This window comes from Streptomyces thermocarboxydus, from assembly GCF_024760485.1.
In the GTDB taxonomy this organism is placed as follows: domain Bacteria; phylum Actinomycetota; class Actinomycetes; order Streptomycetales; family Streptomycetaceae; genus Streptomyces; species Streptomyces cellulosae.
On the sequence record NZ_CP058273.1, the window covers coordinates 508,690 to 564,698 of the forward strand.

A 56,009-nucleotide genomic window follows, 5' to 3' on the forward strand; every position below is an offset into this window, starting at 1 on the left:
GCGAGTCTTAAGGCATGCATGCCAAGGACATCCTCATCGACGGCTACGGCCGTATCCGGGAAGAGGTCCACGCCGCCGTCGGGGGTCTCGGACCCGACGAGCTCGCCGCCCGGCCCACGCCCGAGGCCAACAGCATCGCGTGGCTGGTGTGGCACCTCACCCGGATCCAGGACGACCACGTCGCGGACGCCTTCGGCCTGGAGCAGGTGTGGCTGGCCGACGGCTGGGAGAAGCGGTTCGGTCTCGGGCTGCCGCGCGGCGCGACCGGGTTCGGACACACCCCTGCGCAGGTCGCCAAGGTGCGCGTCGACTCCCCCGACCTGCTGACCGGCTACCACGACGCCGTCCACGCGCAGACCCTCGGCGTCCTGCGGACGCTCACCGCGGAGGACCTGGAACGCGTCGTCGACGAGAACTGGGACCCGCCGGTCACCCTGGGCGTACGGCTGGTCAGCGTCCTGTCCGACGACCTCCAGCACGTCGGACAGGCCGCCTACGCCCGCGGGCTGCTTCCAAGCGCGGCGTCGTGACCTGACAGCACGGCGTCGTAACCCGGCAGGACGACGTCCTCGATCAGCGCGACGCGCTCCTCGTACGGCAGGAACGCGCTCTTCACCGCGTTCAGGGTGACCGTGCGCAGGTCCTCCGCCGTCCAGCCGGCCTGCTCGGCCAGCAGGGTCATCTCGCGGGTCATGGTGGTGCCGGAGACCAGACGGTTGTCGGTGTTGACGGTGACGCGGAAGCCGAGGTCCTTCAGCGGGGTGACGGGGTGCTCGGCGATCGAGGTGGCGGCGCCGGTCTGGATGTTGGAGGTGGGGCACATCTCCAGCGCGATGCGGCGGTCGCGGACCCAGGAGGCGAGCCGGCCGAGCTTGCCGCCCGCGAGGTCCGGGATGTCCTCGGTGAGGCGCACGCCGTGGCCGATGCGCTGGGCGCCGCACACCTGGACGGCCTGGTGGATGCTGGGCAGCCCGTGGGCCTCGCCGGCATGGATGGTGAACGGCACGCTCTCGCGCCGCAGGTGCTCGAAGGCGGCGAGGTGGTCGGCGGCCGGGAAGCCGTCCTCGGCGCCGGCGATGTCGAAGCCGACGACGCCGGCGTCCCGGAAGGCGACGGCCAGGTCGGCGGCCTCGCGGACCCGGTCGAACATCCGCATGCCGCACAGCAGCGTGCCCACCCGCACGGGCGTTCCCGCTGCGGCCGCCTTGGCCATGCCGGCCGCCAGACCCTCCTGGACGGTCTCCACGACCTCGGCCATGGCGAGCCCGCCGCGGGTGTTCAGCTCCGGGGCGTAGCGCACCTCGCCGTAGACGACGCCGTCGGCGGCGAGGTCGAGGACGTACTCCTCGGCGGTGCGCAGCAGGCCCTCGCGGGTCTGCATCACGGCGAGGGTGTGCTCGAAGGTGGCGATGTAGCGCACCAGGTCACCGGAGTTGGCGGCCTCCACGTACCAGGCGGCGAGCTCGTCCGGGTCGGTGGTGGGCAGCGTGTGGCCCACGGCCTCGGCCAGTTCCACGACCGTGGCCGGGCGCAGGCCGCCGTCGAGGTGGTCGTGCAGGACCGCCTTGGGGAGGCGGCGGATCGTGGCGGCGTCTATGCGCGTAGATGACATGGCGTGCGGTTCCTCGGCGTGGTGGGTCATGGTGTGGATCAGACGGCGGGCTGGAGCAGGTCCCAGCGGTTGCCGTAGAGGTCCTGGAAGACGGCGACCGAGCCGTACGGCTCGTGGCGCGCCTCCTCCAGGAAGGTCACCCCGGCGGCGGCCATGCGGGCGTGGTCACGGGCGAAGTCGTCGGTGTGCAGGAAGAAGCCCACGCGTCCGCCGGTCTGGTCGCCCACCCGGGCCCGCTGATCCTCGTTCGCGGCGCGGGCCAGCAGCAGGCCGGCGCCGGTGTGCCCGGGGCCGGGCTCGACGACGACCCAGCGGCCGCCGTCCGGACGGGGCGCGTCCTCGGCGAGCCGGAAGCCGAGGGCCTCGGTGTAGAAGCGGATCGCCTCGTCGTAGTCGTGGACGACGAGGGTGACCAGGGCAATGCGTCTCATCGTCACCTCTCGCAGGGGTTGACCGGAGAGGTTATACGTAAAACTGCGGGAAACGCCAGTCCCGCCCCGGCTGCCGTGCCAGGGCGGGACCGTGGGTCGGCCTACGGGTACGTGGAGGTGTTCAGCGCGTCGACTGCGGCCGTGGGGTTGCCCAGGTCGTAGCGGTCGACGGCGAGATAGGTGGGCTTCTTGCGGGCGGCCGGCCGGCAGAAGCGGCGGGCGCGGTCGGCGAGCTTGGCGTTGTCGGTGGTCGCGGTGGAGGCGACCGCGGCGTCCCGGAAGTGGTTCATGACGAAGAGGGGCCGGAAGCCGTACTCGGTGCGGGTCAGCGGGATCGTGGTGTTCGCGTCGTACCAGCGGCTGTAGCAGGACCAGTCGGAGGAGCCGACGCCCGGTCCCATGGACCAGTAGTTCTCGACGGTCCACTCGCGCTGGTACATCACGCCGAAGGTGTCCCGGGTCAGCCCGGCCGAGCGGTCGGCGTCCCTGCTGTGGTCGGTGAAGATCAGCAACCGGTGTCCGTCGGCGGCGAGTTCGCCCATCGTGGGCCAGCCGTTCTCCCGCACGCCGGTGCGGTCGGGGCGGTAGAGCACGTCCGACAGCCCCTGCACGCGGTCCAGTTCGGCGCGCAGGACTCCCGGGTCGACGTAGTCCTCCAGGAAGACGGTGACGAACTCGTCCGGGTGGGCGCGCAGGAAGTCGGTGATCCGCTGGAGGTCGACCCACAGGGCTACGGGTCTGCGGACCAGGGTGCAGCTGTTGTGGCAGAGGATGGCACCGTCGGGCGTCTGGTGGATGTCCAGCATGAACCCGCGCACACCGTCGCGGAGTTGCTGTTCGATCCCCCGGATCTGGTTGGGGAAGAGGTCGACGAAGGGCGGGGCGTAGCCGCCGTCGACGCCGTTCGCGTAGGCGTTGTGGGCGGTGAGGAACGTGACCTGGTCCAGGGTGCGTTGCTCGCGCGGCGGCATCGGGCCGCCGGGCGCGTCGGTGGGGGTGAGGTACCAGGCGGCGAGGTCGCCGGCGCCGGTGCCGACGGTCAGCGGCGCCGGGTGGGTGGCGCCTGCGGGCTTGGGCGCGACGGTGAGGTGCCGGTCGGTGCCGGGGGCGGCGAGCGCGTACCGGTCCGCGCCGAGCGGGGTGATCCGCCAGCGCGCGTCGGCCGCCGTGCAGGAGACGGTGCGTGCCTGGTCGCCGGCGCGGCCGAGGCAGGCGCCGGGGCTGTCGGTGTTCTCCAGCAGGTGGTCGGCGCCGTCGGGGCGCAGGGTCCACTGCTGGCGGTCCTCGTTGCCGCGCGGGCGGTGCTGTTCGACGGTCCCGGAGGCGTCGGCGGCGTTGAGGCCGGTGACCGCGCTCTGGACGTAGTACGTGCCCGGCGGCGGCACGGCGTCGGCGCCCGCGGCGGGCGCGGGTGTCACGGCCGCCGCGGCGAGCGCGGCGGTCGTGACGGCGGTGGCGAGCAGGGCGTGGGGGGTGCGCATGCGGTTCCCTTCGTCCGTCAGGGGCGGGCCGTGCATCAAGGCGGGGCCCGCCCCGGAGTTAGGTCAGGTGCATGACACCACGCCGTGCCGTTCGCGTCAGCAGTACAGGTTGCCGCCGGGGGTCGTCCCGAGGATCTGCGTGAACTGCTGGTACTTCGTCACCCGGCTCTGGACCTGCGCCGGGTTCCTGCCGTCGCACTCCAGGGAGCCGTTGATGCTGCGGATCGTCTGGCCGAATCCGGCCCCGTTCACCATGGCGGCGTGACCGGTCATGGTGCCCGGTCCTGACTGGGTGTTCCAGTACCAGAGGGCGGTCTTCCAGGCGACGGCCGCGTCGTTCTGCACCAGCCAGGGGTTGTTGAGCAGGTCGATGCCCAACGCGTCGCCCGCGGCCTTGTAGTTGAAGTTCCAGCTCAGCTGGATCGGGCCGCGGCCGTAGTAGGCGGCCTGACCGGCCGGGCAGCCGTACGGCTGGCCCCAGTCGCAGTAGTGCGGGTAGTTGGCCTGGTTCTGCTCCACCACGTGCACCAGACCGCCGGTCTCGTGGCTGACGTTGGCCAGGAAGGCGGCGGCCTCCTGCTTCTTCACCGTGTCGCTGCCGGTGTTGGCGAAGCCGGGGTAGGCGCTGAGCGCGGCGGTGAGGCCGCTGTACGTGTAGAAGGGGTTCCGGTTCGGGAACATCTGGTTGAACTGCGCCTCGGTCACGACGAAGTTCCCGACGGGTGTCCCCGGCCCGTTGTCACAGGCGTAGGGCTCCCAGTACCAGGTGCTGATGATCGGGTCGTAGCCCGGGTTGGCGTGCTCGGCGATGTACGCCTTGCCGTCGGTGTAACGGACGATCGCGCCGGCCTCGTACCACTGTCCGGCGACCCAGGCGGGGTAGCTCGAACACGCGGCGGCGGCCGAGGCGGTGGTGGCGGTAGCAGCGGCGGGAAGCAGCATCGGTGCGCTTCCGGCGAGGACGAGGGCGGCGGTGACGGCGGCGGTACGGCGTCTCGACAAGGGATCAACTCCTTCGCAGAACACGGCCGCTCCCGCGACGAGGACATGCCGGGGCGAGGCCTCGCCCGCACGCGCCGGCGGGGCCGGTCACGGCGTGGGGGCGGCCGTGGTGGGGGGTGTGGAGCACACTCAAGCGCTTTGGTCTGTACCAGTCAAGGGTCTGGACCAGTCACGGTGGCGCGTACATGCCGTTGGGCCGGAGGCCCCTTTCCCGGCGACAGTCCGGCGACCCCGCCCACGACTACACATAAAGAAGAAATAAGAGCACAATGGGACTAACGCGGCTCTTACCGCATACCGCACCCAGAACGCGGTCAGGCCTGCTAGTCAAAGGAGACGACCATGGCCAACGTCTCACACCAGCATGGAGATCTCGCCAGCCATCCGGATGCACCGGAGATGCGGGCACGCTACGAGCGCGTCCTCGGCAGCCGTGACGTGGCTTTCGTGGACGGCCCGGTGTTCCTGCTCGGTCTCTACTGCGCGGTGTCACCGTGGATCCTCCACTACACGACGAGTCAGCCGCCGCTCGTGACGCACAACCTGATCGTCGGCATCGCGATCGGTCTGCTGGCCCTCGGGTTCACGGCGGCGCCCTCGCGCATGTACGGCCTCAGCGGAGCCATGTGCGCGCTGGGCATCTGGATGATCATCTCTCCATGGGTCGTGGGCACCGACCCCGACGCCGGGGTGATCTGGAACAACGTCGTCATCGGAGCCCTCACCGTGATCCTGGGCACCGCCTGCGCCGCCACGGCGGCCAGGGCAGCGTCCAGGTCGTCGTAGGGGCCCACGACGAAACCCTCCCCCGGCCGGTCCGCGGAGTCCCGCGGACCGGCCCTCCTTGTGCGACTGCCGCCGTGGGCAGCGGGCAGAAGCTTCTCAGCGGAGGAAGGGAAGGGAAGACATGGAGATCGACGGCATCATCAGCGCCCTCGTCATCGGCATCGTGATCGGCGTCCTGGGCCGCCTGGTCGTCCCGGGCCGCCAGCACATCGGCGTCCTGTGGACGATCCTCGTCGGCATCGCCGCCGCCCTCATCGGCTCGGCCCTCGCGTCGGCCTTCGGCGTGGCGGACACCAAGGGCGTCGACTGGGTGGAGTGGCTGATCCAGATCGCCCTCGCGGCGGTGGGCGTGGCGGCCCTGGACCGGGCGAAGCTGAACCGCTGAGGCGCGGGGCTCGGCCCAGTACGGGAGCGGTGGTTGTCCGAGCAGGTGGGACAGCCACCGTTCTCGTGTGCCGTTGGAGGACGGCTTTCAAGTGCCTCTACAGGGACGGCTCGTACACGTACGGTGTCGTCACCGTCAGCGGTGTGAAGCCCAGGCGTTGGAGGATCGGGCGGCTCCGGGGACCCGCGTCCACGTGGAGAACCCGGTAGCCGCGGGCCGCGGCGATACGGGCGCGGTGGGTGACCAGGGCGCGGTAGATGCCTCGGCCCCGCCACTCCGGGACCGTGCCGCCGCCCCACAGGCCCGCGAAGCTCGTGCCGGGGGTCAGTTCCATGCGGGCCGCGCTGACCGGGACGTCCCCGGCGAGGGCGAGGACGGCGGCCACCGTGTCCGGGGTGGTCGTCAGCGTGTCGAGGAGCCGGCGGCGGAGGCGGGACGCGTCGTCGCCGAAGGCGCGTTCGTGCACCGCGGCGACCTGGTCGACGCCGGCCTCGTCCGTCACCGGGACGACGCGGATGCCGTCGGGGACGGTCGCGGTCAGGGCGAGCGCGTCGGTCTCCGCCCCCATCAGCGTCTCGTCCGGCTCGGGGGTGAAGCCGTGCGCCAGGAGGCGGCTGCCCAGGTCCGCGGGCTCGTCGTGGGCGTACAGCTTCCACTCGAAGGCGAGGCCCCGGGACGTGTAGTGCGCGATCTGGTCGGCGATCGCCTGGTCCGCCTCCTCCCCCGAGGCGAAGTCCGACCACACGACTCCGTTCCAGCCGTGGGCGGGAGCCGTGCGGCGTACGACCCTGCCAACGCGTTCGACCACGTCGTCGGGGCCGTCGGGGCGGGCGTCCCGGCGTATCTCGCGGTCGTAGAGGGTGAGCAGCGCGGCCGGTGCGGTGGTGGAGGGCATGGCGGGAGTGCACCATCCGCCGCCGCCGTGTGCAACGGGATTAGGGTGGCCGGTGATCACGCCGACGGAGGGACGGGACGACGACCATGGCCGTACGCGACGACGAACTGCCGTACCTGAGGCGCTGCGTGGAGCTCGCCGCCGAGGCACTGGAGGCGGGCGACGAGCCGTTCGGGTCGGTGCTGGTGTCCGGGGACGGCACCGTGCTCGCCGAGGACCGCAACCGGGTGGCCTCCGGCGACCGCACCCGGCACCCCGAGTTCGAGCTGGCGCGCTGGGCGGCCGCGCACATGACGCCCGAGGAGCGCGCCGCGGCCACCGTCCACACCTCCGGCGAGCACTGCCCGATGTGCGCCGCCGCGCACGCCTGGGTGGGCCTGGGCCGCATCGTGTACGTCGCCTCGTCCGAGCAGCTGACATCCTGGCTGGCGGAGCTGGGTGTGCCCGAGTCTCCCGTACGGCCCCTGCCGGTGTCCGCGGTCGCGCCCGGCGTCACCGTGGACGGGCCGGTGCCCGAACTGACCGAGGACATCGCCGCGTTGCACCGGCGGTTCCACCGGCAGAGCGGCTGACGCGGCCGCCCCCGGGTCCGGCCGGCGCGGCGGGCCCGGGGGCGGCGGAGCGTTTACGTGAGGGCGACCGGGCCGGTCAGACGCCCGTGCGGAGCCGGGCGCGGCGGTACAGGGCGACTCCGCCCAGGAACATCGCGGCGCCGGTGGCGAGCACCGGGACGGTGTGGTCGGCGCCGGTCTCGGCGAGCGCGACCTGCTCGGCGGGGGCCGCCTCCTGGGGCGCCGGCGCGGGCAGGGTGCGGGCCGGCACGGTCCGCTCGGGCGCGGGCTCCTGGTGCTCACCCGATTCGTTGACGGAGCTGTTGTCCGTCGCCGGGTTGCCGATGCCGACCACGTTCACGCTGTTCCCCGTCACGTTGACCGGCACGTGCACCGGGAGCTGCACGCCGTTGCCGGACAGCACGCCCGGCGAGCCGTGCGCGTCGCTCCCGGCGGACGCGCCGGACGTGTTCTTCTCGGAGTGCGGGGCGTCCTCGTGCCGCACGTCCTTGTTGACGCAGGTGTTGCCCGCGGCGGGGTTGAGGAGGCCCACCACGTTCACCGTGTTCCCGCACACGTTCACCGGGACGTGCACCGGGAGCTGAACGCTGTTCCCGGACGCCACCCCGGGCGATCCGGCCGCGACGCCCTCCGCCCCGGAATCGGCGTACGCCGGCATCGCCACGGCCATCGCGCCGGACGCGGCGGCGACGGCGATCACACCGTTTCGGGTAACCCTTCGCATAGGTTCCCTGCCCTTCCAGACTTGGTCGCGAGCGTTCGCCCGCCACCGGATAGAACGCGGACGTGCCATCCGGGTTATGGCTCCTCCGTATGCCGCAGCCGGTTCACCCCATAGGGGGCCGCGACGGTCGAACGTCCGGCAAAGTGCGTCGAACTCGCAGTGCCCGAACGCACGGACGCGGGGCCGTGACGGACGCCGTACGGCCGACGGGCGGGCGCCGCGGGGCCCGCTTATGGTGGGCGAGGGCGCCGGTCCTGGCGTCTTGGGAGGCTTCGATGCTGGGCGAGCTGTCCGAGCGACTCCGGGGCGGTCACCACGCGAACGGGCTGCCGCCCTCCGTCCGGCGCGGCGCGGCGGCCGGAGCGGTGGGTCTCGTCCTGCTGGCGACGGGCCTGACGGCCGTCGCGCGCGACGAACGCGATCTGGACCGGTTCTACGACCAGAAGATCGACTGGGCGGCCTGCGAGGGCACGGAACTGCCGAAGGACCTGCAGTGCGGCACGGTCACCGTGCCGCTCGACTACGCCGACCCCGGCAAGGGCACCCTGGAGCTGGCGCTCGCCCGCTACCGCGCGTCCACCGACGACCCGCGCGGCTCGGTCGTGCTGAACTTCGGCGGCCCCGGCGGCTCCGGGGTGCAGGGGCTGGCGTACGGCCGCAAGGACTTCCTCGGTCTGACCGACGACTACGACGTGGTGTCGTTCGACCCGCGGGGCGTGGGCCGCTCCTCCCCGGTGAGCTGCGGGACCGACGCCACCGTCCGCGCACTGGAGGCGACCGACGGCGAGGAGACGGGCGATCCGCGCGACGCGCTGCGGCAGTTGCGCGAGGTGGTGGCCGAGTGCGAGAAGCACTCCGGCCCGGTCCTCGCCCACATGGGCACCGTGGACGTGGCCCGCGACCTGGACGTGATGCGCCAGGCGCTGGGCGACCGGAAGCTCAACTACCTCGGGTTCTCCTACGGGACCCGGCTCGGCGCGGTGTACGCGGCCCGGTTCCCCGACAAGGTGGGCCGCATGGCCCTGGACGGCGTGGACACGCTGACCGAGCCACTGGCCGAGCAGGGGCTCGCCAGTGCCCGGGGGCAGCAGACGGCGCTGGAGAACTTCCTCACCTGGTGCACGGAGGAGCTCGCCTGCCCGTTCGGGCAGGACGCGCGCGCCGCCCGCAAGCAGGTCGTGGACTTGGTGCGCTCCCTCGACGACACCCCGGTTCCGACCGAGTTCGGCTACGAGTTCACTGGCCAGGACCTGGCGGGCGCCATCGCGCAGGGCCTCTACACAAAGGAGATGTGGCCGGTGCTGCAGCGGGCGCTCGCCCAGCTGATGGAGGACGGCGACGCCAGCGGCGTGGAGGCCCTCGCGTCCGGCGGGACGGCCCCCGCGCCCGCCCCGCCGCCCACTCCGTCCCCGGCCGTCCCGGGTCGCGACGACGAGCCGCTCGCCGACGAGGAGGACGTCCCGCTGGACAACCTCCCGGCGGCGCTGATGGCGGTGAACTGCGCCGACGACCCCGACCGTCCGGACGAGGAGCAACTGACCGGGGAGCTGGCCCGCTTGCGCGCCGCGTACGAGGAGGCCTCGCCGGTGTTCGGGCCGTACCGGCTCGCACAGGTGGTGCTGTGCCACGGCCGGCCCAAGGGGACCGACTACATCCGGGAGAAGGTCAAGGACGTGGACACCCCGAAGATGCTGCTGGTCGGCACCCGCGGCGACCCCGCCACCCCGTACCACTGGACCGAGCAGACGGCGAAGCGGCTGGGGCCGTCGGCCGTGGTGCTGGACAACCGCAACGAGGGCCACACGGGCTACGGTGCGTCCGAGTGCGTCCACCGCAAGGTCGACGACTTCCTCCTCTACGGCTCCCTCCCCCGGAGCGGCAGTTCCTGCGGCGCGGAGGACGAGGACCGCGTCTGACCCGGGCTTTCCGCTCCGCTACGGCCTGTCCGGCGGATCAAGTCGGGGGAAAGGCGCAGCGTCTTGCAACCCAGGTGAGCGGGGTCTGGTGCGTCCAGCTGCAAGGCGGAGGAGGGAGTCGACGCGGAGCGTCGGCGAGTGACGACAACGCCGCAGACGGGCGTTCCAGACCCCGCGTCCTCGGCGTGATCCGCCGGACAGGCCCTAACCGGAGGCCTCCTCGGGGGCGTCCTCCTCGTCCGCGTCCTCGCCGGGCCGCAGCGAGCGGGCGGCCTCCCCCGCGTCCGGGACCGACACCGCGAGCCGCACGAAAGGCGACGGGGACCGGAGCTCCAGGACCAGCACCGGGACACCCGCCCGTACGGCGACGAAGTCGCGGCCCAGCACGTGCTCCCGCTCCCCCACGCAGAACCGCCCCGGCCGGCAGCGCCCGACCACCGGCGTGCCGCGCATCGCGCGCCACCAGTCGGGCTCCACGCCGGCCGACGCGACCCACGCCCGCGGCACCCGTACCGCGCGACGGCGTGCGAGCAGCGCCTCCCACCACGCCAGCCGGACCACGACGGTCCACCCGTCCGCGTCCCGCTCCAGGACCAAGCGCGCCATCGGCGGTCACCTCCCCCACCAGCGTGCACCCGCGGCGCGCCGGACCGCCGCCCGCCCTGCGGGCGCTTTGCCCCGAATGCCCTACCGCTGATTCCGCCCTATGGTGCTGTCATGGAGCACGATCTGAGTCCCTCCGCCCTCGCCGATCTCCGTCGGCCGCGTCCCTACCCGGCGGTGTCTGTGCTGACGCCGACCCACCGCCGTGACCCGCTGAGCACCGAGGACGCGGTGCGGCTGCGCACCATGGTGGCCGAGGCGAAGAAGAAGCTGGAGTCCGATCCCGCGGTCCCCCGGGACCGGCGCGCCGACGTCGAGGCCCAGCTGGACCAGGCCCTGGCCGAGGTCGATCTCGCGCACGCCGAGGACGGCCTGGCCATCTTCGCCGCGCCGGGCGAGCACCAGGTGTGGTCGCTGGCGCGCAGCGTCCCGGAGCGCGTGGTGCTCTCGGACACCTTCCTGACCCGCCACCTGGTCTCCGCGCAGACGGCGGAGCGCCCGTTCTGGGTGCTGTCCGTCGCCGCCGACCGGGTCACACTGTGGGGCGGCGGCCCGGACCGGGTCGCCGAGGAGCGCACCGGCGGTTTCCCGCTGGTCCGCGAGGAGTCGAACTTCGACCCCGAGCGGCTGATGCGGGTCGGCGACCAGCCCGGCAACTACCGGGACGAGGACACCCGCCGCTTCCTGAAGGAGGCTGCCACCCGGCTCAGCTCCCTGATGCGCACCCACCCGAGGCCGCTGTACATCACCGGCGAGCCGGCGGCGCTGTCGCTGCTGTGCGAGTTCGGCGGCGTCTGCAAGGACGCCGTGCAGGTGCCGCGCGGCGGACTGGCGCACGGAACACCGGAGATGGTGTGGGAGGCGGTGCGGCCGGTGCTCGAGGAGGAGGACCGCAGGCGGGCCGAGGAGGTGGCGCGGGAGCTGGAAGCCGCGCGCAGCCGCAAGGAGTTCGCGGCCGGTGTCGACGAGCTGTGGCAGAGCGCCCGCGAGGGGCGGATCCGGCTGCTGGCCGTCGAGGAGAACTACCGGATCACGGTCCGCGACGACGGCGAGCATCTGATCGTCGCCCAGGACGGTGACCTGGACGCCCGCGAGGACATCGTGGACGAGATCGTCGAGCAGTGCCTGGACACCGGCGCCGAGGTGCGCTTCGTCCCGGACGGCGCGCTGGAGGACGCGCAGGGCATGGCGGCGGTGCTGCGCTACTGACGGTCGGTGGCGGGGCGCGGGGCGCGGGCCGATCACCGCCCCCGCCGTCGAACTGACAGCCGGGTTTCGAACGCGTGAGTGAGTCACCGCAGGGAGCCTGACGCCTCGTCAGCTCACGTGCGTACCATGGAAGTTGGGGCGTCCGGCGGGTACCGCGTGACCACCTCGCGGTAACTCCGTGAAGACGGTGGCATATGCCAGCGGCACCACCTTATCGTGTGTTGCCAAATCCCTTACAGGCCGTGGCGTGCTGTGCAACAGTCGTAACGGTCCCTCCGCCCGTCCGAAGGCCGTACCGTCCCGCATCGGAGTACGTCATGCCGTCCCCTCTCTCCGCGGACCGCCCCGCCGCCCGGCCGCCGGGAGGCGGACCGGTCGACGCGCTGATCTCGCAGACCCGGCGGCTCAAGGGCGAGGTGGACGCCGTCCGCCGCGACACCCCGGCCGACGCGGGGGACCCCGGGGAGCGCTGGCGCCGCGCGCTGTACGACCTGGCGATGCACCAGCTCGACGACCTGGACGAGCACCTGGCGCAGCTGCGGGACGACCCGCCGGCCGCGCCCGACGCGTCCGCCGAGCAGTTACCCGCGCCGCCGGCCCCGGCCCGTGCCTCCCTGCTCAGCCGGGTCGGCAGCGCCGAGTGGGACCTCCTCACGGACGAGGTGAGCTGGTCGGGCGAGCTGTACCGGATCCTCGGCCGCGACCCGGCCGCTCCCCCGCTCACCCTCGACGAACTGCCCTCCCTCGTCCACGACGAGGACCGGCCGCGGCTGACCGAGATGGTCACCGGCTGCCTGATCGACGGCCGGCCCATCGACGGAGAGTTCCGCGTGACGCACGCGGCCGACGACATACGGACCGTGCACATGATGGGCGAACCGGTGCTCGGCGCCGACGGCAGCACCGTCTCCATGTGGGCGGTCCTGCGCGACGTCAGCGAACTGCGCCGCTGCCGAAGGGCGGTGAGCGAGACCCGTGACTCGCTCCACCGGCACCGGCACGCCGCCGCGCGGACCGAGCACCGGCTCGCGGTCGAACTGCAGGAGGCCGTGCTTCCGGCGTGGCACGGCTCCCTGCGGTTCCCGCGGCGTGGCCCGCGCGCCCTGGACGTGGCCGCCGCCCATCTGCCGCCCTCCGCGCAGGCGTCGGTCGGCGGCGACTGGTACGACGCCCTCGAACTGTCCGACGACGCCACCCTGCTCGGCGCCGGCGAGCTCACCGGACACGGCGTGGGCGCCGCGTCCGGTGTCGCCATGCTGCTCGGCGCGGTCCGGGGCATGGCGCTGGCCGGCACCGCGCCCGGCGCCCTGCTGGACTGCCTCGACCGACTGCTCGACACCACCGCGCAGCCGACCCTCGCCGGGGCCGTCTGCCTGCGCTACCGGCACGACACCCGCACCGCGGTGTGGGCGCGGGCCGGCCACCCCGCCCCGCTGCTCTACCGCGGCGACGCTGGGCGGGCGCTCGACGGACCGCAGGGTGCGCTGCTGGGCGCCGCCCCGGGCTCCGCGCACGGGCAGGCCGAGGAGAACCTCGAGGTCGGCGACCTGCTCCTGCTGCACACCGACGGCCTGGTGCCCGGGCACACCGGGACGGCCGCCGTCCACCGGCTCCTCGCCCTGGCGCCCCGGTTCGCCGGGGGCCGTTCCGCCCAGGACTGCGTCCGGGAGGTCGTACGGGAGTTCGGTGAAGGGGAGCGTACGGAGCACGCCTGTGTACTGGTGGCGCGCGTCGCCTCCTGACGGGGGCGCACGCGTGACAAGTGCCCTGTAAAAGAGCCCGCGTGAAGGCTCGCGTGGCTCTCTCAGGCCTTCGCGGTCCCGCCCTTGCCCCGGGGCTTGGGCAGCGCCAGCTCGATCTCCTCCCGCAGTTCCTGGATCCTCGGGTACGAGGCGTACTCGGCGGTCAGCCGGTACATCTGGCGCAGCCGGTCCCAGGTGCGGCGCGAGGAGTTCTGGCCCATCGACACCAGGGCGAGCCGCGCGAAGCGGTCGGCCTGTTCGGGATCGTCGGCGATGAAGCACGCGGAGGCCATCGACAGGAAGTCGAAGATCTTCGAGCGCTGCTGGGCGTCCACCCGCAGGGCGAGCGCCTTGTCCGCGTAGTGCTGGGCGTGGACCGCCGCGCCCGGCTCGAACTCCGCGAGCGTCCGGTAGGCGAGGGCCTGCATGCCGTACAGGTCCGCCTCGTTGAACAGCTGCATCCAGTTCGGCGGGGGCACGTCCCCCTTGTCGGAGACGAACAGGTCCTCCGCCTGGCCCAGGGTGCGGCGCATCGCCTGGCCCTTGCCCATGGACGCCTGCGCCCACGCCTCGATGGTGTGGAACATGGCGCGGGTGCGCGGCAGCACCTGCTCGCCCGAGCCGGACTGGGCGAGCTTCATCAGGTCCAGCGCCTCGTCGGGCCGGCCCAGGTGCACCATCTGGCGGGCCGCGCGGGACAGCGCCTCGCCGGCGCGCGGGCGGTCGCCGCCCTCGCGTGCCGCGTGGGCGGCGATGACGAAGTACTTCTGCGCCGTCGGCTCCATGCCGACGTCGTGCGACATCCAGCCGGCGAGGACGGCCAGGTTGGCGGCGACGCCCCACAGGCGCCGCTGGAGATGGGGCGGGTGGTGGTAGGTGAGCATGCCGCCCACCTCGTTGAGCTGTCCCACGACCGCCTTGCGCTGGAGCCCGCCGCCGCGGGCGGCGTCCCAGGCGCGGAACACCTCCACGGAGCGCTCCAGTTCCTCGATCTCCTGCGACCCGATGGGGGCGGCCTCGTAGCGGTCGAACCCGGCGGGTTCGGCGTGCAGGGGATCGTGCAGGCGGGGGGCGTCTGCGGTCAGGGCCGGATCGGTGTGCAGCCAGTCGTGCATGGCGCTGCTGAGTGCGGAGCCCGCGGTGAGGGCGGCGCCCGCACCCACCAGGCCGCGTCGGTTGAGCATGAGGTCCATTCCCGTGAATTCGGTGAGGACCTCGGCCGTCCGCTCGGGCGCCCACGGCATTCCGTCGGGATGTTCCTCACTCCCGGCGCGTGGCCGTTTCCCCGTACGCCCGTGCCGTACCAGACCGAGATCCTCGATGGTCACGACACGGCCGAGACGCTCGGTGAACAGAGCCGCCAGCACCCGCGGCACCGGATCGCGCGGGATCTCTCCCATGTCGATCCACCGCCGCACCCGGGAGGTGTCGGTCGCCAGCTGCGGATGGCCCATGGCCGCCGCCTGCCGGTTCACCAGCCTCGCGAGTTCGCCCTTGGACCAGCCGGCCAGGCCGAACAGGTCCGAGAGCCGGGTGTTGGGTTGTCCGCTCACGTCAAGCCCCCAGGTTCTCGGCTGAGTTGACAGTAGCCCGGTGGGGAGTGCCGGGCGACTATTCGCCAGGGTTCGCCAGGGTCCGCCAGATGGTGTGCCAGGGGCCCTCGGGTGTCGAGTAGGAACGCGCCACCACGACCCCGTCGCCGCAGGGGCATTCCCCCAGGGTGCGGCCGGGCGGAGGGGTTGGGTGGTGCCTGACGTCGCAGGCACACGAAGGGATCTGTATCACCCATGTACGCAGCATCGTCCTCCGTGTCCGCCCCGCCCCGGCCGCTGCGTCCGCGTCCGTCGGACAGCGGCCCCTACCTCGCCCCCGCGCGCCCGGCGAACCCCGTGCTCGGCGCGGGCAACGCACGGCGCCTCGCGGGACCGGGCACCCAGCCGCTCAGCGGGAGGCTCGACCTGTCCGGCGCACAGGGCGCGCAACTGCGCACGGCGCTCGCCTCGGTGCACCGCATCTGTCCGGAGTTCGCGCCGGTCCAGGTGCTGCGCCGCACCGGCCGGTCGGTCCTCCTGGTCGGCACGACGGGCCGCAGCACCGCGGTCGCCAAGTGCTTACTGGACCACTCCCCCGCGTGGAGCGAGCGCATCCGGCACGAAATAGCGGCATACCGCTCGTTCGTCCGGCAGCGTCCGCCCGTGCGGGCGCCCCGGCTGATCGCGGCGGACCCGGACAACTGCACGCTGGTCATCGAGCGCCTGCCCGGACGGGTGGCGGCGCTCCAGCGGCACCCGGTGGAGGCGCCGCCCCGGGCGGACATCAGGGCGGCACTCGGCGCGATCTGCCGGCTCAACTCCTGGCGGCCGCCCGCCGGGACGTTCGACGCGCCGTTGGACTACGCGGCCCGGATCAACCGCTACCACGAGCTGGGCCTGCTCACCGACCGGGACCTCGGGGACCTGCAGAAGCTGCTGCACGGCATCGCCGTGGCGACGGGGCGGCAGGGCATGGGACAGTTCTGCCACGGCGACGCGCTGCTCTCCAACATCCTGATCTCACCGGCCGGTCCGGTGCTGGTGGACTGGGAGCACGCGGGCTGGTACCTGCCGGGCTACGACCTGGCGACCCTGTGGACGGTGCTCGGGGACGCCCCGGCGGCCCGGCGCCAGATCAGCCAGATCGCCCAGTCGGCGGGCCCCGCCTCGCGCGACGCGTTCCTGGTGAACCTGATGCTCGTGCTGACCCGGGAGATCCGCACCTACGAGACGGCCGTGCAGCGTTCGATGCACGAGTCGGCGCCGGCGCCCGCAGGGGGCCAGCCGGGCGGCGTGCCGTCCGGTGAGGAGCAGCGGCTGCTGCTGCGCCGGCTGCACGACGACTGCCAGATGGCCCGGAAGGCCGTGCGCGCCGCGGTCGGCACCCGCTGAGCGCGGCGCGGCCGTCCCGCCGCCACCCCGTACGACTGCCCGCAGGCGACGACCGCCGCGGGCAGTCGGGCGTCCCGGGGCCTTCGGAGCCGTCTGCGAGGAGGGACGGTATACGGCCATCGCGCGAGGCCCGGCGGGGGCGCCACCGGTGTAGACCGCTGACGCGCCGCAGGTCCGCCGGGGCCCGCCACGAAATCTCGCCACACCCCGATTGACGAGGGAATTCGCGCCCTCCTGGGCATGATTGACGGATCATCGGCCTGCCGGTACCACTGACGGGTCGCACGACCGTTCCCAGGAGGCTGCATTGCGAGATCTCGCCACCGAGCCCGGCCGTGCGGCCGGGCCGTCCCGACGCGCCGCCCGGGGCGCCCTGGGCGCCCTGGCCGCCGCCGCGTTGACGCTGCCCCTGCTGGGCGTGGCGCCCGAACCGGCCCCGCCGGCCGCCGCCCGGCTGCAACAGGCGTTCACCGACGCGGCCGACCGGTACGACGTCCCGCAGAGCGTGCTGCTGGGCGTCTCCTATCTGCAGTCCCGCTGGGACGCGCACGACGGCGCCCCGAGCGTCACCGGCGGCTACGGGCCCATGCACCTGACCGACGCCCGTACGGCGCTCGCCTCCGCCGGGCACCACGCGACCGGCAGCGAGGACCCGCGCGGCGACGACGCCCGTGCCGCGCTGCGTCCCTCGGAGCTCGGCCTGGACACGGCGGAGCTGCCGGACCGGCTGACCACCCTGCCGAGGGCGGCCCGGCTGACCGGCCTGGACGCCGAGACGCTGCGCGAGGACCCGGCGGCCAACGTGGCGGGCGGCGCCGCCCTGCTGGCGGAGGCTCAGCGCCGGCTGGGCGCACCGGCCAGCGACGACCCGGCCGACTGGTTCGGGGCGGTGGCGCTGTTCTCCGGCGCCGACGACCGCGCCTCGGCGACGGCCTACGCGAACGAGGTGTTCGCGGTGATCCGGGACGGCGAGGAGCGGGTCACGGACGCCGGGCAGCAGGTCGCCCTGGACGCGAGCCCGGACCTGGCGCCCGACCCCTCGGCGCTGGAGCGCGCCGGGCTGCGCAAGGGGTCCGCGGCCGGCACCGAGTGCCCGCGGACGGTGTCCTGCGAGTGGATCCCGGCGCCGTACGAGGAGTTCGGCGACGGCGACTACGGCAACCACGACCTGGGGAACCGGCCCGCCTCGCAGCGGATCCGGTACATCGTCGTGCACGACACGGAGGGCGCCTGGGAGGGCGTCCTGGACCTGATCCAGGACCCGACGTACGTGTCGTGGCAGTACAGCCTGCGCTCCACCGACGGGCACATCGCGCAGCACGTGAAGGCGAAGGACGTCGCCTGGCACGCGGGCAACTGGTACGTCAACGCGGCGTCGATCGGCCTGGAGCACGAGGGGTTCCTCACCGATCCGGACGCCTGGTACACGGAGGCCATGTACCGGTCCTCGGCCCGGCTGGTGAAGTACCTGTCGGACAAGCACGGCATCCCGCTGGACCGGCAGCACATCCTGGGCCACGACACGGTGCCGGGCACCACCACGGCCACCATCCCGGGCATGCACACCGACCCCGGCCCGTACTGGGACTGGCGGCACTACTTCGAGCTGCTCGGCGCCCCGCTCAAGGCGACGGGCACGAAGAACTCCGGGGCCGTCACGATTCGGCCCGACTACGCCACCCACCGGCCGGTGTTCACCGGCTGCGAGACCGCCGGTGAGCCCTGTGCCCCGCACGGGTCGAGCGCGGTGCGGCTGTACTCGGACCACGACGTGAACTCCCCGCTGATCAAGGACGTCGGTCTCGGCTCCACGCCCACCACCGGGGTCAACGACCTGTCCTCGCGGGTGTCCACGGGCCAGCAGTACGCGGTGGCGGACCGCTGGGGCGACTGGACGGCGATCTGGTACCTCGGCCAGAAGGCCTGGTTCAAGAACCCGGCGAAGAAGCCCACCGCCGTGCCCGCCAAGGCCCAGGTGATCACTCCGCGCGAGGGTCTGGACTCCGTCCCCGTGTACGGGCGGGCGTACCCGGAGGCGGCCGCCTACCCGGAGGGGGTGCCGGCGCAGACCGTGTCGCCGCTGCCGTACAAGGTGCTCGCCGGACAGCGGTACGTGACCGGCGGCAAGGTGCCGGGCGAGTACTACTACGCGGTGACCTTCGACCCGGCCTCGCACCAGGTGGTGCGCGGCGAGGACCAGTACTACGAGATCCAGTTCGGCCACCGGGTCGGCTTCGTGAAGGCGGCGGACGTGACGGTGGTGTCGTCGTAACGCGGGAGCGCGCACCGTACGACGGGCGCCCCCGGACCTGCGCGGTCCGGGGGCGCCCGTCGTCGTCCGCGGGTGGGGTCAGCCCTGCTGGAACAGCTCCGCCGGCAGCGGCTTGAGGAGGGCGTACAGGTCGTCGGTGATCGGGCGGTCCCAGGAGGCGATGGTCACCAGGACGTTGTCGCTGCGGTCGAACTGCACGCAGGAGATGCGGCTCTCGGAGAGCTTCACGCGGCGCACGATCAGCAGGTTGTCGCCCTGCATCACGGGCACGTCCTCCGTGGAGACGACGGTGACCTCCTCGTCGTTCTCCAGCGCCAGCAGCAGCTGGCCGACCTCGAAGGGCACCTCGCCCTCGGGCACGTCACGCGCCGGGGAGCCTTCGGGGAGGTTGCCGATGATCATCGCGGGGCCGCGGCCGCCGAACAGGTCGTAGCGCAGGAAGACGCCCTGGCAGGTTCCGTCGGGGGCGGGCAGCAGACCCGCGCCCAGATTGCCGGGCCAGTCGCCCGGGTCCATGGCCAGTACGTCGAAATCGGGCCCGGCGGGTGTGGCACTGCGGCGGCGGAGGAACGACATGCCGCCATGGTACGTGGCCGGACCGCCGTTCGGACGGTCGGGCGGACGCCTCCTGACCGCCTTCGGGCACCCCGTCCGGCGGCCTCCGGCTCACTCCTCGGCGGGTACGGGCGGGACGACCGCGACCGGGCTGTGCGCGTGGAGCAGGACCGCCTGGGTGACCGAGCCCATCATGCGGGCGGGCGCGAACAGCCTGCGGCGGTGGCGGCCCACCACGACCAGTGAGGCGTCCCAGGACTCGCCGACCAGGTGACCGGCCGCGTCCCCGGGCAGCACCACGACCTCGGCGGCGACCTCCGGGTGCCGCTCCCGCCACCGGGCGAGCAGGCCCTCGGCGAGGGCACGCGTCTCGTGCTCCATGGCCTCCTGGTCGACCTGCGCGGGCGCCACCTCGCCGGGCAGCAGCATCGTCTGCAGCGGCCACGGATACGCGGTGACGACCCGCAGTCCGGTACGGCGCAGGGCGGCCTCCGTGAAGGCGAACTCCAGCGTCGCCGTGTCGGGGTTCTCGGCGCTAGTCCCGACGGCCACGGGGCCGTCCCGGTGCACCGGCGCCTCCTCCTCGCCGCCGCGGCCCGGGCGGGGCACCACGACCACCGGGCACCCGGCGTCCCGGGCGGCGGCCAGGGAGTTCGAGCCGAGCAGCAGGCTGGTGAAGCCGCCGCGGCCCCGCGAGCCGAGCACCAGCAGCCGGGCCTTCGAGCCGGTCTCCGGCAGCAGTGCGCCCGGCGCGCCCTCGGTGACGACGTACTCGACGGACGGTGTGCCGCCGAGTACGTCCACCCGGGCGCGGGCCTGCGCGAGCACCGGGTCCTCGTCCGCGTCGGGCGGCCCGGTGTCCCGCGTGTCCTGCCCGGCGCGGGGCGGCTCCGGGCGGACGTGCAGCACGCGCAGGGTGGCCCCGTGCCGCCGGGCGGCGTCCAGGGCCCACTCCAGGGCGCGCAGCCCGTCCGGGGATCCGTCCACCGCGGCGACCACCGGCTGGTCGTCCATCTGCCTCGCCTCCGGATACGGCATCGGGTCCACGCCGTCTACTCGGCTCCGACGCGGCTCTCCGCTGATCACGTGTCCGGAAAAGCGGGCGGCACACGTCCCCGGGGGCGGGTCGGCCGGGTCAGGTCAGGTCGAAGTCGCCCTCCCGCGCGCCGGACACGAAGGCGCCCCACTCCGCGGGGGTGAAGATCAGGGAGGGACTCTCCGGCCGGCCGCTGTTGCGCATGGCGATGAAGCCCTCCACGAAAGCGATCTGGACGTCGCCCAGACCCTTGCTGCCGGACTGCCACTGTGCGTTGCTGAGGTCCAGCTCGGGCTTGTCCCAGCCCGTGAGCGGGCGCTGCTGGGTGGTGCTCTCGGCCACGTCCGTGCTCCTCCCTTTTGCCGTCGGCGGCCAGCCTAGCGAGGGGCTTGTCCTCGGGACAGGTCGCGGAAGGGGGATGTGGGGCGGCGGTCGCCGGTCGCGCGGCCGGGTGCGGGCCGGTGGGACCGGTGGCGGCTCGTCGCGCAGTTGGCCGCGCCCCTGGGGTGTCTCGACGGCGCCTTCACCGAAAAGTGCAGGCCCAGCTCTTGCACCGGATGGCGGTCGGCTGCGTTACTGGGGCCCGACGTCAACGACCGAATGATCGGTCGTCCGGAATGGGATGGTGAAGGGAAGGTCCTGATGACTCAGGCGGCGGACCTGCTGGACCCGGCGGAGCGGCTCGACCTCGACGGGCTGCGGGCCCTCCAGCTGGAGCGGCTGCGGAACTCCCTGCGGCACGCGTACGAGAACGTGCCGTTCTACAAGGAGTCCTTCGACAAGGCGGGCGTCCACCCGGACGACTGCCGTTCGCTGTCCGACCTGTCCCGCTTCCCCTTCACCACCAAGGCGGACCTGCGGGAGAACTACCCGTACGGGATGTTCGCCGTCCCGCGGGAGCGCATCCGCCGGCTGCACGCCTCCAGCGGCACCACCGGCCGCCCCACGGTCGTGGGCTACACGGAGAACGACCTGTCGATGTGGGCCGACATGGTCGCGCGGTCGCTGCGCGCGGCGGGCGGCCGGCCCGGCGACATCGCGCACATCGCGTACGGGTACGGCCTGTTCACGGGCGGTCTCGGCGCGCACTACGGCGCCGAGCGGCTCGGCTGCACGGTGGTCCCCGCGTCCGGCGGTATGACGTCGCGGCAGGTCACGCTGATCCAGGACCTGAAGCCGTCGGTCATCATGGTGACCCCGTCCTACATGCTCACCCTGCTCGACGAGTTCGAGCGGCAGGGTGTCGACCCGCGCTCCACGTCGCTGCGGGTGGGCGTCTTCGGCGCCGAGCCGTGGACGCAGGACATGCGCCGCGAGATCGAGGAGCGGTTCGCCATCGACGCGGTGGACATCTACGGGCTGTCCGAGGTGATCGGCCCGGGCGTCGCCCAGGAGTGCGTGGAGACGAAGGACGGGCTGCACATCTGGGAGGACCACTTCTTCCCTGAGGTCGTCGACCCGATCACCGGCGAGGTGCTGCCCGAGGGCGAGCAGGGCGAGCTGGTGTTCACCTCGCTCACCAAGGAGGCCATGCCGATCGTCCGCTACCGGACACGGGACCTGACGCGGCTGCTGCCGGGCACGGCGCGGGTGTTCCGGCGCATGGAGAAGGTGACCGGGCGCAGCGACGACATGGTGATCCTGCGCGGGGTGAACCTCTTCCCCACGCAGATCGAGGAGATCGTGCTGCGCACCCCGGGCGTGGCGCCGCACTTCCAGCTGCGGCTGACGACGAGCGGCCGTATGGACGCGCTGACGGTGCGCGCGGAGGCTCGGCCGGACGCGGACGCGGCGACCCGTGAGGCGGCGGCCCGGTCGATCGTGCAGGCGGTGAAGGACGGCATCGGCGTCTCGGTGGCGGCGGAGATCGTCGACCCGGAGTCGCTGGAGCGGTCGGTGGGCAAGATCCGGCGCATCGTGGACCTGCGGGAGCGGAAGGGCTGACCTCCCCCGGTGGCCGGGGTCACCCGCCGTCGGTGACGATCCGTTCGACCGCGGCCGTCACCAGCCGGTCCCGCTCCTCGGGGGTGAACACGTCCGGCAGGGTGAGCTGTTCGACGATCAGCCAGTTCAGGGCGAGGAGGAGCAGCTTGACGGCCGTGGCGTCGCCGGGGAGGCCGGAGGCCTCGTGGTAGCGGACGTTGGCCTCGACGTCGGCCCGGACGCGCTCGGTGAGGACCGTGCGCAGTCCGGGCCGGCGGGTGGCCTCGAGCCGCAGTTCGAGCAGGGCCAGGTAGCCGGTGCGGAACGCGGCGATACGGCCCACGAGTTCACGCATGAGCACGGCGTACGTCTCCCGGTCCTTGCCCGCGGCGCGCTGCCGGGCGACGGTCTCCTCGTCGGGCTGGAGCCGCTCGTAGACCCGGGCGCCGGCCTGGGTGAGCAGGTCGTCGCGTGAGGAGAAGTAGTTCGACGCGGTGCCGGGGGGCACGGCGGCCTCGGTGTCCACGGCCCGGAAGGTCAGCCCCCGCGCGCCGTCGCGCGCCAGCACCTCGATCGCCGCGTCCACCAACGCGGCTCGCCGTGTCTCGTTGCGTCGCACCACCGCGACCACCTCCCTTCTCGGAGCACTCCGGCCAGAGTACTGCGGTTGGAGTACTCACTCCTCCACGGCCGCGCCCCGTTGTCCACAGCCATTGACATCCGGCACCCCTGACAGGAAAGTTTCATCCGGCGCGGTGATCCCCGGAAGTTACTTTCAGAGGGCTCGGGGACAGGACTCGGGAGGGTGGACGGATGGCGGACGCGAGAGGGATGAGCAGACGTCAAGTGGGACTGGGCGCACTGGCGTTGGGGGGCGGGCTGGCGTTCGCTTCGCTGCCCGCGGATCCGGCCGCCGCGGCGGGGCCGTCCCGCGGGGACGGGCGTCCCGCGCTGCGGCACGGGTCGGCGCGGGAGGCCGGGCTGCTGCCCGGGCCGCTGCAGCAACTCGTCGCGGATGCCGAGGCGTTCCTCCAGCCGTCACCGCAACATCCCTGGTACGCGGGGGCCGTTCTGCTCGCCGGACGCGGACACACGGTGGCGCTGCACAAGCCGATCGGCATGGCCGTGCGCTACCAGGCCTACGACGAGAAGGCCGACACCGGCGTCGAGTTCCCGCCTGAGCAGCAGATCCCGATGGCCGAGGACACCGTCTTCGACCTGGCGTCGGTGTCGAAGCTCTTCACGTCGATCCTCGCCGTGCAGCAGATCGAGCGGGGCCGTCTCGAGCTGGAGGCGCCGGTCGCCTCCTACCTGCCGGACTTCGGCCGGGCCGGGAAGCAGGACGTGACGATACGCCAGCTCCTCACGCACACGTCCGGGTTCCGCGCGTGGATCCCGCTGTACACGTCGTCGACGTACGAGGAGAAGGTGCAGCGGATCTACGACGAGGCGCCGGCCAGCCCGCCGGGCACGGCGTACCTGTACTCCGACCTGAACCTGATCTCGCTTCAGCTGGTGCTGGAGCTGGTCACCGGGCGGCGGCTGGACGTGCTGCTCCGTGAGGAGATCACCGAGCCGCTCGGCATGCGCCGCACCCGGTACAACCCTCCGGCGTCCTGGAAGCCGAAGATCGCGGCCACCGAGGACGCCCGCAAGCCGTGGTCCGGGCTGGACCGGGGGCTGGTCTGGGGCGAGGTGCACGACGAGAACGCGTACAGCCTGGGCGGGGTCGCGGGCCACGCGGGTGTGTTCTCCGACGCGTGGGACCTGGCCGTCCTCGCGCGGACGCTGCTCGACGGCGGTGTCTGCGGGCGGAACCGGATTCTGCGGCCGGAGTCGGTGGAGCTGATGTTCACCGACTTCAACACCGCGTTCCCGGGCGACGAGCACGGCCTGGGCTTCGAGCTCTACCAGCACTGGTACATGGGCGCCATGGCGACGCCGCGCACGGCCGGGCACACCGGGTTCACCGGCACGGCGCTGGTGCTCGACCCGACCACCGACTCGTTCCTCGTCGTCCTCGGCAACTCGGTGCATCCGGTGCGCAGCTGGCGGTCCGGTTCGGCACCCCGGGTGGCGGCCGCCAACCAGCTGGCCCGCGCGGTGCCGGTCCGCCCGGCCCGGGGGCGTACGGCGTGGTTCTCGGGGATGGCGAGCGCGGCCACGGCGACGCTCGCACTGCCGGCGCTGGACACCTCGTCCGGCGCGGCCCGGCTGAGCTGCGCGCTGTGGTGGGACACCGAGCCGAAGGCCGACGTCCTGGTGCTGGAGTCCTCGGCGGACGGCGGGACGACCTGGAAGCCGGTGCCGTTCACGACGCGGCGGCGCGGCGGCACGGCCGAGCAGCACCCGACGGGCACGGCCACCGGCTGGTCGGGCCGCGTCTGGCACGACCTGACCGCCGACCTCCCGTCCGCCCCCGGCCTGACGGTGCGCTGGCGCTACACGACGGACCGCCTGTACGTCGGACGCGGCGCCTATGTCGACGGGCTGCGTGTGGAGAAGGGCCGCCGCCGCCTCTTCGACGAGTCCCGCCCGTCCGACGTGGCGCGGCTCCTGGCGGAGGGCTGGAGCAGGGAGGACGGCTGAGCAACCCCTGGCCGGGGCAGCCCCACGGAACGCCCGGCCGGGTCGCCCGGGTACGGCGGGCGCCGCGCCCGCCCTGGCCGGAGCGGCTTGGAGCGCAGGGCCGGGGGCGCCCGTCGCGGACCGGCCGGTTCCCGGCCGGCCGTCCACCGGTGGCGCACCACGGCCGGCAGCTCGGCGGGCGCGCGCCTCCGCAGCTCGCCGGGCGCGCGCTCTCCGTGAAGAGGTTGCCCGCGACCACATCGGCGGGACCGCTGAGGCGGAACCTCGGCCGGCGGGCCGTGGTCAAGCGCCCCCGGATCCCTTCCGCGCCCTGCCGGCGGTGCACCATGGCCGCCGCCCCGCCGGAGCCGGCGGGCGGCCACGCCGGAACCCCGGCCGACCCGGCCGTCAGGCCTTGCCGGCCTCCAGCACCGCCATCGCCGCGTTGTGCCCCGGCACCCCGCTCACCCCGCCGCCGCGTACCGCGCCCGCGCCGCAGAGCAGGACGTTGGCGTGGGGGGTCTCCACGCCCCAGCGGCCGGTGCCCTCCTGGGCGTGGGGCCAGGACAGGTCGCGGTGGAAGATGTTGCCGCCGGGCAGGCCCAGGTCGCGTTCCAGGTCGAGCGGGGACTTGGCTTCGATGCAGGGGCGGCCGTCGGCGTCCGTGGCGAGGCAGTCGGCGATCGGCTCGGCGAGGTGGGCGTCCAGCTGGGCGAGCGTGGACTTCAGCAGTTCCTCGCGCACCGCGTCGTTGTCCCGCTCGAACAGCCGCGCGGGTGTGTGCAGTCCGAACAGGGTGAGGGTCTGGTAGCCCTGCGCCGCGAGCTCGGGCCCGAGGATGGAGGGGTCGGTGAGCGAGTGGCAGTAGATCTCCGAGGGCGGCGCGTCGGGGAGCCGGCCCGCGTCGGCCTGGGCGTGCGCGGTGGCGAGTTGCTGGTAGCCCTCGGCGATGTGGAAGGTGCCGGCGAACGCCTCACGCGGGTCGACGGAGCTGTCCTTCAGCCGGGGCAGCCGCTTGAGCAGCATGTTCACCTTGAGCTGGGCGCCCTCGGCGTGCGGCGGGGGCGTGTCGCCGGTGAGCCGCGCCAGCTCCTCCGGGGAGGCGTTGACGAGGACGTGGCTCGCGGTGACGACGCCCTCGCCGTCGGCCGTGCGGTGGGTGACCTCGGCGGTGCGGCCGTCGGTCTCGATGCGTACGGCCTCGTGGCCGGTGGCGATGACGGCGCCGGCCTTGCGGGCGGCGTCGGCGAGCGCGTCGGTGACCGCGCCCATGCCGCCGACCGGGACGTCCCAGGCGCCGGTGCCGCCGCCGATGACGTGGTACAGGAAGCAGCGGTTCTGCTTGAGGGACGGGTCGTGGGCGTCGGCGAAGGTGCCGATGAGGGCGTCGGTGAGGACGACGCCGCGCACCAGGTCGTCGGAGAAGCGGTCCTCGACGGCGACACCGAGGGGCTCCTCGAAGAGGATCCGCCAGGCCTCCTCGTCGTCCACCGTGCGCCGCAGCTCCTCACGGGTGGGCAGCGGCTCGGTGAGGGTGGGGAACACCCGGCGGGCGACCCGGCCGGTCAGGTCGTAGAAGTCCTGCCAGGCCCGGTACTCGCGGTCGGAGCCGGTGAGCCGGACGAACGCCTCGCGGGTGCGCTCCTCGCCGCCGCCGACGAGCAGGCCGGTGGGCCGGCCGTCGCGCTCGGTGGGCGTGTACGAGGAGATGGTGCGGGTGCCGAGCCGGACGTCGAGCCCCAGGTCGGTGAGGATCTTCCGGGGCAGCAGGCTGACCAGGTACGAGTACCGGGACAGGCGCGCGTCGACGCCGGCGAAGGGGCGGGTGGAGATCGCCGCGCCGCCGGTGTGGTCCAGCCGCTCCAGCACCAGTACGGAGCGCCCGGCACGGGCGAGATAGGCGGCGGCGACGAGGCCGTTGTGGCCTCCGCCGACGATGACGACGTCGTACGTCCGGGACTCCTGAGCTGCGGTCATGCTTCTTCGTAACACGTGATGATCGTCCGCGGCCAGAGGGGACCGGGGGTGAGAGACCAAGGACCGGCAGCGAAACGGACTATGCGCCTCCGGCCAGGCCGTGTCCGCGCAGGGACGCCACCCTCCCGTACAGGTCCGCCGCCTCCTTGAGATGGCCGAGGCGCTCCAGGCAGTGGGCCTCGTCCTCGCGGGCGGCGAGGGTGTCGGGGTGGTCGGCGCCGAGGAGCCGTTCGCGGGCGTCGGCCACCCTCCGGTACTCGGTGAGCGCGTGCGCCCAGTCGCCGAGCCAGCCCAGCGCGACGGCGACCTCGCGGCGGCTGACCAGGGTGTCCGGGTGCTCGGCGCCGAGCACCCGCTCACGTAGGGCGGACACCTCGCGGGACTCGGCGAGGGCCTCCGTCCACCGGCCGAGCCGGCCGAGGCCGACGCCGACGCCGTGCCGGGCGCGCAGCGTCTCGGGGTGGTGGGGGCCGTGCACCCGGGTGCGGTCGACGACGAGGCGGCGGTACACGTCGAGGGCCTGCCCGGCGCGGCCGAGGCGGCCGAGGCCGACACCCACCTCGTGCCGGGCGGCGAGCGTGTCGGCGTGGTCCGGGCCGAGGACGCGGGTGCGGATCACGGCGACGTCCCGGTAGGTCTCCAGGGCCTCCTTCCAGCGGCCCAGGCGGCCGAGGACGTAGGCGACCTCGCAGCGGGTGACGAGGGTGTCGGGATGCTCGGGTCCGAGCACCCGGGCGCGCGCCTCGGCCACCTCGCACGCCGTGGCGTGGGCGTCCTCGAGGCGGCCGAGTCTGCTGAGGTTGAAGGCGAGATTGTGGCGGCAGCGCAGGGTGTCGGGGTGGTCGGGTCCCATGGTCCGCTCGCGGGCCTCCAGCACCGACAGGTACACGCGGTGGGCGTCGGCCGGGCGGCCCAGCTGGGCGAGGACGTACCCCATCTCCTGGCGGGCGGCGAGGGTGCCGGGGTGGTCGGGTCCGACGACGCGGATACGGGCCTCGGCGACGGCCTTGTAGGCGCGCAGGGCATCGGCGGGACGGCCGGTGCGGCTGAGGGTGAACGCAACCTCGTAGCGGCTGGCGAGGGTGTCCGGGTGGTCCGGCCCGAGCAGGCGCTCGCGTTCGGCGGCGACCTCGCCGTGCAGCTCGCCGGCCTCCTCCCAGCGGCCGATGCGGCCCAGGCGGAGGGCGGCGTGGTGGCGCTCGGCGAGGGCGGCGAGCACGGCCGGCGAGGGCGTGGGCAGGGGGTCGCGCGGCCGGCGCGGCGCCGGCGACGCGGACGGCGTTCACGCCGCGGCTCCAGGACGGCAGGCGCCCGGTGCGTCCCGCCGTGCCCGCCGGTCGTCCGGTGGACGGCCCGCCCCCGGGACCGGGGAGCGCCGGTCGCACGGGTGTGCTGCCCGGCGCGGACCGTAACTCCTGGATGCGTCCGGCGAGTTCGACGGCGCTGCCGGGGCGGTCGTCCGGGTCCTTGGCCAGCAGGTCGAGGATGACGCGCTCCAGCCGTTCGGGCAGTTCCGCGCGGTGGCGGCGGGGCGGCCGGGGCGGGGTGTCGCGGTGGCCGACGAGGATCGCCCAGGCGTCGTCCAGGTCGAACGGCGGCGCCCCGGTGGCGATCTCGTAGAGCACACATCCGAAGGAGTACAGGTCGCTGCGCCGGTCGACCTTCTCCCCGGCGATCTGCTCCGGTGACATGTAGTGCGGGGTGCCCATGGCGACGCCCGTGCCGGTGAGGCGGGAGGTGAAGCCGATGTCGTGTCCGAGGCGGGCGATGCCGAAGTCGCAGATCTTCACCGTGCCGTCGTCGAGCCGCACGATGTTGGCCGGCTTGAGGTCACGGTGCACGACGCCCTGGTCGTGGGTGTAGGCGAGGGCGGCGGCGACCTGCGCGGCCACCTCCACCACCTCGTCGACCGGCAGCGGATGGTGCTTGTTGTCCTCGAGGAGCCGGCTGAGGTCACGGCCCTGGAGCAGCTCCATGACCAGGTAGAGCACGCCGTCCGACTCGCCGAAGTCGTGCACCACGGTGATCCCGCGGTGCTGCAGCGAGGCCGCCACCCGCGCCTCGCGGCGGAACCGCTCGCGCAGCACCCGCCCGGACGACGGGTCGCGCTGCGAGCCGAGCGGGTCGAGGCACTTCACCGCGACCTGCCGCCCGAGCGACTCGTCCCGCGCCCTCCATACCTCCCCCATGCCGCCGCGCCCGATACGGTCCAGCAGCCGGTACCGGCCGCCGATCAGCTGTGTGCCGTCCCCCATGTCCTACGCCGCCCCCGTCGTAGTCCGTCCGGCCTCCCCCTGTCTCGTCCAGTATGGCGACAACTCGCCCGAGTTTGTACGGGGCCGGGGGACGGCCGGGGTGGGGTGGGGCGGTGGGTCAGTTGAGGGTGTCGAGGAATTCGGTGCAGGCCCGGGCGCAGACACGGCAGGCCTCCGCCGTGCGCTCGGCGCCGGGGTGTCCGTCGAAGACCTGGGCGCTCTCCAGGCACACCTGTCGGCACCACTCGACCTGCATCCGGATGGTGGCCTCGTCGGCCTGGTTCTGCTCGGACAGCACCCGGCAGGTCGCGTCGCAGACCTCCGCGCACATGATGCCCTTGCGTCGTACGAGTTCCTGGTTCTCGGCGCCGTCGGGGTCCACGAGGCCGGCCCGGGTCGCGCAGGCCCTGGCACACTCGGTGCAGGCCTGGGCGCAGGCGAACCGGTCCTCCAGGAACCGGAACAGCTCCTCCTGCGATGTCGTCGTCACACCGCGCGGGTTGCCGCCGTGCGGGGCGTCAAACCCGGCCGGTCCCCGTCGCCGCAGGGGACCCACGGCTCCCGCGGGCGGGTCCGGCGGGGGCGGTCTGGTTCGGGGCGGGGTCCGGGGGTACCCGCGGGGACATGATGAACGCGATGGAGACAGCCGACCTGGCGGCGGGACGCGGTGCCCTGGGCGCCGGTCTGGTGGTGGCCGGGATCGTGGTCCTGGCCCTGCTGATCGGCATGTTCCTGCTGGGCAGCCGCAAGGTGCGCGACAACGACTCACGGCGACCCCGGCCCGACGAGCAGCCCCGGATGCCCGAGGGCGGCCCGGTGCGCGAGGTGCAGGAGCACCGGGAGCCGGAGGCGATGCCCCGGACCGACGAGCGGCTGACCCCGCACGAGCTGAAGGGCCACGGCAACGCCGGCACCCGCACCGGAGCCGCCGAGGGACGCCCCCGCTGGGACGAGGGCGGCAGCGGAGGCTTCGGCAGCGGCGGGCCCGGCGCCCACTGACCCACGGACGGCCCCGGCGATCGCCGGGGCCGTTTTCGTGTCACCGGGGCCGTCGCCGTATCAGCCGCTTCGGCATCACCGCGGCCGTCGCCGTATCAGCCGCTGTCGTGCCGCCGGGGCCCTCGTCGTCTCAGGCGGCCCCGCCCCGGACGACCGGCCCGTTCGGGACGAAGCCGAGGTCGACCGGGGTGGCCGGAGCGCCCGACCTCCGCACCTCGGCCAGCAGTTCCGGCAGCTGCGGCGGCCACAACGGCTCATGGTCCGCGGCGAGTTCGGACGGCGACCACCACCGCCACCGCTCGATCCTGTCCTCCGCGTGCGCGGCCGTGAGGTCCCCGGCCGGTTCCCTGCGCGGGCCGTGGGCGAGGTAGATGTGCTCGTGCTGGCGGACGGGCACCCCGGCGCGGGTGAAGTCGTGCTCCCACAGACACAGCACGCCGTCCTCGATCACCAGGTCGGTCCACCCGGTCTCCTCCCGCACCTCCCGCCGGGCGGCCTGAAGCGGTGACTCGCCCGGTTCCATGCCGCCGCCGGGCATCGCCCAGTGCACGCCGACCTCCGGGTTGTCGTAGCGGAACAGGAAGACGGATCCGGCGGGGTCCAGCACCGCCACGCGAGCCGCTCGTCTGGGTGTGCGCATCGGATCAGCCTGACAGTGCCTCCGGGCACTGTCATTCGCGTTTCCGGACGTGATGCAGGTCACAGCGCTGTGCTGCATCGTTTCCCCCTCCCCAGTGCCTTCTTCCAGATGCAAGGGCTTGTACGGACACGGGGCGGTAAGGGATGCAGCGGTTTCGGGCCGACGGCTTCGACGAGTTCGTGGCCGCCCGCTGGTCGGCGCTGCTGCATGTCGGGCGTCTGCTCACCGGCGGCGACCGCCAGCGCGCCGAGGACCTGGTGCAGGAGTCCCTGGTGAAGCTGTGGTTCGCCTGGCCGAAGGTCGCCGAGCAGGCGCCGGAGGCGTACGTCCGTCAGGTGCTGGTCCGGCTCGCCGCCCGCTCGGCCCGCCGGCGCTGGTGGGGCGAACGCCCGGTGGGTGAGCTGCCCGACCGGCCGGGACCGGGCGACGTGTCCGCGGCCGTCGCCGAACGCTCCCGGCTCGAGGCGGCGCTGGCACTGCTGACGCCCCGTCAACGGGCGGCCGTGGTGCTGCGGTACTACGAGGATCTGCCCGAGGGCCAGGTGGCGCAGGCCCTCGGCTGTCCCGTGGGCACGGCCCGCTCCCACGCGTCGCGCGGTGTGGCGCGGCTGCGGGAGATCCTGTCCGACTCCGCCCGGCCCGTGAAGTGAGGGGAGCAGCGATGGACGACTTCGAGCGTGAGCTGACACGCATGATGCGCGAGGGCCGGGCGCACACCCCCTTCGACCCGGGCCACCGCACGCGCCTGTACGACGGCATCCGGGCCCGCCGCCGGACGCGGATGCTGGTGCGGGCGGGCGGTTCCGCCCTCGCCGTGGCCGGGCTGAGCGTCGGCCTGGCGCTCCTGCCCCAGCTCGGCTCCGGTCCCGCGCCGGCCGATCTGCCGCTGCCCGCGACCGGGTCGACGGCTCCCCCGCGCTCGGGCGGACCCACCGGCGCCGCGGAGCCGAGCTCGTCGGCGCCGCCGACGAGCAGTGTGGACTCCAGCACGCCGGGCGGCGACTCCCCCGCGGGGACGACAGAGCCGGCCACGGCTGACCCCAGCTCGACGGCCTCCGCACCCGTGTCCCCGGAGACGACGGGGTCGGGGACCTCCGAACCCGGCTACGACGGCACCCCGACCTACCCGCCTCCCAGCGGGTGACGCCACACGGGCGGCCGTAGACCCGCCCCCTGCATTCCCCTGCCTCTCGCACCTCGGACCACCCGACGGGCGTGCTTGGCATGCCCATACCAATACCAGCCCATCCCTCGACCCCAGGCGTACGCCGGAAAGGGACCCGCCATGAGAACCGCCCGGCGGCCCGCACCGCCCCTCGATCCCGGGCTCTCCCACTCCGATTCGGTCCTGGAGGTGGTCGTGCCCGTGCACAACGAGGAGCGTGACCTCGAACCCTGCGTCCGGCGGCTGCACACGCACCTCGCGGAGACCTTCCCGTACCCGTTCCGGATCACGGTCGCCGACAACGCCAGCACCGACCGGACCCCGTGGATCGCCGCCCGCCTGGCCGGGGAGCTCCCCGGCATCCAGTGGGTGCGCCTCGAGGAGAAGGGGCGCGGGCGCGCCCTGCACACCGCCTGGTCCCGCTCCCCCGCCGCCGTGCTGGCGTATCTCGACGTGGACCTGTCCACCGATCTCGCGGCGCTGCTGCCGCTGGTCGCCCCGCTGATCTCCGGCCACTCGGACCTCGCGATCGGCACGCGGCTCGCCCGGGGCTCCCGGGTGGTGCGCGGGCCGAAGCGGGAGATCATCTCCCGCTGTTACAACGGACTGCTGCGCGGCACGCTCTCCGTGGGGTTCACCGACGCGCAGTGCGGTTTCAAGGCGGTCCGGCGGGAGGTGGCGGAGCGGCTGCTGCCGCTGGTGGAGGACCGGGAGTGGTTCTTCGACACGGAATTGCTGGTGATCGCCGAGCGGGCGGGGCTGCGCATCCACGAGGTGCCCGTGGACTGGGTGGACGACCCCGACAGCCGGGTGGACCTGCTCCCCACGGCGCTCGCCGACCTGCGCGGCATGGCCCGGCTGGGGCGGGCGCTGGCACGCGGGCGGCTGCCGCTGGCCGCGCTGGGCAGGGCCCGGACGGAGGCCGCGTCCGTCGCGGTCCCGCCGCCCGGCGGGCTCGCCCAGCTGCTCCGCTTCGCCGCGGTGGGCGCGGCCGGCACGCTGCTGCATCTCGCGCTGTACGTCCTGCTGCGGCCGGCCGCCGGGGCCCAGTCGGGCAACGCGCTCGCCCTGCTGCTGTGCACGGTGCTCAACACGGCCGCCAACCGGCGCTTCACCTTCGGTGTGCGCGGACGCGCGGGGCTGCCCGCCCACCATCTCGGCGGCCTGGTGGCCCTGCTGGCCGGTCTCGCCCTCACCTCCGGAGCGCTGGCCGTCCTCCATCACGCCGTCCCCGGCGCCGGTCCCGGCGCGGAACTGCCGGTGCTGGTCGGCGCGAACCTCGCCGCCGCCCTGCTCCGCTTCCGCCTCCTGCGCGCCTGGGTCCTCCCCAGCCGTACGACAGAGACCTCCACCTCATGAGCAGCGCGACGATCCGCCACCCCGGACCGACGGCCCCCGCACCGCCCTCGCCCAGCCCTCGTGAGCGTCTGCGGAGTCTCGCCGCCCGCGTCGGGCCCGTGCTCGCCGTGTACGGCGTGCTCAAGCTGGCGGGCTTCGCCGTCTTCCTGGCGCTGCTGGACTCGGCCGGCGACTTCCGGGAGAAGCACCCCCGGTTCGGCGGCGGGGAGCACCCGTGGGACGTGCTGGGGAGCTGGGACGGCTGGTGGTACCAGCAGATCGCCCTGCACGGCTACGACCCCGCCCTGGAGCCCGTCCCCGGCGCGACCGGGACGACCACGCTGGAGGGCAACTCGGCGGCCTTCTTCCCGCTGTACCCCGCGCTGATGCGGCTGGTCTCGGAGGTCACCGGACTCGGCCCGTACGGCGCGGGGATGGCCGTGTCCGTGGTGTGCTCGTTCGTCGCCGCGCTCGGCATCCACGCCGTGACCGCGCTGCTGGGCGGGCGTCGGGCCGGGCTGGTCGCCGTCGGGCTGTGGGCGGTGTGGCCCGGGTCGGGCACGGAGTGGGCGGTGTACTCCGAGTCGCTGTACACGGCGCTGGCCGCCTGGGCGTGCTGGGCCGTGGCGACCCGCCGCTGGGCGGCGGCCGGGGTGCTGGTCTTCGCCGCCGGGCTGACCCGGCCGACGGCGTTCGCCCTGGTCGCGGCGCTGGCCGTCGCGGGGGCGGTCGCGGTGGTCCGGCGGCGGGAGGACTGGCGTCAGCCGCTGGCCGCCGTGGCGATCGCCCCGCTGGGCACGGCCGGCTATCTGGCGTGGGTGGGGTACCGGATGGGCGACTGGGGCGGTTACACCAAGCTCCAGGAAGGCGCCTGGGGCCACACCTTCGACTACGGACGGCACAGCCTCGACGTGCTGACGTCCGTGCCGGTGGGCCACTTCGACTATCTGTTCGCCATGCCCATGGAGGACGTCATCGGGGTCGGGGTGGTGCTGCTGGTGCCGGTGCTGACCGTGCTGCTGGTGCGGCTGCGTCCGCCGTCCGTACTGGTCGTGTACACGGTGCTGTCGTATCTGACGGTGATGGGCACGCAGCAGTACTTCGGCAACGTCTCGCGCTATCTGCTGCCGCTGTTCCCGCTGTTCGTGCCGCTCGCCCTGGCCATGCGGCGGCTGAGCGGGCCCGTGCTGGCCGCGGTGCTGGGCACTGCGGCGCTGGCGTCGGGGTCGTACGCGGGGTACGTGCTGTTCGAACTGGGCGTCCCTTAGGCCACCGGGTGGGCGGCGGTCCCGCGCAGTACTCTGAGGGCAGCCGCAGCCGGCCACCGGGAGCTTTCCATGTGGGGACGCAGGAAGCACGCACGTCGATCCGTCGCCGCCGTACCGGAGTTGTGCGACCTCTGCGGGAGGACGTTCCCTCCTGAGGAGGCGGTGTGCGGTCATGTGGCCGACTCCTCGGCCGTGCTCCCCGACGATCCGCTGCACGACGGTCTGCGCCGCGTCACCGCGTGCTGCGAGGCCCATCTGGAGACGGTGCGCGCCGCCTACCGGGAGCGGCCCTTCGTCCAGGAGGAGCTCTGGGCGGGCAAGATCGGCCGCGTGCTGACGGCCGGCCGCCCCGTCCTCACGATGACGGAGCTGGCCTGCCGTACGGGCCTGGACGAGCCCGACATCCGCAGGGCCGTCGCCTGGCACAACGAGCGGCGGCGGCGCGCCGACGGGTGACGGCCCGCGCACATGACCGCGGCCCCGGCCGGACAGGTGTCCGGCCGGGGCCGCGGGGTGTCACGGGCCCGTGGGTCAGGCCGGGGCCGGGGCCGCCGGGCCGACCAGTTCGGTCAGGACGTCCTCCATCGTCACGAAGCCGATGACCTTGCCGTTCTCGCCGACGGCCGCGGCGAGATGGCTGCCCTCCCCGCGGAGCGCGGTGAGCGTGTCGTCGAGCGGGGTGTCGATGCGGACCCGGGTGACCTTGTGCAGCGCGCTGCGCGGGAACGGGCGGTCCCGTTCGGTCACACCCAGGGTGTCCTTGATGTGCAGGTAGCCCAGGAGCGCGCCGTCGGGGCCGGTGACCGGGAAGCGGGACAGGCCTGCTTCGGCGGCCACGCGCTCCAGCCGCGCGGGGGTGACCGTGTGGTCGACGGTGACCATCTTCCGGGCCGGGACGAGGATCTCGCCGACCGGGCGGGTGCCCAGCTCCAGCGCGTCCCGCAGCCGCTCCCCGTCCGCCGGGGTGAGCAGTCCGGCCTCACTGGAGTCGACGACCATCCGGGCGAGCTGGTCGTCGGTGAACGCCGACTCCACCTCGTTCTTCGGCTCGACCCGCAGCAGCCGCAGCAGGACGTTGGCGAAGGCGTTGATGCCGAACACGAACGGCCGCAGCGCCCGGGTCAGCCACACCAGCGGCGGGCCGAGCAGCAGCGCGCTGGGCACGGGCGCGGCGAGCGCGACGTTCTTCGGCACCATCTCGCCGATCAGCATGTGCAGATACGTGGCGAGGGTCAGGGCGATCACGAACGCGATCGGGTGGACCAGCGCGTCCGGGACGTTCACCGCCTCGAACGGCGGCTCCAGCAGATGCGCGATGGCCGGTTCGGCGACCGCGCCGAGCACCAGCGACGACACCGTGATGCCGAGCTGGGCGGTGGCCATCATCGCGGACAGGTGTTCCAGCGCCCAGAGCGTCATCTTGGCGCGCTTCTCGCCCGCGAGGGCGCGCGGCTCGATCTGGCTGCGGCGCACCGAGATCAGGGCGAACTCGGCGCCCACGAAGAACGCGTTGGTCAGCAGGGTGAGCACACCGATGGCGAGCTGCAGGACGGTCATCGGGCCTCCTCCATGACCTCGTCGCGTACGGGGGCCGGGGCGGTGACGCGTATGCGGTCGGCACGGTGGTGCTCGACCTCCAGCACGTCGAGCCGCCAGCCGTCGAGGTCCACGGAGTCGCCCTTGACGGGGATCCGGGTCAGACGGGTGGCGATCAGTCCGGCGACCGTCTCGTAGGGGCCGTCCGGGGCGGTGAGGCCCAGGGCGGTGAGCCGGTCGAGCCGGAGGCCGCCGTCGGCCTCCCACACCTCGCGGCCGTCGTGCGTCGCCGGTGCGGGCGCCAGTTCGGGCACCTCGACCGGGTCGTGCTCGTCGCGCACCTCGCCGACGACCTCCTCCACGATGTCCTCCACGGTGGCGACGCCGGCCGTGCCGCCGTACTCGTCGATGACGACGGCCATGGCGCGGTGGGCGCGCATGCGCTCCAGCAGCCGGTCGGCGGGGAGGCTGTCGGGGACCAGCAGCGGCGGCGTGGTCAGCTCGGTGACGGGCGTGGTGGCGCGCCGCTCCGGCTCCAGGGCCAGCACGTCCCGGATGTGGACGGTGCCGACGACCTCGTCGAGGCTGTCGCGGTACACCGGGAAGCGGGACAGGCCGGTGGCGTGGCTGAGCGCGGCGGCGTCGGCGGCGGTGGCGTGCACCTCCAGGGCGCGGACGTCGACGCGCGGGGTCATCACGTTCTCGGCGGTCAGCTCGCCCAGGTGCAGGGTGCGGACGAACAGCTCCGCGGAGTCCGCCTCCAGGGCGCCCTCGGCGGCGGAGTGCCGGGCGAGCGCGCTCAGCTCCTCGGCGGTGCGGGCGGACGCCAGCTCCTCCGCGGGCTCCAGGCCGAAGCGGCGCACGAAGCGGTTCGCGGTGCCGTTGAGGTGGTTGATGAACGGGCCGAACGCGGCCGTGAAGGCGCGCTGCGGTCCCGCGACGACCTTGGCGACCGCGGCGGGGCGGGAGATGGCCCAGTTCTTCGGGACCAGCTCGCCGACGACCATCAGCACCACCGTGGACAGGGCGACACCGAGGAGGGTCGCCACGGTCGGGGCGGCGGAGCCGAGGCCGGCGGAGCGCAGCGGGCCGCGCAGCAGGGCGGCGAGGGACGGCTCGGCGAGCATGCCGATCACCAGGGAGGTGACGGTGATGCCGAGCTGGGCGCCGGACAGCTGGACCGTCAGGCGGCGTACGGCGGCCAGCGCACCGGCGGCGCCGCGCTCACCCGCGTCTGCGGCGCGCTCGAGGTCGGCGCGCTCGACGGTGGTGAGGGAGAACTCGGCCGCGACGAACACCGCGCAGGCCAGCGTCAGCAGCAGGGCGAGCAGGAGCAGCAGGATCTCGGTCACCGTGCCACCCCCGCTCCCTGACCGGCCGCGTGACGCGGACTGCGGGTGGTGGCACGGCTACTACTGGGAGGATCACCCATCGGGGGACCGTCGCTCCTTCTCGAACAGTACGAAGATGTGTGGAAGCAGAATGGACTGCTTCCACGCCAACTGTAAAGGACCCGCAAAACTTCCCGCTCGCACATGCCTCCTTCCGCGGGAGCGGGGGGCCGGCTTCCGCGGCGGGCGAAGCCCGGGGCTGCCGTCGGTTCAGCCGTCCCAGGTCCAGTCGGCGACCTCCGGCAGGTCGGTGCCGTGTGCGCGGATCCAGTCGTGGTGGCGCAGCCGGACGTCCTCCATCGCCTGCCGTACCGCGGCGGCCCGTACCGCCAGGCCGGGGACGCGGTCGATGACGTCCATCACCAGCCGGTAGCGGTCCAGGTCGTTGCGGACCACCATGTCGAACGGCGTGGTCGTGGTGCCGATCTCCTTGTAGCCGCGTACGTGCAGGTGAGGGTGCCCGGTGCGGCGGTAGGCGAGCCGGTGGATCAGCCACGGATAGCCGTGGTACGCGAAGATCACCGGCTTGTCGGCGGTGAACAGGCCGTCGTACTCGAAGTCGGACATGCCGTGCGGGTGCTCCCCGTGGGGCAGCAGACGGGCGATGTCGACGACGTTGACGACCCGCACGGCCAGCTCGGGCAGGTGCCGGCGCAGCAGCTGCGCGGCCGCCATGACCTCCAGGGTGGGGACGTCGCCCGCGCAGGCCAGCACCACGTCGGGTTCGCGGTCGCCGGTCTCGGTGCCCGCCCAGTCCCAGATGCCCGCGCCGCGCGCGCAGTGCGCCTTCGCCTCCTCCATGGACAGCCAGTCGAAGCAGGGCTGCTTGCCGGCCACGATCACGTTGACGTAGTCGCGGCTGCGCAGGCAGTGGTCGGCGACCGACAGCAGGGTGTTGGCGTCCGGCGGCAGGTAGACCCGTACGGCTTCCTGGCTCTTGTTGAGGATGTGGTCGACGAAGCCGGGGTCCTGGTGGGAGAAGCCGTTGTGGTCCTGGCGCCACACGTGCGAGGTCAGCAGGTAGTTCAGGGAGGCGATGGGGGCGCGCCAGGGCAGGCGGCGGGTGACGCGCAGCCACTTGATGTGCTGGTTCACCATCGAGTCGACGATGTGCACGAACGCCTCGTAGCAGGAGAACAGGCCGTGCCGGCCGGTGAGGAGGTAGCCCTCCAGCCAGCCCTGGCAGGTGTGCTCGGAGAGGATCTCCATCACCCTGCCGTGCCGGTCGAGGTCCTCGTCGACGTCGAACGTGTCCGCCTGCCAGGCCTTGCCGGTGGCCTCGTACACGGCCTGGAGGCGGTTGGAGGCGGTCTCGTCGGGGCCGACCAGCCGGAAGTCGCGGCGGTCCGCGGTGGCCCGCATGACGTCCTGGAGGAGGTCGCCGAGGACGCGGGTCGGTTCGTGCATGGTCGCGCCCGGCTTGTCGACGGCGACGGCGTGCCGCTCCAGCGGCGGCATCGGCAGCTCCCGCAGCATCAGCCCGCCGTTGGCGTACGGGGTGGCTCCGAGGCGGCGGGCGCCGGCCGGGACGCAGGCCAGGACGTCGGCGCGGGGGCGGCCGTCCTCGTCGAACAGCTCCTCCGGCCGGTACGACCGCATCCACGCCTCCAGCTGCCGGAGGTGGTCGGGGTTGTCGCGGACGCCGGGCAGCGGCACCTGATGGGAGCGCCAGGTGTTCTCGACGGGCAGCCCGTCGACCTCCGCGGGGCCGGTCCAGCCCTTGGGGGTGCGCAGCACGATCATCGGCCAGCGGGGGCGTTCGGCCGCGCCGTCCTCGCGGGCGGCGCGCTGGATGGCGGCGATGCGGTCGAGGGCGGTGTCCATGGCGCGGGCCAGCGCCTGGTGGACGGCGGTGGGATCGTCGCCGATCACGTGCAGGGGGTCGTGGCCGTAGCCCCTGAGCAGCGCGTCCAGCTCGTCGTCGGGGATGCGGGCGAGCACGGTCGGGTTGGCGATCTTGTAGCCGTTGAGGTGGAGGATCGGCAGGACGGCGCCGTCGTGGACGGGGTCGAGGAACTTGTTGGAGTGCCAGGAGGTCGCCAGCGGTCCGGTCTCCGCCTCGCCGTCGCCGACCACGCACGCGACGACCAGGTCGGGGTGGTCCAGGGCGGCGCCGTACGCGTGCGACAGGGAGTAGCCGAGCTCGCCGCCCTCATGGATGGAGCCGGGCGTCTCGGGGGCGACGTGGCTGGGGACGCCGCCGGGGAACGAGAACTGCTTGAACAGCCGCGCCATCCCCGCCGCGTCCCGCGTGATGTCCGGATACGTCTCCGTGTACGACCCCTCCAGCCACGACCCGGCGACCACCGCCGGCCCCCCGTGCCCGGGCCCCCACACGCACAGGGCGTCCAGGTCACGGGCCCGGATCACCCGGTTGAGGTGGGTGTAGACGAGGTTCAGACCGGGCGAGGTGCCCCAGTGCCCGAGCAGCCGCGGCTTCACGTGCTCCGGGCGCAGCGGTTCGGTGAGCAGGGGGTTCGCCATGAGGTAGATCTGGCCGACGGCCAGGTAGTTCGCGGCGCGCCAGTGCGCGTCCAGCGTCCTCAGCTCGTCGTCGCCGAGCGCAGCGAGATGGGGGTCCCCCCGGCCGGAGGCTGGGGGAGGGGCGGAGGCCTGGGGCGTGTCGACGGACATCGTGGTGTCCTTCCGCGTCGGGGGGTTGTGGGTGGGTGAGGGTGCGTGAGGGTGCGTACCTTGCTCACCTTCCCCGGGAGAGGGGGGTCGCGACAGGGCCACGTGGGCCATTGCGGGCGCCCTTCACCGCCCGTCCTCCCCGTGCGGGACCACGGCCACCGGGCACGCGGAGCGGTGGAGGGCCGTGTGGGTGACGCGGCCGAGGCGGCCTTCGCGGCGGCCGGCGCCGAGGACCAGCAGGTCGGCCGTGTGCGAGGCGTCGACGAGGACCTCACGGGCGGGTCCCTCGACCGTGCGGGTGTGGATCTCCACGCCCGCCGGGACGTACGCCAGGGCCGCGGGCAGTTCCCCGGAGGCCCGCTTCTCGTGCGGGCGTGCGGGCACGCCGGCGGTTTCGGACGCCGGGCGCCGCCAGGCCCGTGCGACCTCCAGGGGCACCCCGCGCCGGCGGGCCTCGGCGGCGGCGAAGCGTACGGCCGCCGGGTGTTCGCCGACGCCCACGACGATCCGGCCGCGCACCGGCGGCACCGCCTGGTAGTCGTGGCTGCCGCGCAACACCACCACCGGGCAGCCGGCCCGCGCGGCGACACCCAGGGCGACCGAGCGAGCAGTACCCCGGTAAGCCCGCGCGTGCCCACGACCAGCAAGGATGCCGAGCGCGCCGCGCGTATCAGCGCGCACAGCGGCTCGTCCGGCGCGAGCTCCTCCTCGACCCGCAGGCCGGGGCGGCGGATGTGCACCCGCCGGGCGGCGACGGCGAGGACGTCTCCGGCGGGCGGCGGCGGGACCGTCGCGCCTGGGCCCGGGTGCCGGTCGGCCGGTGCCGCGTGCACCAGCCGCAGCGGCACCCCGCGCAGATCGGCCTCGTCGGCCGCCCAATCGACGGCCCGCAGGCTCGGCGCGGACCCGTCGACTCCGACCACCAGCGGCCAGGAGGGGCCGGGATCGGTCATGGCGGTCAGTCGTGCGCGACGACGGCGACGGGGGCGGTGGCGTGGTGCATCACCGCGTGGGTGACGGGCCCGATGTGCGCGCCGACGGGGCTGCGGCGGATCCGGCGGCCGACGACGACCAGCGAGGCGTCGCGGGCGGCGTCGACGATCCGGACGGCCGCGCTGCCGGCGCGGGACTCCTCGGCGACCTCGACGTCGGGGAACTTCTCCCTCCAGGGCCGCAGCACCTCGGCCAGGGCCTCGGACTGCTCCACGCCCAGCTCGGCGGCGAGCGCCGGGTAGGCGGGGAGGGCGTAGGCGTAGTACGGCGGGACGGTCCAGCCGTGCACGGCCTTCAGCACGGCGCCGCGCCGGGCGGCCTCCTCGAAGGCGAAGGCGAGGACCGTGCCGTTCGGCTTCTGGATGTCGAGGCCCACCACCACGGGCCCGGCGGTCTTCTCGGACGTGGCGGCGCGGACGAGGACGACCGGGGTGGTGGTGTGGGCGATCACCACCATGCCGACGGAGCCGACGAGGAAGCCGCCGATGCCGCTGAGCCCGCGGGAGCCGAGGACGAGCAGGTCCGCGTCCTTCGCCACCTCGGGGAGCACCTCCATGGGGCCGCCGGGGATCTGTTCGGCGACGACCTCCAGCTCCGGGTGACGCCCCCGCAGCGTCGCGCCCGCCTCGCGCGGGAGGCGCTCGGCGCGCTCCCGGTAGGTTCCGTCGTCCATGAGGTCGGACTCGGCGATGTTCGCGGGGATCGGCTCCCGGACGTTGACCAGCCGCAGCGGCAGTCCGCGCAGCAGCGCCTCGCGGGCGGCCCACTCCGCGGCGGCACGGCTCTCGGACGAGCCGTCGTACCCCACGGTGACGGTGCGGAGCATGAAACCCACCTCCCGTTCCGGGACCCTCCACATCGGGCCCCTCCGCAGCCCACGATCCCGTCACGCCCGGCCCGACGGCAGAGGCCGCCGGTCCCCCACGAGCGGGCCGTTGGGCCCCATGCCCCGTGGCCCGCCCGGACCGGGTGCCGCGCACGGCCGGGGCCCGCCAACTCCTCGACGGGCCGCGGCCCAGGGGGCGCGGCAGAGGCGCGGATCAGCTCAGACCTCGCAGAAACCGGACGCCCTCAGCGCCTCGTCGACGGCCAAGGTCGGCGCGGCGACGCTGCTTCTCACCCCTGCGAGCACCACCCCCGTCGACGCTCGGGCGGCAGCCCCGTCCTCACGCCTCCGCCACGAACGGCTGTTCCGTCCAGATGATCTTGCCGGTCGCCGTGTGCCGCGTCCCCCACCTGTGGGCCAGCTGGGCCACGATCATCAGGCCGCGCCCGCCCTCGTCCGTGGTGCGGGCGTGCCGGGGGCGTGGGGACGTTCCGCTGCCGTCGGCGACCTCGCAGATCAGGGCGCGGTCGCGGATCAGGCGGAGGGAGACCGGGCCGGAGGCGTGGCGGATCGCGTTGGTCACGAGTTCGCTGACGATGAGTTCCGTGGTGAACGCCAGGTCGTCCAGGCCCCACTCCGACAGCTGCCGTACGGCGGCCGTGCGCGCGGTGCCGACGGCCTCCGGGTCGCTGGGCAGGTCCCAGGAGGCGACCCGGTCCGCGGGCAGCGAGCGGGTGCGGGCGAGCAGCAGCGCCGCGTCGTCCGGCGGCGGTCCGGTGAGCAGGGTGTCGACCACGCCCCGCCCGATCTCCCGCAGGGTGGGGCGTGGGACGGCGAGGGCGGCGCCCAGCCGGTCGATCCCCTCGTCGATGTCCCGGTCGGGGGTCTCGACGAGTCCGTCGGTGTAGAACGCCAGCAGGCTGCCCTCGGCCAGCTCCCGCTCGCACGACTCGAAGGTCAGGTAGCCGAGCCCCAGCGGGGGCCCGGCCGGCAGGTCCATGACCTCGGACGTGCCGTCCGGGGTGACGAGCACGGGCGGGAGATGGCCGGCGCGGGCCATCGCACACCGCCCGCTGACCGGGTCGTACACCGCGTACAGGCAGGTCGCGCCGAGGAAGGCGGAGCCCGCGGCGGCGGGTTCGTGGTCGTCGTGGGCGCCCATCAGCCCGATGACCAGGTCGTCGAGGTGGGCGAGGAGTTCGTCGGGCGGCATGTCCAGGTTGGCGAGGGTGCGCACGGCGGTGCGCAGACGTCCCATGGTCGCGGCGGCGTCCATGCCGTGGCCGACGACGTCCCCGACGACGAGGGCGACGCGGGCGCCGGACAGCGGGATGACGTCGAACCAGTCGCCGCCGACGCCGTTCGGGGCGTCGGCCGGCTGGTACCAGGACGCCACGTCCACGGCGGAGCCGCCGGTGAGCGCCTGGGGCAGCAGCGCCTGCTGCATGGAGCGGGCGGCGGTCCGCTCGCGGGTGTAGCGGCGGGCGTTGTCGACGGCCACCGCCGCGCGGGAGACGATCTCCTCCGCGAGCCGTACGTCGTCGTCGAGGAAGGGGCCGGACCGTTCGGTGCGCGCGAAGGTGGCCACGCCGAGGGTGACGCCCCGGGCGCGGACGGGCACGACCATGAGGGAGCTGTAGCCGTACTTGAGGATGGACGCGCCGATCGAGGGGTCCTCGGTGACCCAGGGGCTGGCCTCGCGGTCGAGGGTGCGTTCGACGAGGGTGCGGCTCTCCCGGAGGCAGCGGGTGACGGGCGAGGAGGGGGCGCGCCGGACGGCATCCCCGAGGGCGAGGCTGCCGCCGCAGCCTCCCTCCCGCGCGGACGCCTGCCCGGCGCGGCGGATGACCGGGGACAGGCCGATGGGTCCGGGCGCGGGCTCCTCTCCGCGCATCACGGTGTCCAGCAGGTCCACGGCGACGAAGTCGGCCACGGTCGGCACGGCCTCGTCGGCGAGCTCCTGCGCGGTGCGGGGGACGTCGAGGGTGCTGCCGATGCGGGCGCCGACGTCGTTCAGCAGGGCGAGCCTGCTCTGCGCCCGCCACCGCTCGGTGACGTCGACGACCATGTACAGGACGCCGACGGTGGTGTCGTGCCGGTCGGTCACGCCGAAGAACGACACGGAGACCGCGCGGGCGTCCTTCGGTTCCTCCTCCTCGCTGCGGAACTCCCAGTCCATGACGGGCTCGCCGGTCTCCAGCACGCGCCGCATCTGCTCCTCGAAGCGCCGGTACTGGGGGGTCGGCTTCAGTTCGGTGAGGCGCCGTCCGATGCGCCGCTCCAGGGGGATCAGCCGGGCGAGCGGCTCGTTCACCCACACGTACCGCAGGTCCGTGTCGAGCATGGCCAGGCCGACGGGCGCGCGGGTGAGGAAGGGGGTGAGCACGACGGAGCTGGTGCCGCCGCCGGGCATCCGCCAGAAGGCGCGTTTCGGCGGCTGTCCGACGTACCGGCCGAAGACGACGGCGGCGGTCGTCGCGGCGAGGACGCCCGGGACCATCTCGTAGACGCCGGTCCGCAGCGGGCCGAGCAGCGGGTTGACCGAGTCCCACGCCAGGACCGTGCCGGCGCCGGCGACGATGCCGGCCATGGCGCCGGCCGAGGTCATGCGGGGCCAGTACAGCGAGAGCAGCACGACCGGGCCGAACGCGGCGCCGAACCCCGCCCAGGCCTGGGCGACGATGTCCAGCAGCCCGCCGCCTCTGAGGGCGATCACGTACGCCACCACGATGACCAGGACGACGGTGGCGCGCCCCACCCATACAAGCAGCCGGTCGGAGGCTCCGCGGTGCAGGAACGCCCGGTAGAAGTCCTCGGTGAGGGCCACGGAGGACACCATCAGCTGGCTGTCCGCCGTGGACACGATGGCGGCCAGCACCGCGACCAGCATGATCCCGGCGACCCACGGGTCGAGCAGCAGACGGCTGAGCGCGATGTACACGGTGTCCGGGGAGGCCAGCGCCGGGGTCAGCTCGCCGATGCCGGCGAGTCCGACGAGGGTGGCGCCGGTGAGGACGAGGACCACCCAGCCGGTGCCGATGCGGCGGGCGGCGGGGACGTCCCGGGTGCTGCGGATGCTCATGAAGCGGGCCAGGATGTGCGGCTGGCCGAAGTAGCCGAGCCCCCAGGCCAGCAGCGAGACGATCGCCACCATCCCGAGCGGCCCCTGGGCCGTCCAGGATCCGTCCGAGAAGGCGACGCGGGAGCTGAACTCGCGCAGCGCGGGCTGTCTGCCGTCGAGGGCGTTCCCCAGGGCGCCGAAGCCGCCGAAACGCGCGATCGCGACGGCGGGCAGCACGACCAGGCCGAGCAGCATCAGCGAGGCCTGCAGCACGTGCGTGAGGCTCACCGCGAGAAAGCCGCCCAGGCACGAGTAGATGACGATCAGCAGCCCGGTGAGGGTGACGCCGACGGTGAAGCGCAGGTCGAAGACGGTCCGGAACAGCAGCCCGCCCGCCACCAGACCGCTGGCGACGTACACGGTGAAGAAGACGAGGGTGACGGCGGCGGAGACCAGTCGCAGCATGCGCGTGCGGTCCTCGAACCGCTCCTCCAGATACCCGGACAGGGTCACCGCGTTCCCCGCCCGCTCGGTGTAGGTGCGCAGCCGCGGCGCGACGAACAGCCAGTTCAGGTACGTCCCCACGGCCAGGCCGACGGGGAGCCACACGGAGCCGAGCCCGGCCGCGTAGACGGCGCCGGGGAGCGCCAGGAACAGCCAGCCGGACATGTCGCTGGCGCCCGCGGACAGCGCGGCGACCCAGGGACCGAAGCGGCGGCCGCCGAGGGCGAAGTCCTCGAAGGTGTGCGTGCGCGTGTAGGCCCGGATCCCCGTCCCGATCAGGGCGAGCACGTACAGGACGAACGTGGCGACGATCGGCGCGCTCAGCTGGAACATGTGGTCCTCGCCCGGAAGTCCCGCGATGTGCGGCACACCCTCGGTCCGGCGGGCAAAACATGACGTCGGCGCCAAATCTACTCAGGTCGGGCCACCGCAACCAGGGGAACGCCGGCGCCGGGGACGTCCGGCCGTACGGCGGAAGGGACCTTCGGCCCCCTCGGCCGTACGGCGGAGGGCCCATGCGCCGGGCGGCCGGCCGGGAGAAGGTGGCTGGAGGAGCTGCGGGGTGACGGCGGCGAGAGAACGCGTGGAGGCACGGTGGCCGGAGTGGTGGTCGTCGGAGTGGACGGGTCGGCGTCGGCCCTGGCCGCGGTGGAGACGGCGGCGCGTGAGGCACGGCGGCGGGGCGCGTCGCTGAAGGTGGTGCACGCGTTCATGTGGCCCGCGATGCACGTCCCGCTGGGCCCTTCGCCCCTCGGTCCGCCCGAGGGCGGGCTGCGGACCATGGTGGAGCGGCTGCTGGCGGAGGCCGTGGAGCGCGCCGAGGCCACGGAGCCCGGGCTGGAGGTCGCCGGCTCGGTGGTGACGGGTGAGGCGCTCACCGTCCTGGAGGGGCAGTCCCGCGCCGCCGAGCTGGTGGTGGTCGGATCCCGCGGCATGGGCGGGTTCGTCGGCCTGATGGTCGGCTCCACGGCCGTGCATCTCGCGGCCCACGGGAAGTGTCCGGTGCTGGTGGTGCGTGGCGAGGTGCGCACTGAGGGTCCCGTGGTGGTGGGCGTCGACGGTTCCGCCGCCGGGGAGCGGGCGCTGGACTTCGCCTTCCAGGAGGCCGAGTTGCGCGGGACGACGCTGGTGGCCGTGCACGCCTGGACCGCGTGGAACGCGCCCCTGCCGGAGCCGCAGGACCCCGCGGAGCCGTACGCGAACCCGGCGGGCGCCCTCGCGGAGGCGGAGGAACGGCTGCTGGCGGAGGCGCTGGCGGGCCACCGCGAGCTGCGTCCGGGCGTCGTGGTGGAGCCGAAGGTGGTCCACGGCCCCACCCGCGAGGCCCTCATCGAAGCCGCGCAGGGCGCCCAGCTGACGGTGGTCGGCGCGCGCGGGCGCGGCGGCTTCACGGGTCTGCTGCTGGGGTCGGTCAGCCAGGCGCTGCTGCATCACGCGCCGTCGCCGGTGGCGGTGGTGCGGGGGGCTTAGTCTCGGCCTCTCCTCACGTGCATGCGTCAGGCCCGGGGCGCCTCACAGGCGCCCCGGGCCTGACGTGGGCCGGGAGGCCGCGCCTCACTTGCCCCGCAGCGCGGCGAGCGCACCGTCGAGGTTGGTCCCGCGCGGGCGGTTGTGCGGCATCTTGCCGAGGACGACCGCCATGCCGCAGGTGTCGGTGAGGGCGGAGAAGACCAGGCCGCCCGCGATGGCCGCGGAGAGGAGCTGGAACGCCGGGTGCACCAGCAGTCCGAGCGCCAGGCCGAGCAGCACCAGCGTGCCGGCGGTGAAGCGCACCTGGCGTTCCATGCCCCACACCGCGCGGGTGTCGCAGGCCTCGGGACGCTCCAGGTTCTGCCCCTCGGCCGCCCAGGCGTTGGTGCCTCCGGCGAGGGAGGCGGCGGGCACGCCCTCGGCGGCGATGGCGCCGGACGCCTTCTCCGAGCGCGCCCCGGAGGCGCACACGACGAGGAGGCCGCCGCGCTCGGCGGCCTGCCTGATCTCGGGCAGGGCGCGCTTGACCTGGTCCAGGGGGACGTTCACGGCGCCGGGCAGGTGCCCGGTGGCGTACTCGGCGGGGGTGCGGACGTCGATGACGGTGAAGTCGTCCAGCCGGGCGGCGGCCTGGGCGACGGTGAGGGTGTCCGGGGTGACGGGGGAGGTCATGGCGGGTGTGTGATCCTTCTCTGTCGGCGATCGGTGGGGGGTGGCGGTCGGTCGACGGATTGGCGGAAGCGGACGTAGAGTACCCCACGGGGTATTTCGTCAGGGAGTGGACGTGGACTTGGATCTCGCGGGCGCGGAGCTGAAATCCGTGCTGAACAGGCTGCGCCGGGCGCAGGGTCAGATCTCCGGCGTGATCCGGATGATCGAGGAGGGCCGCGACTGCGAGGACGTGATCACCCAGCTCGCGGCGGCGTCCCGCGCCCTGGACCGGGCCGGGTTCGCGATCATCGCCACGGGCCTGCAGAAGTGCGTGGCGGACATCGAGTCCGGCCGCGCGAACGGGGAGAACGGCGAGAGCGCGGAGGAGATGCGGGCGCGCCTGGAGAAGCTGTTCCTGTCCCTGGCCTGACGCCCGTCCCCGTACGGCACGCACCCCGAGGCCGCTCGCCCCGCACGGCGCGCGGCCTCATGACGTCACCGCGTCGGCCAGCATGACCAGGGCCACCGCCAGCAGCACCACCGCGAAGATCCGGCGCAGCGCGCCGCCGGAGAGCTTCGCCGACAGCCGCCGGCCGTCCAGCGCCCCGAGCACGGCGGCCCCCGCGAAGGGTCCGACGACGGCCCAGTCCAGACCCTCCAGCGTGCCGGCGCGCAGGAGCAGGGCGGCGAGGGCGTTGACGGTGATGACGAGCAGGCTGGTGCCGACCGCCTCCCGCATGCGCAGGCCGACGCCGTGCACCAGCGCCGGTACGGCGAGGAAGCCGCCGCCGACGCCGAGGACGCCGGTGACCGCGCCGAGCCCCGCTCCCGCGCCGGCCGCCCGGCCCGCCTCCGCGTCGAACGACCGGGCGCGCAGCCCGGAGCATGCGGAGCGCGGCGACGGCCGCCACGACGGCGAAGCCGACCGTGAGCGCGGCCGCGGGCAGCCGGGCGGAGAGGCCGGCGCCCAGCAGGGCGGGTCCGGTCCCGGCGGCCGCGAAGAGCAGTCCGGTGCGCAGCCGTACGTGTCCGTCGCGGCTGTGCGCGAGCAGCGCGGTGAACGAGGTGACGGCCACGATCAGCAGGCTCGCGGTGGTGGCCGCGACCGGGGAGAGGCCGAGCAGGTAGATCAGGGCGGGGACGGCGAGGATGCTGCCGCCGCCTCCGAGGGCGCCGAGCGCGAGGCCGGTCAGGGCCCCGGCGGCCAGGGCGAGGAGGAGCAGGCTCACGAGACGCTGCCGTCCCTGCCGTGCGCGTCGACGACCGGCAGTCCGGCGTCGGCCCAGTCCCGCATGCCGCCGGTCACGTCCACGGCGTCGGCGCCGCGCTCGGCGAGCAGGGCGGCGGCCTGGCGTGACCGGTTGCCCGACCGGCAGATGACGATCAGGGGCGCGCCCCGGGCGGCGTCGGGGAGCGGGGCCCCGGCGGCGAGGGCGGACAGCGGGAGGTGGACGGCGCGGGGCGCGTGGCCCGCCTGCCATTCGTGGAGTTCGCGGACGTCGAGCAGGACGGCGTCGCCGTGCGCGTCGCCCGCAGGCGTGTGTCCGGTGCGTGCGGCGGCCTCGGGGACGCCGACGCGTCCCGGTAGGCGGCGCTGATGTGGTGCGTTCATAGGTGCGTACGCCGGCCCCTCAGGACGTGCGGACGGTGAGTCCGGCCTCGGCGGCCCGGTCGAAGCGGTCGTCCACCGCGACGACGTCACGCCCGGACGCGTCCAGCAGGGAGGCGGCGATCGCGGCGCGCAGTCCGCCGGCGCAGTGCACCCACACCTGGCCGTCGGGCACCTCGTGGAGCCGGCCGCGCAGTTCGTGGACCGGGATGTGGACGGATCCGTCGACGTGACCGCGCGCCCGCTCGGAGGCGCGCCGCACGTCGAGCACGACGACCGCCTCGGCCGGGTACCGCCGCGCCAGGTCGGCGAAGGTCGCGCGGGGGAAGGAGGCGGGGGTCTCGCCGGGGCGCAGCCAGTCGGCGGGGCCTCCGACGGCCGCGGCGGCGGGCCGGTCGATGCCGACCCTGGTCAGCTCCCGCTGTGCGTCCGCGAGCTGGGCCGGCGTCTCGGCGAGCAGGGTGACCGGCTTGCCCCACGGGACCAGCCAGGCGAGGTAGGTGGCGAGCTGCCCCTCCGCCTCGACGTTGTACGAGCCCGTCACATGTCCGGCGGCGAAGGCGATCCGGTTGCGCAGGTCGACGACCCACTCCCCCGCCGCGAGCCGCGCGGCGATCGCGTCGGGGTCGGCGACGGCGGGCGGGGTGAGGTCGAGGGGCGCGGGTCCGGCGGCGTTGAGGGGGCCCATGTGCGCGTAGTACGCGGGGATGTCGTCGAGGCCGGCCAGCAGACCGGCGACGAAGGTGTCGGCGTCCGGGGCGGTGAGCGCCTCGTTGGACGCCTTCTCCTTGCCGATCGTGGTGCTGCCGCCCTCCTGCTGCGAGGAGGAGCAGAAGCTGCCGAAGCCGTGGGTGGGCAGCACGGCGGCCTCGTCGGGGAGTTCGCCGGCGAGGCGGTGGGCGGACGCGTGCTGGGCGCGGGCGAGCCGCTCGGTCAGCCGGGGCTCGACCAGGTCGGGGCGTCCGACGGTGCCGATCAGCAGGGAGCCCCCGGTGAACACCGCGACGGCGGCGCCGTTCTCCTCCAGCGCGTACGCGGTGTGGTGCGGAGTGTGGCCGGGGGTGGCGAGCGCGCGCAGCACCAGGCCCGCGTCCCCGTCGACGGGGGTGCGGTCGCCGTCGTGCACGGGGACGCGCGGGAAGGAGACCCGCGCGTCGGCGGGGACCAGGTAGGACGCGCCGGTGATGCGGGCGAGTTCGAGTCCGCCGGTGACGTAGTCGTTGTGCACGTGGGTCTCGGCGACGTACGCGATGCGCACCCCGCGCCGGGCGGCCGCGGCGATCACCCGGTCGATGTCGCGCGGCGGGTCGACCGCCACGGCCGTACGGGCGCCGCCGGCGAGGTAGGCGCGGTTGCCGAGTCCCGGCACCTCGATGGTGTCCACGAAGAACACGTCCTGCTCCTTCCCATGATGCATTACCCCCGGGGGTATGACCTCACCGTAGCACGTAATACCCCCAGGGGTATTGGGCGGGGTTGGGCCTCCGGAGTTCAGCGGTGCGGGACGACGGCCAGCGGGCAGCGCGCCTGGTGGATCACGGCGTGGGTGACGGGACCCGTGCGGGGCAGGGCGGGACGGCCGGGGATCCGGTGCCCGACGACCAGCAGCCGCGCGTCGGAGGCCGCCTTGAGCAGGGCGTCCGCCGGTTTGCCCTCGGCCACCGTCTCCAGCACGTCGACGTCGGGGTACTTGTCCCGCCAGACCTGGAGCACGGCCGTCAGGAAGCGCAGCCACTCCTCGGCCCGCCCCCGGTCACCGGCCGGACCGGCGTCGGCCGCACCCAGGGTGAGCCGGTCGGGCGCGCGCCAGGCGTACAGGGCGCGCAGCCGCGCACGGCGCCGGCGGGCCGCCTCGAAGGCGTACGCGAGCACCTCGTCGCAGGGCTCGATGACGTCCACCCCGAGCACGACGTCCCGCCGCCCGTCACCTCCCTCCCCCTCCCCCCCGCCGCGTCCGCCCGCACGAGCACGACGGGGCGGGTGGCCCGCGCGACGACGCCGAGCGAGACGGAGCCGGCGAGCAGACCGGCGACCCGGCCGAGCCCGCGCGAGCCGAGCACCAGCGGGTCGGCGGCCTCCGCGGCCCGCGCGAGGGCGGCGACAGCGGGCCCCTCCACCTGGGCCTCCTGGACGTGTACGTCCGGACGCACGGCGTGGACACGGTCCGCGGCTCTCCGCAGGACCCGCAGCGCGAGGCGGTGGTCGGCGGAGCGGGTGATGTCCGTGCCGGCCTGCCGCGGATGCCGGCCCCGTACGTGCAGCAGTCGCAGGCCGGCGCCACGGCGCGCGGCTTCACGGGCGCCCCATTCGGCGGCCGCGAGGCTTTCGGCGGAACCGTCGACACCGACGACGACCGGCGACTCCATGACATGCACCTTTCGTTCGGAGCGGTTCCCCGCCTACGCCCAGCGTCGCCGGGGCGCCGGCGGGCGGGGAGGGGCCAGCGGGTCCCGAGAACCGGGTCCGACAGGCCCGAAGGGCCGCTGCGGGAACCCGCCCCGAGGGCGACATCCCGGACATCCGGGCCGTTCGGCCCTGCTCCCCCTGCCCCCAGGGGCCCTGGGATCCCCGCGGCGATCCCGGAGGCTGGAATCAACCGCTCCCGGCGAGGGCCCGTCCCGGCCGGCGGAACCCGAATGAGCCAGGAGGTACAGCGATGAAGGCCACCGAGGTCGGCGCCGTCATGACCAGGGACGTGGTCACCGCCGCGTACGGCACTCCGCTCGGGGACGTGGTCCGCGTACTCGGGGAGCGCCGTGTCGGCGGCCTTCCGGTGACGGACGAGGACGGCCGGGTGATCGGCGTGATCTCCACGCCGGACCTGGCGCGCTCGCGCCCCCGCCGGACGCCCGAGGGCGCTTCCGGCCCCGGGTGGGCCGGTCTCATGAGCAGGATGCCCGGCCTCGGCCGGGCCCGCACCGCGGGCGACGTGATGACCGCACCCGCGGTCACCGTGGGGGCGCGTGCCACCGTCACCGAGGCGTCCTGGCTCATGACCGGGCACGGCGTCGCACGGCTGCCGGTGGTGGACGACGAGGAGCGGCTCGTCGGCATCGTCACGCGCGGCGATCTGCTCCGGCCCGTACTGCGGACCGACGCCGAGATCGAGCGCGCGGTGCGCAGGGACGTCCTGGGGGCGACGCTCTGGCTGACGCCGAGGGCGCTGGCCGTGGCCGTCGAGGACGGCGTGGTGACCCTCACCGGGAGGCTGGAGAAGCGCGGCGACGTCGACATGGCGGTGCGGGCGGCGAGCCGGATCGACGGTGTGGTCGCGGTCGTCGACCAGCTGTCGTACCGGGTCGACGACACGCGTGCGGCCGTCGAGACCGCCGGGATCGCCGGGGCCGTCGGGACCGAGGAGCCGGTCGCCGGGACATGACCGGCGCCGGGTGGTATCGGGGTACCCGGGTCGCACGGCACGTTCCCGGGACCTTCGGCCCCGTGCCCCGCGTCCGCCGGAGTCGGACGGTGGAGACGAAGCGACCGGCACATCCGGGCCGCCCGGCGAGGAGGCAGTCATGTCGCACACCCTGGAATGGAAGACCCGCCTCTACCTCTTCGAGGAGGACGGCACGACGAAGGCGCGCGCCACCCTCGACACGGGGTCGACGACCCTCACCGGTCACGGCGCCGCCCACCGGAACCCGGCGGACCCGGACGTCCCGGAGATCGGCGACGAACTGGCCGCGGGCCGCGCCCTGCGCGACCTGGGCGGGCAGCTCCTCGCCCTCGCGGAACGCGACGTCGAGGGCGTGGGCGCGCGAAGCGGCACGGAGAGCCGCCCGGTCATGGGCTGGTCCCTGTGACCGGCCGCGCCCGAGCCGGAAACCGGAAACAGCCGGACGCAACGCACAAGCAAGGAGAGGACCGATGACGCAACCGGTACGCCGCGACAGGGGTCAGCTCTCCGGGTGGGCTCCCCTGCGTGAACTCGAGGAACTGCAGGCCCGCATGGACCAGCTGATGCAGAGCACGTTCCCCTTCCCCACGCGCCCGCTCTCCGAGATCGGGGAGGACCCGTGGGCGCCGCTCGCGGACGTGGAGGACACCGAGGACGCGTACGTGATGGAGCTGGAGCTCCCCGGCGCCAAGAAGGACGACGTCACGGTGGAGGTCACCGACGGCGAGCTGGACATCCACGGCGAGGTGAAGGACAAGGAGCGCAAGGGTGTGCTGCGCCGGCAGACCCGCCGGATCGGCCGCTTCAGCTACCGCACGACCCTCCCCCGGAACGCCGACACGGACAAGATCACCGCGGACCTCGCCCATGGCATCCTCACGGTCCGCGTCCCGAAGGTGGCCTCGGCGATGCCCCGCCGCATCGAGATCTCGGACTGACCGTACGGGGTCCGTGGCGGCGGGCTGCCGCGAGAGCGACTCCGTGCCCCCGTCCGGAAGTCGCCCGCGGGCGGCCGACGGACGGGGATGCGGCATGCCGGACCCGGCCGTCCGTCGTGAGCGCGTCTTTCCGGCGGCCCCGGTCGAGGGGCCGCGACGCGTGTCCGTCCCCGGCACAGTCGCAGCACCCCGCGGCTACGAAGAGGGACATGCACGGTCAGACGGGGTGCCTCCCCAGGAAGTCCAGCACTCGCTCGGCGCACGCCTGCGGCGTCTGCTCGGCGACAGGGACGTCCCAGTACTCGTTGACGGCCAGGCACTCCTGGAGGTACCTGGCGGCGGACCGCGTGTGCGAGGCGTCCTCGCCAGGGACGATCAGGGCCGGCACCTCGAGCACGCTGAGGTCCTCCGGCTCCACGCCGGGCACGGTGTCGCGGTCGAAGAGCACACGGCAGGTTCCGGAGACGATCGTGAGGTAGCGGTCGAGGTCCGTCGCCGCGTACGCCGCGGCGAACGCGTCGTCGCTCCGCAGCGTCGCCGCCCAGGGGCCGACGCGCGGGTCCTTGCTGAAGCCGGCGCTGCTTCCGCGGGCCAGATCGACGACTGCCTTGAGCCCGTGCTCGAGGACGAAGCCGATGTGGTGCCGGAACCGGCGCTGCTGGGCCGCGCGGTAGGTGTAGCCGCCGGCCGGGGAGAAGAGCACCATGGAGGCCACCCGGCCGGGGTGCGCGACCGCGAGCGCCGCGGCACTCGAGCAGCCGACGCAGCCCCCCATGGCGTGGGCCCTTCCGATACCGAGGTGGTCGAGCAGCCCCACCGCCTGAGTGACGTACTTCTCCCAGGTGAGGCGCTCGAGGCGACCGCTCGACCGGCCGGACTCGCGCCGGTCGAAGACGACGCACGTGTAGTGCGGTGACAGGGCGTCGATGAGCCCCAGGTTCCTGTAGCGGCCGAAGCTGGTCCAGTTCTCCAGGCTGGAGTCGAAGCCACCCGGGCTGAACATGAGCAGGGCCGGGCCACGCCCGACGGTCTCGTAGCGAGTGCGGCACCCGTTGATCTCGATGGTGGGCATGGCCCATCCCCTCCCTTACTCGTGGTGGTACTCGTGGTGGCTTACTGGCCGCGGATGTTCCGGCCGCCGCGGATGTCGGCGACGCACTCGGCGATCGCGTCGTACGCCACGCGCGCCACGTTGGCGTAGGTGTGGGGTTCCTGGTCGACGAACTTCGCGTTGTAGCCGATGGCCGCGGTGGACATCCGGATCCGGCCGTCGAGCCACGGCCCACCGCCGAAGCCGCCGAGCACCGGAATGCTCACCGCCTCGACCACGGCCGGACCCACGACGGGACCGGAGTTGGTGAAGTTGAGCGCCACCGCCCCCGCGGACTCGAGCCGTCTGGCCTCGTCGACCATCTCGTCGAGCAACTCGTCGGGGACGAAGGCACCCTCGGCAGCGGAATAGGCGATCCCGTACTTCAGCGCCGTTTGCGGGGTGATGCCGAACTGCGCGAAGACCGGCACGCCGGCCCGTGTGACGGCCTCCACCGCTTCGGGGAAGTCGGCGGCGCCGTCCAGCTTGACCAGGTCCACCCCGGCCTCTTTCGCCAGGCGTACGGCGGCGGGCACCGCGTGACCGGTCTGCAGCGGACCGAACGGGAAATCGCAGGACACGAGCGCGTCAGCGACCCCTCGGCGCACCGCCTTGGCGACCACGAGCAGTTCGTCGAACCGGATCTCGAGCGGGTGAGGCCGGCCCCACAGGTTCACACCGACGGAGTCGCCGACGGAGACGATGTCGGCGCCGGCACGATCGGCGATCCGCGCCATGTGGTAGTCCCAGGCCACGATGCAGACGCTCTTCTCGCCGGCGGCCTTCATCGCCTGGAGCTTCGGAAGTGTCATGCGGCTCATGCGCGGGTCGCCTTCAGGAGTTCGACGAGGTCGTCGGCTTCGGCCGGAACCAGCAGGATCCGGGCGTACGGGCGGAGTTGGAGGAGCGCCTCGCCGGCGAGGGCGCCGGGCGTCACGACCAGGCCGGCCGTCATGATGCCGCGCGCCCCGCATTCGGTGCCGATCACGGCGACGGCGTCGGCGTTCTCACCGGTCACCGAGACCATGACCACCGTGTTGGTGTCCTCGAGGACTCCGGTGAGGGCGACGTCACCGCCCCCCACCTCGACCAGGGTCGGTCCGGGATCCTTCACGGTGAAGAACCGGGCTTGCCCCCACTCGAGGGCAGCCGCGTCCCGGACGATCCCGGCCGCCGGCTCGTCGAGGGCGACGACCCGCGTGTTCCGGGCAGGAGGCAGTGGATGGTCGATCCGGAACGCCGCTTCCTTGGAGGTGGCGGCCCGGGCGCAGGAGCTCGGGCCGACCGGGACGGAGAGTTTCTCGAAGCCCGCCATGGTTCAGACCGTCGTGTGCGGCTTGGACGGCTCGGCGATCATCGCGTCGCCGACGCCGTCGACGAAGGACTGGTCTGCCGGGAGCACGATCGCCACTGAGCGCACCCTCTGGTCCTGCGGGCGGTTGCCTACCGGCTCGATGCCCCGCTGGAGCGCCTCGGCGGCCTTCCTGAGCTTCTGGCGGGCCTTGATGATGCCCGCGTCGGTGGCGACGAGGCGCTCCTTGGTGCGGTCGACGACCGGCCCCATCGACTCCTGCAGCGAGGAGTCCTGAAGGGCGATGCCGGCGATGCCGGAGTAGGTCTCGCCGCGC

At 73.8% G+C, this 56,009-nt stretch carries 50 protein-coding genes and 4 pseudogenes (1 of these 54 running past the window's edge); 22 read left to right on the top strand and 32 right to left on the bottom strand.

Features of this window, described 5'->3' with window-relative positions; all coding sequences use genetic code 11:
• Positions 1–14 precede the first annotated feature (14 nt).
• Positions 15–530 carry a mycothiol transferase gene (locus AY578_RS02330; RefSeq protein WP_019526787.1) on the top strand — a complete coding sequence of 172 codons (516 nt, stop codon included), beginning with the start codon at positions 15–17 and terminating at the stop codon, positions 528–530.
• Here AY578_RS02330 and AY578_RS02335 read toward each other — a convergent pair.
• The 4 genes from AY578_RS02335 to AY578_RS02350 all read right to left on the bottom strand — a co-directional run bounded on the left by AY578_RS02335 (position 494) and on the right by AY578_RS02350 (position 4,526).
• Positions 494–1,612, bottom strand: coding sequence for an adenosine deaminase (locus AY578_RS02335; protein WP_258907199.1), 1,119 nt, complete (start codon positions 1,610–1,612; stop codon positions 494–496). The two genes, AY578_RS02330 and AY578_RS02335, sit on opposite strands and share 37 nt — an antisense overlap.
• Positions 1,613–1,650: 38 nt before the next feature.
• Complete coding sequence (locus tag AY578_RS02340) at positions 1,651–2,043, bottom strand: VOC family protein (RefSeq protein ID WP_019526789.1); 393 nt, start codon at positions 2,041–2,043, stop codon at positions 1,651–1,653.
• Between the two features lie 101 nt (positions 2,044–2,144).
• On the bottom strand, positions 2,145–3,524 hold the full coding sequence (locus tag AY578_RS02345; RefSeq protein ID WP_258901902.1) for a phosphoinositide-specific phospholipase C-related protein: 1,380 nt from the start codon (positions 3,522–3,524) through the stop codon (positions 2,145–2,147).
• Positions 3,525–3,620: 96 nt separating this feature from the next.
• Positions 3,621–4,526: a glycoside hydrolase family 19 protein gene (locus AY578_RS02350; RefSeq protein WP_136237253.1), complete on the bottom strand. Its 906-nt coding sequence runs from the start codon at positions 4,524–4,526 to the stop codon at positions 3,621–3,623.
• 342 nt (positions 4,527–4,868) lie between these two features.
• Here AY578_RS02350 and AY578_RS02355 point away from each other — a divergent pair, with 342 nt between their 5' ends.
• Both AY578_RS02355 and AY578_RS02360 read left to right on the top strand, forming a co-directional pair.
• Positions 4,869–5,312: an SPW repeat protein gene (locus AY578_RS02355; protein WP_026244119.1), complete on the top strand. Its 444-nt coding sequence runs from the start codon at positions 4,869–4,871 to the stop codon at positions 5,310–5,312.
• A 121-nt stretch (positions 5,313–5,433) separates the two neighbouring features.
• Complete coding sequence (locus AY578_RS02360) at positions 5,434–5,697, top strand: GlsB/YeaQ/YmgE family stress response membrane protein (protein WP_019526793.1); 264 nt, start codon at positions 5,434–5,436, stop codon at positions 5,695–5,697.
• Positions 5,698–5,794: 97 nt separating this feature from the next.
• On the opposite strand, the gene AY578_RS02365 is transcribed toward AY578_RS02360, so the two are convergent.
• Positions 5,795–6,592, bottom strand: a complete 798-nt coding sequence (locus AY578_RS02365) for a GNAT family N-acetyltransferase (RefSeq protein ID WP_019526794.1) — start codon at positions 6,590–6,592, stop codon at positions 5,795–5,797.
• A gap of 86 nt (positions 6,593–6,678) precedes the next feature.
• Here AY578_RS02365 and AY578_RS02370 point away from each other — a divergent pair, with 86 nt between their 5' ends.
• Positions 6,679–7,164, top strand: coding sequence for a nucleoside deaminase (locus tag AY578_RS02370; protein WP_028960298.1), 486 nt, complete (start codon positions 6,679–6,681; stop codon positions 7,162–7,164).
• Between the two features lie 76 nt (positions 7,165–7,240).
• Here AY578_RS02370 and AY578_RS33790 read toward each other — a convergent pair whose 3' ends face one another.
• The gene (locus tag AY578_RS33790; protein WP_028960299.1) at positions 7,241–7,864 is read right to left on the bottom strand and encodes a chaplin; all 624 of its coding nucleotides are present in this window, start codon (positions 7,862–7,864) and stop codon (positions 7,241–7,243) included.
• A 299-nt stretch (positions 7,865–8,163) separates the two neighbouring features.
• On the opposite strand from AY578_RS33790, the gene AY578_RS02385 reads away from it, so the two are divergent.
• Positions 8,164–9,804 carry an alpha/beta hydrolase gene (locus AY578_RS02385; RefSeq protein WP_037953698.1) on the top strand — a complete coding sequence of 547 codons (1,641 nt, stop codon included), beginning with the start codon at positions 8,164–8,166 and terminating at the stop codon, positions 9,802–9,804.
• Between the two features lie 204 nt (positions 9,805–10,008).
• Here AY578_RS02385 and AY578_RS02390 read toward each other — a convergent pair whose 3' ends face one another.
• Positions 10,009–10,410, bottom strand: coding sequence for a hypothetical protein (locus AY578_RS02390; protein ID WP_019526798.1), 402 nt, complete (start codon positions 10,408–10,410; stop codon positions 10,009–10,011).
• A 111-nt stretch (positions 10,411–10,521) separates the two neighbouring features.
• Here AY578_RS02390 and AY578_RS02395 point away from each other — a divergent pair, with 111 nt between their 5' ends.
• Positions 10,522–11,616 carry a baeRF3 domain-containing protein gene (locus AY578_RS02395; protein ID WP_019526799.1) on the top strand — a complete coding sequence of 365 codons (1,095 nt, stop codon included), beginning with the start codon at positions 10,522–10,524 and terminating at the stop codon, positions 11,614–11,616.
• A gap of 317 nt (positions 11,617–11,933) precedes the next feature.
• Positions 11,934–13,358 (top strand): PP2C family protein-serine/threonine phosphatase, encoded by a 1,425-nt coding sequence (locus AY578_RS02400; RefSeq protein WP_019526800.1) that lies wholly within the window; start codon positions 11,934–11,936, stop codon positions 13,356–13,358.
• A gap of 62 nt (positions 13,359–13,420) precedes the next feature.
• On the opposite strand, the gene AY578_RS02405 is transcribed toward AY578_RS02400, so the two are convergent.
• Positions 13,421–14,911: a DNA-binding protein NsdB gene (locus AY578_RS02405; protein WP_019526801.1), complete on the bottom strand. Its 1,491-nt coding sequence runs from the start codon at positions 14,909–14,911 to the stop codon at positions 13,421–13,423.
• 234 nt (positions 14,912–15,145) lie between these two features.
• Between AY578_RS02405 and AY578_RS02410 the strand changes: the two genes are divergently transcribed.
• Together AY578_RS02410 and AY578_RS02415 are read left to right on the top strand one after the other, a co-directional pair.
• The gene (locus tag AY578_RS02410; protein WP_019526802.1) at positions 15,146–16,282 is read left to right on the top strand and encodes an aminoglycoside phosphotransferase family protein; all 1,137 of its coding nucleotides are present in this window, start codon (positions 15,146–15,148) and stop codon (positions 16,280–16,282) included.
• Positions 16,283–16,589: 307 nt separating this feature from the next.
• Complete coding sequence (locus tag AY578_RS02415; protein ID WP_161108562.1) at positions 16,590–18,554, top strand: N-acetylmuramoyl-L-alanine amidase; 1,965 nt, start codon at positions 16,590–16,592, stop codon at positions 18,552–18,554.
• A 78-nt stretch (positions 18,555–18,632) separates the two neighbouring features.
• Here AY578_RS02415 and AY578_RS02420 read toward each other — a convergent pair whose 3' ends face one another.
• The 3 genes from AY578_RS02420 to AY578_RS02430 all read right to left on the bottom strand — a co-directional run bounded on the left by AY578_RS02420 (position 18,633) and on the right by AY578_RS02430 (position 20,487).
• Positions 18,633–19,130 carry a glycosyltransferase family protein gene (locus tag AY578_RS02420; protein WP_026244121.1) on the bottom strand — a complete coding sequence of 166 codons (498 nt, stop codon included), beginning with the start codon at positions 19,128–19,130 and terminating at the stop codon, positions 18,633–18,635.
• A 90-nt stretch (positions 19,131–19,220) separates the two neighbouring features.
• On the bottom strand, positions 19,221–20,123 hold the full coding sequence (locus AY578_RS02425) for a universal stress protein (RefSeq protein ID WP_026244122.1): 903 nt from the start codon (positions 20,121–20,123) through the stop codon (positions 19,221–19,223).
• A 121-nt stretch (positions 20,124–20,244) separates the two neighbouring features.
• Entirely contained in the window at positions 20,245–20,487 is a 243-nt protein-coding gene (locus AY578_RS02430; RefSeq protein ID WP_028960304.1) for a DUF397 domain-containing protein, read from the bottom strand.
• Positions 20,488–20,787: 300 nt separating this feature from the next.
• Between AY578_RS02430 and paaK the strand changes: the two genes are divergently transcribed.
• Positions 20,788–22,089 (top strand): phenylacetate--CoA ligase PaaK, encoded by a 1,302-nt coding sequence (paaK, locus tag AY578_RS02435; protein ID WP_019526807.1) that lies wholly within the window; start codon positions 20,788–20,790, stop codon positions 22,087–22,089.
• Between the two features lie 19 nt (positions 22,090–22,108).
• Here the strand turns inward: paaK and AY578_RS02440 are convergent, their stop codons facing one another.
• Positions 22,109–22,690 carry a TetR/AcrR family transcriptional regulator gene (locus AY578_RS02440; protein WP_026244123.1) on the bottom strand — a complete coding sequence of 194 codons (582 nt, stop codon included), beginning with the start codon at positions 22,688–22,690 and terminating at the stop codon, positions 22,109–22,111.
• 209 nt (positions 22,691–22,899) lie between these two features.
• Here AY578_RS02440 and AY578_RS02445 point away from each other — a divergent pair, with 209 nt between their 5' ends.
• Positions 22,900–24,657, top strand: a complete 1,758-nt coding sequence (locus AY578_RS02445) for a serine hydrolase domain-containing protein (RefSeq protein ID WP_370879092.1) — start codon at positions 22,900–22,902, stop codon at positions 24,655–24,657.
• Positions 24,658–25,044: 387 nt separating this feature from the next.
• On the opposite strand, the gene AY578_RS02450 is transcribed toward AY578_RS02445, so the two are convergent.
• From AY578_RS02450 to AY578_RS02460, 3 genes and pseudogenes are all read right to left on the bottom strand, one after another.
• Positions 25,045–26,613 (bottom strand): phytoene desaturase family protein, encoded by a 1,569-nt coding sequence (locus AY578_RS02450; protein ID WP_258901908.1) that lies wholly within the window; start codon positions 26,611–26,613, stop codon positions 25,045–25,047.
• Positions 26,614–26,692: 79 nt separating this feature from the next.
• Positions 26,693–28,868 (bottom strand): annotated as a pseudogene (locus AY578_RS02455) (serine/threonine-protein kinase).
• Positions 28,869–28,986: 118 nt separating this feature from the next.
• Positions 28,987–29,358, bottom strand: a complete 372-nt coding sequence (locus AY578_RS02460) for a four-helix bundle copper-binding protein (RefSeq protein ID WP_019526812.1) — start codon at positions 29,356–29,358, stop codon at positions 28,987–28,989.
• A gap of 146 nt (positions 29,359–29,504) precedes the next feature.
• On the opposite strand from AY578_RS02460, the gene AY578_RS02465 reads away from it, so the two are divergent.
• The gene (locus AY578_RS02465; RefSeq protein ID WP_037779262.1) at positions 29,505–29,867 is read left to right on the top strand and encodes a DUF6479 family protein; all 363 of its coding nucleotides are present in this window, start codon (positions 29,505–29,507) and stop codon (positions 29,865–29,867) included.
• Between the two features lie 130 nt (positions 29,868–29,997).
• Here the strand turns inward: AY578_RS02465 and AY578_RS02470 are convergent, their stop codons facing one another.
• Positions 29,998–30,507 carry an NUDIX hydrolase gene (locus AY578_RS02470; protein WP_026244125.1) on the bottom strand — a complete coding sequence of 170 codons (510 nt, stop codon included), beginning with the start codon at positions 30,505–30,507 and terminating at the stop codon, positions 29,998–30,000.
• Between the two features lie 143 nt (positions 30,508–30,650).
• Between AY578_RS02470 and AY578_RS02475 the strand changes: the two genes are divergently transcribed.
• From AY578_RS02475 to AY578_RS02495, 5 genes are all read left to right on the top strand, one after another.
• Positions 30,651–31,157 (top strand): SigE family RNA polymerase sigma factor, encoded by a 507-nt coding sequence (locus tag AY578_RS02475; RefSeq protein ID WP_019526815.1) that lies wholly within the window; start codon positions 30,651–30,653, stop codon positions 31,155–31,157.
• Between the two features lie 11 nt (positions 31,158–31,168).
• The gene (locus tag AY578_RS02480; protein ID WP_019526816.1) at positions 31,169–31,651 is read left to right on the top strand and encodes a hypothetical protein; all 483 of its coding nucleotides are present in this window, start codon (positions 31,169–31,171) and stop codon (positions 31,649–31,651) included.
• A gap of 141 nt (positions 31,652–31,792) precedes the next feature.
• Positions 31,793–33,031, top strand: a complete 1,239-nt coding sequence (locus AY578_RS02485) for a glycosyltransferase (protein ID WP_028960309.1) — start codon at positions 31,793–31,795, stop codon at positions 33,029–33,031.
• Positions 33,028–34,278, top strand: coding sequence for a putative hexosyltransferase (locus tag AY578_RS02490; RefSeq protein ID WP_136237259.1), 1,251 nt, complete (start codon positions 33,028–33,030; stop codon positions 34,276–34,278). Before AY578_RS02485 ends, AY578_RS02490 begins: the two co-directional genes overlap by 4 nt.
• 69 nt (positions 34,279–34,347) lie before the next feature.
• Positions 34,348–34,734 carry a hypothetical protein gene (locus AY578_RS02495; RefSeq protein WP_026244127.1) on the top strand — a complete coding sequence of 129 codons (387 nt, stop codon included), beginning with the start codon at positions 34,348–34,350 and terminating at the stop codon, positions 34,732–34,734.
• Between the two features lie 75 nt (positions 34,735–34,809).
• Here AY578_RS02495 and AY578_RS02500 read toward each other — a convergent pair whose 3' ends face one another.
• From AY578_RS02500 to putP, 6 genes and pseudogenes are all read right to left on the bottom strand, one after another.
• Entirely contained in the window at positions 34,810–35,835 is a 1,026-nt protein-coding gene (locus AY578_RS02500; protein ID WP_019526820.1) for a hemolysin family protein, read from the bottom strand.
• Entirely contained in the window at positions 35,832–37,166 is a 1,335-nt protein-coding gene (locus AY578_RS02505; RefSeq protein ID WP_019526821.1) for a hemolysin family protein, read from the bottom strand. Before AY578_RS02505 ends, AY578_RS02500 begins: the two co-directional genes overlap by 4 nt.
• 249 nt (positions 37,167–37,415) lie before the next feature.
• Complete coding sequence (locus AY578_RS02510; protein ID WP_136237260.1) at positions 37,416–39,839, bottom strand: phosphoketolase family protein; 2,424 nt, start codon at positions 39,837–39,839, stop codon at positions 37,416–37,418.
• 123 nt (positions 39,840–39,962) lie between these two features.
• A pseudogene (locus tag AY578_RS02515) lies at positions 39,963–40,792 on the bottom strand (universal stress protein).
• A 5-nt stretch (positions 40,793–40,797) separates the two neighbouring features.
• Positions 40,798–41,658, bottom strand: a complete 861-nt coding sequence (locus tag AY578_RS02520; RefSeq protein ID WP_168713352.1) for a universal stress protein — start codon at positions 41,656–41,658, stop codon at positions 40,798–40,800.
• Positions 41,659–41,998: 340 nt separating this feature from the next.
• A complete protein-coding gene (gene putP, locus AY578_RS02525) occupies positions 41,999–45,556 on the bottom strand; it encodes a sodium/proline symporter PutP (protein ID WP_136237263.1) in 3,558 nt (1,185 codons plus the stop codon).
• A gap of 261 nt (positions 45,557–45,817) precedes the next feature.
• Between putP and AY578_RS02530 the strand changes: the two genes are divergently transcribed.
• On the top strand, positions 45,818–46,693 hold the full coding sequence (locus tag AY578_RS02530; protein ID WP_026244129.1) for a universal stress protein: 876 nt from the start codon (positions 45,818–45,820) through the stop codon (positions 46,691–46,693).
• Between the two features lie 84 nt (positions 46,694–46,777).
• On the opposite strand, the gene AY578_RS02535 is transcribed toward AY578_RS02530, so the two are convergent.
• Positions 46,778–47,365 (bottom strand): rhodanese-like domain-containing protein, encoded by a 588-nt coding sequence (locus AY578_RS02535; RefSeq protein WP_019526828.1) that lies wholly within the window; start codon positions 47,363–47,365, stop codon positions 46,778–46,780.
• A gap of 112 nt (positions 47,366–47,477) precedes the next feature.
• Between AY578_RS02535 and AY578_RS02540 the strand changes: the two genes are divergently transcribed.
• Complete coding sequence (locus AY578_RS02540) at positions 47,478–47,774, top strand: metal-sensitive transcriptional regulator (protein WP_019526829.1); 297 nt, start codon at positions 47,478–47,480, stop codon at positions 47,772–47,774.
• Between the two features lie 57 nt (positions 47,775–47,831).
• Here the strand turns inward: AY578_RS02540 and AY578_RS02545 are convergent.
• The 5 genes and pseudogenes from AY578_RS02545 to AY578_RS33800 all read right to left on the bottom strand — a co-directional run.
• Positions 47,832–48,573: pseudogene (locus tag AY578_RS02545) on the bottom strand (sulfite exporter TauE/SafE family protein).
• A complete protein-coding gene (locus tag AY578_RS02550) occupies positions 48,570–48,956 on the bottom strand; it encodes a rhodanese-like domain-containing protein (RefSeq protein WP_019526831.1) in 387 nt (128 codons plus the stop codon). Before AY578_RS02550 ends, AY578_RS02545 begins: the two are co-directional and overlap by 4 nt.
• A 19-nt stretch (positions 48,957–48,975) precedes the next feature.
• Entirely contained in the window at positions 48,976–50,346 is a 1,371-nt protein-coding gene (locus AY578_RS02555; protein WP_258907202.1) for an MBL fold metallo-hydrolase, read from the bottom strand.
• Between the two features lie 98 nt (positions 50,347–50,444).
• Positions 50,445–50,852, bottom strand: a complete 408-nt coding sequence (locus AY578_RS33795; protein ID WP_337663092.1) for a universal stress protein — start codon at positions 50,850–50,852, stop codon at positions 50,445–50,447.
• Between the two features lie 119 nt (positions 50,853–50,971).
• Positions 50,972–51,319, bottom strand: a pseudogene (locus AY578_RS33800) (universal stress protein); the annotation flags it as partial.
• A 290-nt stretch (positions 51,320–51,609) separates the two neighbouring features.
• Here AY578_RS33800 and AY578_RS02565 point away from each other — a divergent pair.
• The 3 genes from AY578_RS02565 (at position 51,610) to AY578_RS02575 (ending at position 53,291) form a co-directional block, all read left to right on the top strand.
• Positions 51,610–52,332: a CBS domain-containing protein gene (locus AY578_RS02565; protein ID WP_258901916.1), complete on the top strand. Its 723-nt coding sequence runs from the start codon at positions 51,610–51,612 to the stop codon at positions 52,330–52,332.
• A gap of 139 nt (positions 52,333–52,471) precedes the next feature.
• The gene (locus tag AY578_RS02570; protein ID WP_019526835.1) at positions 52,472–52,759 is read left to right on the top strand and encodes a DUF1876 domain-containing protein; all 288 of its coding nucleotides are present in this window, start codon (positions 52,472–52,474) and stop codon (positions 52,757–52,759) included.
• 64 nt (positions 52,760–52,823) lie between these two features.
• A complete protein-coding gene (locus tag AY578_RS02575) occupies positions 52,824–53,291 on the top strand; it encodes an Hsp20/alpha crystallin family protein (protein ID WP_258901918.1) in 468 nt (155 codons plus the stop codon).
• 217 nt (positions 53,292–53,508) lie between these two features.
• Here AY578_RS02575 and AY578_RS02580 read toward each other — a convergent pair whose 3' ends face one another.
• The 4 genes in view from AY578_RS02580 to AY578_RS02595 are tightly spaced (at most 41 nt apart) and all read right to left on the bottom strand, a layout consistent with a single transcriptional unit that may run on beyond the window.
• Positions 53,509–54,363 (bottom strand): alpha/beta fold hydrolase, encoded by an 855-nt coding sequence (locus AY578_RS02580; protein WP_258901919.1) that lies wholly within the window; start codon positions 54,361–54,363, stop codon positions 53,509–53,511.
• A 41-nt stretch (positions 54,364–54,404) separates the two neighbouring features.
• Positions 54,405–55,202 (bottom strand): 3-methyl-2-oxobutanoate hydroxymethyltransferase, encoded by a 798-nt coding sequence (locus AY578_RS02585; RefSeq protein ID WP_037953703.1) that lies wholly within the window; start codon positions 55,200–55,202, stop codon positions 54,405–54,407.
• Positions 55,199–55,696 carry a hypothetical protein gene (locus tag AY578_RS02590; protein ID WP_019526839.1) on the bottom strand — a complete coding sequence of 166 codons (498 nt, stop codon included), beginning with the start codon at positions 55,694–55,696 and terminating at the stop codon, positions 55,199–55,201. The genes AY578_RS02585 and AY578_RS02590 overlap by 4 nt, the downstream gene beginning before the upstream one ends.
• A gap of 3 nt (positions 55,697–55,699) precedes the next feature.
• Positions 55,700–56,009: the end of an aromatic ring-hydroxylating dioxygenase subunit alpha gene (locus AY578_RS02595; RefSeq protein WP_019526840.1), read on the bottom strand. 971 nt of this gene lie beyond the right edge of the window; only the last 310 of its 1,281 coding nucleotides appear in the window; the start codon falls outside the window, past its right edge; it ends in the stop codon at positions 55,700–55,702.

Coding starts and splice junctions, on each gene's coding strand:
- AY578_RS02410 (WP_019526802.1), top strand. CDS start 15,146: ATGTACGCAGCATCGTCCTCCGTGTCCGCCCCGCCCCGGCCGCTGCGT.
- AY578_RS02370 (WP_028960298.1), top strand. CDS start 6,679: ATGGCCGTACGCGACGACGAACTGCCGTACCTGAGGCGCTGCGTGGAG.
- AY578_RS02470 (WP_026244125.1), bottom strand. CDS start 30,507: ATGCGCACACCCAGACGAGCGGCTCGCGTGGCGGTGCTGGACCCCGCC.
- AY578_RS02550 (WP_019526831.1), bottom strand. CDS start 48,956: ATGAACGCACCACATCAGCGCCGCCTACCGGGACGCGTCGGCGTCCCC.
- AY578_RS02570 (WP_019526835.1), top strand. CDS start 52,472: ATGTCGCACACCCTGGAATGGAAGACCCGCCTCTACCTCTTCGAGGAG.
- AY578_RS02420 (WP_026244121.1), bottom strand. CDS start 19,130: ATGTCGTTCCTCCGCCGCCGCAGTGCCACACCCGCCGGGCCCGATTTC.
- AY578_RS02390 (WP_019526798.1), bottom strand. CDS start 10,410: ATGGCGCGCTTGGTCCTGGAGCGGGACGCGGACGGGTGGACCGTCGTG.
- AY578_RS02335 (WP_258907199.1), bottom strand. CDS start 1,612: ATGTCATCTACGCGCATAGACGCCGCCACGATCCGCCGCCTCCCCAAG.
- AY578_RS02490 (WP_136237259.1), top strand. CDS start 33,028: ATGAGCAGCGCGACGATCCGCCACCCCGGACCGACGGCCCCCGCACCG.
- AY578_RS02360 (WP_019526793.1), top strand. CDS start 5,434: ATGGAGATCGACGGCATCATCAGCGCCCTCGTCATCGGCATCGTGATC.
- AY578_RS02355 (WP_026244119.1), top strand. CDS start 4,869: ATGGCCAACGTCTCACACCAGCATGGAGATCTCGCCAGCCATCCGGAT.
- AY578_RS02330 (WP_019526787.1), top strand. CDS start 15: ATGCATGCCAAGGACATCCTCATCGACGGCTACGGCCGTATCCGGGAA.
- AY578_RS02445 (WP_370879092.1), top strand. CDS start 22,900: ATGAGCAGACGTCAAGTGGGACTGGGCGCACTGGCGTTGGGGGGCGGG.
- AY578_RS02365 (WP_019526794.1), bottom strand. CDS start 6,592: ATGCCCTCCACCACCGCACCGGCCGCGCTGCTCACCCTCTACGACCGC.
- AY578_RS02395 (WP_019526799.1), top strand. CDS start 10,522: ATGGAGCACGATCTGAGTCCCTCCGCCCTCGCCGATCTCCGTCGGCCG.
- putP (WP_136237263.1), bottom strand. CDS start 45,556: ATGTTCCAGCTGAGCGCGCCGATCGTCGCCACGTTCGTCCTGTACGTG.
- AY578_RS02520 (WP_168713352.1), bottom strand. CDS start 41,658: ATGCTCCGCACCGTCACCGTGGGGTACGACGGCTCGTCCGAGAGCCGT.
- AY578_RS02485 (WP_028960309.1), top strand. CDS start 31,793: ATGAGAACCGCCCGGCGGCCCGCACCGCCCCTCGATCCCGGGCTCTCC.
- AY578_RS02400 (WP_019526800.1), top strand. CDS start 11,934: ATGCCGTCCCCTCTCTCCGCGGACCGCCCCGCCGCCCGGCCGCCGGGA.
- AY578_RS02565 (WP_258901916.1), top strand. CDS start 51,610: ATGAAGGCCACCGAGGTCGGCGCCGTCATGACCAGGGACGTGGTCACC.
- AY578_RS02385 (WP_037953698.1), top strand. CDS start 8,164: ATGCTGGGCGAGCTGTCCGAGCGACTCCGGGGCGGTCACCACGCGAAC.
- AY578_RS02535 (WP_019526828.1), bottom strand. CDS start 47,365: ATGACCTCCCCCGTCACCCCGGACACCCTCACCGTCGCCCAGGCCGCC.
- AY578_RS02495 (WP_026244127.1), top strand. CDS start 34,348: ATGTGGGGACGCAGGAAGCACGCACGTCGATCCGTCGCCGCCGTACCG.
- AY578_RS02475 (WP_019526815.1), top strand. CDS start 30,651: ATGCAGCGGTTTCGGGCCGACGGCTTCGACGAGTTCGTGGCCGCCCGC.
- AY578_RS02340 (WP_019526789.1), bottom strand. CDS start 2,043: ATGAGACGCATTGCCCTGGTCACCCTCGTCGTCCACGACTACGACGAG.
- AY578_RS02590 (WP_019526839.1), bottom strand. CDS start 55,696: ATGGCGGGCTTCGAGAAACTCTCCGTCCCGGTCGGCCCGAGCTCCTGC.
- AY578_RS02480 (WP_019526816.1), top strand. CDS start 31,169: ATGGACGACTTCGAGCGTGAGCTGACACGCATGATGCGCGAGGGCCGG.
- AY578_RS02450 (WP_258901908.1), bottom strand. CDS start 26,613: ATGACCGCAGCTCAGGAGTCCCGGACGTACGACGTCGTCATCGTCGGC.
- AY578_RS02465 (WP_037779262.1), top strand. CDS start 29,505: ATGGAGACAGCCGACCTGGCGGCGGGACGCGGTGCCCTGGGCGCCGGT.
- AY578_RS02425 (WP_026244122.1), bottom strand. CDS start 20,123: ATGGACGACCAGCCGGTGGTCGCCGCGGTGGACGGATCCCCGGACGGG.
- paaK (WP_019526807.1), top strand. CDS start 20,788: ATGACTCAGGCGGCGGACCTGCTGGACCCGGCGGAGCGGCTCGACCTC.
- AY578_RS02510 (WP_136237260.1), bottom strand. CDS start 39,839: ATGTCCGTCGACACGCCCCAGGCCTCCGCCCCTCCCCCAGCCTCCGGC.
- AY578_RS02575 (WP_258901918.1), top strand. CDS start 52,824: ATGACGCAACCGGTACGCCGCGACAGGGGTCAGCTCTCCGGGTGGGCT.
- AY578_RS02345 (WP_258901902.1), bottom strand. CDS start 3,524: ATGCGCACCCCCCACGCCCTGCTCGCCACCGCCGTCACGACCGCCGCG.
- AY578_RS02500 (WP_019526820.1), bottom strand. CDS start 35,835: ATGACCGTCCTGCAGCTCGCCATCGGTGTGCTCACCCTGCTGACCAAC.
- AY578_RS02580 (WP_258901919.1), bottom strand. CDS start 54,363: ATGCCCACCATCGAGATCAACGGGTGCCGCACTCGCTACGAGACCGTC.
- AY578_RS02585 (WP_037953703.1), bottom strand. CDS start 55,202: ATGAGCCGCATGACACTTCCGAAGCTCCAGGCGATGAAGGCCGCCGGC.